Raw genomic sequence first — 57,671 nt, 5'->3', positions numbered from 1 at the left:
TAGAGGATAGGAGCCTTGGCTTCTATCCTTCTGGTTTCAAAATGGATAAATAATATGGTAAGACCGGATGCCAAAAAGTTATTGGCACAGGTACAGCAAGCCAAATGGAATCGAGAACAGGACATCTATCTGATTGAGCATAACCATTTGCCTTTAGCTGAACTGATGCAGCAACTTTGTTTCAATGAAGAAGAAATCATGGCACGCCGTAAGGTATTAGGCCTGACCACACGGTTAAAACAAATGCGAAAACTTTCCCATTAACTGACTTTAAAACATAACAATAGTGCCGTATTTGATGAGGAAGAGCCTGCATGAACCTCGGTTCAATATTACAAAGATTTGAAAATTCTCCGCTGGAGCTAGAAGAAAAAATTCCTAAGACCCTGATGGAACTGGTATCGATTTCCGATCAGATTCCTTATCCCGCTTCTGGAAACACCTTAAAACGCTGGCGGATGCTTAGTCAGGTTTCCGCAAGCAATCTGAGTCTGGGCAAACTGTTTGAATCACATCTGGATGCCTTGGCCATTTTGCATGAACTGAATATTCCGCTAGAGCAAAAAGGTCTATGGGCAGTCTGGGCGGCAGAAGGCGGGCCAAGCCCTTTAACATTAGACGCCGGAAAACTTACAGGAATAAAGCCTTGGTGTTCTGCCTCGGTCTGGGTGCAATATGGTCTGCTGACTTATCGTGATGAGCAGCAACGATCACAGTTGCTGATTCTTGATCTGCAACAAGCAGGTATTCAGCATCATACGGACATTTGGCAGGCGGTGGGCATGCAGCATACCTTGACTGCCCGACTTGAACTGAATCAGGTTAATGCTAAAAAAGTTGCAGCGCCGAATGCTTATCTGGATCGGGCGGGCTTCTGGCATGGCGCTGCCGGCGTGGCTGCCTGCTGGTACGGCGCAACCGTGCGTTTGGCTGAATATTTAAAACAGGCTGTCTTGTTAAAACCGCATGCCTATAAGGCCATGTATCTCGGCGAAATCAGTCGGAAGCTTTTAGCGACACAGGCTTTGTTTTATCAAGTCGCAGATTTAATTGATCAGCAGCCTAAATTTCCCCATCAATTACAGATTCAGGCCTTGCGTGCTCAGGTTGAAGCGACCGCTTTAAACGTGCTGACTCAGGTGGGTAAGGCCCTTGGCGCTGCACCGTATTGCGAGCAGCCACATTTTGCCCGACTTGCAGCCGATCTGCCGGTGTTTATTCGTCAGAGCCATGCCGCCTTTGATCTGGAACGGATTGGTGAATTGAGTGTGCAGGAGGAAGAGTTATGGACATTATAAGACACGAGATTGTCGAAGACCGTGTCATCCATGGCGAAGGTACACGGCTTGAAGAATGGCGCTCTTGCCAGATTTTGCAACAGATGCCGGAATTCGATATTCCCAGCATTATTCCATCAGATGCCCGAGTCTGCATTATTGCCCCGCATCCGGATGATGAAATTTTGGGTTGTGGCGGTCTGATTCAGCGTCTGGACACATTGGGATATCAGATTGTACTTTTTGCCGTTACCAATGGTACCGCCAGCCATCCAGACTCGATTTTGTATAACCCGGAAGAGTTGAACCAGATTCGTCCTGCTGAAACGCGAGCAGCTTTGGAAGAGTTAGCATTGAAGCAGAATATTCTGCGGATTGCGCTGGATATTCAGGATGGCCAGGTCGCAGAACAGCGAGAACTGCTGAAACAGCATTTGCAATCTTATTTGCAGCCCAATGATGTGCTCATTACCACCTTTGTGCATGATGGACATCCAGATCATGAAATTACAGGGCAGGTCACCCAACAGCTAGCAACCGAACGGCACTTATCCTGTATTCAGGTCCTGATTTGGGCCTGGCATTGGGCCACACCTGGAGATACCAGAATTCCCTGGACCATCGCTCATCAACTCAAATTGACTGATCGAGAATTGCACTATAAGTCTCGAGCTGCGCGGTGTTTTAAGAGTCAGATCGAGCTTGACCCTAGCATAGAACAGGCACCCATTCTGCCAGAGCAGGCATTACAGCGTATTTTACAACCCTGGGAGGTGTATCTGTATGAATAGTAAAGTAGCCTATGATCAGGAATATTTTGATGCCTTGTATGCGCTGAATCAGGGAGATCCCTGGCACTATGAACAACGCTGGTATGAACAGCGCAAACGGCAGATTTGTCTGGCGGTCTTGCCGCGTTTGCAGTTTGACTCCGCGATTGAAATTGGTTGTAGTAATGGCATCTTCAGTCAGGAACTGGCACAGCGAACAGCAACTTTAATGTGTCTGGATGCCAACGAAACTGCTATTCAATTGGCTCGGCAGCGTTTACATGCTTATCCGCATGTACAGGTACTACAGCGGATTGTGCCAGATCATTTGCCGCAACAGAAATTTCAGCTCATTGTGGTTAGTGAGATTCTATATTATTTAGATCCGGCCGCATTACAACAGGTGCTGGCATGGTTGCATACTGCACTCGAACCCGGTGGATGTATCTTGAGTTGTCATTGGCGCGCGCCGATTGCAGGATTTAGCTTAAATGGTGAAGAGGTACATCGACAATTAAAAGCCCAGTTAAAATATAAGCATAATCTCAGCGTACAGGATTCAGACTTTCTGGTCGATCTGTGGCTGAATTCTGCGCAATCTGTGGCAGAGCTGGAGGGCTTGAAATGAAGAAAATTGCGGTGGTGATTCCGGCCTGTAATGAAGAAGCCTATATTGAACGTTGCCTGAAAGCATTAAAATATGCACGACTTTACTTCTTTCAGCATGTGGGAAAATTAGCAGTTCTGCCCGAGATCAAGATTCTGGTGGTTTTAGACAGTTGCACCGATTCTACTGCAAGCAAAGTTCAGCAGTCGGGAATCCAGACGATCAGTTGTCATTTTAAAAATGTAGGAAAGGCACGTCATCTAGGCGTTCAGCACATGATCGAGCAGGGTTGTGACTGGATTTGTTGTACCGATGCCGATTCTTTTGTACAGCGTGACTGGTTTCAGGTCATGTTGCAGCACCAACCGGCGGATGTGATTTGTGGGGTGGTCGATCTGGATGAATGGGGGCATTTAAGCACATTAGCCCGTCAGACTTATCTGAGTCATTATCAGGACAAGATGGATCACCGTCATATTCATGGGGCAAATCTATGTTTTAAAGCCGCGTCTTATCTACAGGTAAACGGCTTTCAGCAACTGGACTGTCATGAAGATGTCGATTTCATCCATCGCCTAGAACATGTCGGGGCAAAGATTATCTGGTCGAATCAGCTCAGAGTGACCACCAGCAGTCGGCTTAGCTCAAAAATTGCAGCCGGTTTCGCACATTTTCTGCAAAATCTGGAGCTTAAAGAAGCCGCTGAAAAACCGATCAGCCTATGCAAATAAAATTACAAAATTATAAATTTTATACAATCAGCCACTTGTAAAAAATCTCGAAATTAGCGCCTAAAAGCTATTCCATTTAAAATTATTCTGTTTATAATTCACGCAAATTAAGCCCCGCCTACTTATACATTTCAGCTATAAGTCAGTGGGGTTTTTCTATGGATGATCGGTAATGGATGCCTGAGCCTTCTTTTTAGGTAATACAATGTTTAATCAAACTCTGCTTTCTCGAATTCAGTCTCCATCACCCCATCTATGGCAGAAAATAGCGACTGCATTGTGCTTCTTTAGCTTGGGTTTTAGTACCGCAGCTTGGGCACCTTTAATTCCCTATGCACAGCAGCGCCTGTTACTCAATCATGCAGACTTTGGTCTGTTATTACTCTGTGCCGGAATTGGATCCATGCTGACGATGCCACTGGCAGGCCGACTCGCCAATACATTAGGTTGCCGTGCGGTTCTAGCTGTGGTGTTAATAGCATTTTTGTTTATTTTGCCTGCTTTGGCGTATAGCCCGAATCATTTGATGATGGCGATCAGCCTGTTTTTCTTTGGGGCCAGTGCTGGTGCTTTGGGGGTGACAGTCAATATTCAGGCCGCACAGGTTGAGAAAAAACTTGCTAAAAGTTTAATGTCGGGTTTCCATGGCGTATGTAGCCTCGGTGGTCTGGCCGGTGTGCTGGGAATGACCACGTTAATGGGATTCGGTCTAGCGCCTTTAACTGGCGCAGTTATTGTCAGTGCGATTTTGCTATTGATTGCAATATTGGCTATTCCTTTTAGCTTGGGGATTGAGCCAAAAACAGTGCTAGAGGAAACCTCCTCATCAGAACAGTCAGCGACAAAAGCAGCACCCACCTGGGCGATTCTAGGCATCGGTTTGATCTGTTTTGTGGCGTTCCTGTCCGAAGGCGCAGCGATGGACTGGAGCGGGATTTATCTTGCCAACCAGTTCAATTTGCCAGCGGCTCAAACTGGTTTGGCTTATAGCTTCTTTGCGGCCTTGATGGTATTGGGCCGTTTCAGCGGACATCTCATTATTCAACAGTTTGGTGAAAAAAATACCATTCTACTGAGTGCAATTTTGGCTGCAACCGGTTTATTGACTGTGGTCTTTGCACCAGTCTGGCAAGTAGTGTTGCTGGGCTATGCCATTCTCGGTCTGGGCAGTGCTAATATTGTACCGTTAATGTTTTCACGTGCAGGCCGTCAAAAAACCTTGGCTTCACATGTGGCATTATCCTATGTATCGGTATTTGCATACACAGGTTCACTGATCGGACCGGCATTGGTCGGTTTCGGCAGTGAAATTATTGGCTTGAGTCTGGTGTTTAGTGTGATTGCGATAGGTCTATTCAGTATTGTGATCCTGAATCATCTGACTGCAGATCCAAAAGATGCACAAGCAGCCGAAGAGCTTATCTCTCCGCTACAAAATGAAACACCAGCATAATGCTGGTGTTTTTTTCAGGTGTGTATTTAAGCATGCACACTGAACTGGGTAGAAATTCCGCTAGCCACCGGACGATAGATTCGTACACTCTGTGATTTTTTCAAGTCAGTGATAAATTGATCTCGCCAGCGAATAATATCGAAGTTTTTCAAGCCTTGGCTTAAATAACGATAACGTTCTAAACGCTCCGATTTAGACATGCGCAGCGCTTTTTTCAAGGCTTTGGACATACTGTCATGCTCATAAGGATCGACCAGTAAGGCTTCTTTCATTTGTTCAGCAGCACCGGCATATTTAGACAGAATCAAAACACCCGGATCGAGTGGATTCTGCGCCGCAATATATTCTTTCGCCACCAGATTCATACCATCCCGGATCGAATTTACCCAGCAAATATCTGCCTTACGATACAGTTGCATTAAGGCTTCATGACCTAAGGTTTCATAACTGCAATCGAAAGGTTGCCAGTCTGCTGTGCCATGCTGGGTATTGAGTTCCTGCACGGCAGACTGGAATTGCTCATACAGGTTTTTATAGGTTTTGACATCCAGTCGGCATGGGCAGGCAATTTGCAGTTGCTGAAACTGATGTTTAAATTCGGGCTGATCTTCCAGCAAGCTTTGCAAGGATCCGATTTTCTCAAGCAAGCCCTTACTATAATCAATCCGATCGACCGAAATAATGCGTTTATAAGGACGGACTGTCTCGAGATCAAAAGGCAATTTGCTAAGCTGGCTATCAGCCGCCTGATTTTGCAGTTGAACTGGATGCACGCCAATTGGATAGCATTTCACATAAATCCGTCTTGACTGATAATTCAGGATTTCATCATGACGATGCTTGATTTTTAAGGTCTGTTCCAGAAACTGGATACAGTTTTTCTGATCGCGTGGGGTTTGAAATCCGAGTACATCGAAGTGAGCCAGATGATGCGCCAGATCCTGATAGGCTGGTAAAGTCTGCCAGAGTTTCAGTTCAGGAAAAGGAATATGCAGGAAGAAACCAATACGGTTACGCATACCCAGTTTTCGACAGTAATGCGCCACACTTAAAAAATGGTAATCATGAATCCAGATGATGTCATGGGGAGAGGCGACCTGTTTCAGATGCTTGGCAAAGCGTAAATTGACATCCTTATAGGTTTTGAAATCCTGCGGCTGATAATCCACAAGTTGATGCTGATCATGCATCAGCGGCCATAAGGCATTATTGGCAAAACCACAATAAAAACCCTGATATTGGGGCTCAGTCAAAGGACTCGTATGATATTCAACATTCTGATGTTTGAGGATTTGAAACTTCTGCTCTTTGCCATGATCGACTCTGGAACCATTCCAGCCGACCCAAATGCCGCCAATATCCTGCAAAGCATCCTGCAAAGCTACCGCTAATCCACCTGCCTGTGTATTGTCTGGGTTAGGTAGATTCACACGATTTGATAACACAATGAGTTTTGACATGTGATTTCTCCAATAATTGTTGTTGTTGTGCTTTAAATAATGCTAAAAGCTCCGTTAAAAAAGCTTGTACTTGTGTTACGTTTTCGAGCCGATGTTGTGCTACGGTGTTGCCCGTGCCGACTTTAATGGAGCAGCCTTTTAAGCTATTAATCACCTGAAAGCCAGCTTCATCGGTCAGGTCATCACCGATAAAAATAGGGTAATGATCACTTAAATGAGCTTGCTGGTGAATGTGTTGAATGGCTGAACCTTTGTTTGCACCTTTGGGTACCAGCTCAAATACAAACTTCCCGGCCTTCAGTTCAAATGCTTGAAAGTGGGTCAGACAATCCAATGCAAATGTATGCACCAGATCTTCTAAATGTGGATGTTCACGAAAATGCAGTGCGACCGAATAGTCTTTCTTTTCTATTCGAATCTGAGGAAGCTGAGCGCTATGTTCAGTAATATAATTTTTTAATAATTCAAATTGCTCAGAATTTAAATCAATTAAATGACTTAAATGCGATTGATAGTTTAATTCCAGACCATGTGAGCCGGCAATATTCCAGTCAAAGGGATAAATAAGTTTTTGAGCTTGTGCAATAGAACGTCCAGTGATTAATACCAACTCAATATATTGTTGTAGCTCTTTCAAGGTATTTAAGGTTTCATCTTTAATTATATTTTTTGTTGGATCAGGATGGAATTCAGAAATAGTTCCATCAATATCAAGAAATAAAATAAGTTTATGAGAATAAATAACTGGATTGAGTTGAGTTAAAATCACTTGAGCTAATAGAGGAGAAGGCACTATAAGTGAATCTTCTACATCTTGATCAGAGTGTTGAGCGGACATAAACTCTACCTAAGTATTTGAAATAAAATTAATTTAAAATCTAAAACTGCCTGATTAATTTTTAATCTAATAAATTTATAGCATATTTCATTTAACAGACTGGATTTAAGTGTAGAAAAGAAACATTTTTAACAAGTACAGTTACTTTGTAAAATTTGGAAATATTTTTAATGTAAAAGATATTATTCTTAATAAATTTTAAAGATAATGCTCTGACTGTTTTTTATTAATTGATTTTTATTTAGGATTATTTTTTATTTAAGCCATAATATTCAATGTGATTGCTTGAGTTGTTTGAAATTTTAATCGCTATAATTTGGTATTTTTTTTTAAAATTTGATATATTTTAAATGTAGATAATATAAGTTAATTTTATTTAAAATGAATTTTTTGGATGAAAATAATTAACCCTATTCTTGGAGTGAAAAAAATAGAAGACAAGCTGTTGAAATTATTATTTTTTAAATATATAAAAGGTCATGAAGATATGGGGGCTATTAGAATGTTACAGGATAATAATTTATTGCTCTATAATTTTCTTTAGATCGGATATAACAAATTAGACGATGTTTAAGGGTTTTTGAAATTAGTTTTACAGATTTAAATTTTTCTCATTATTAGATTTTTAATTTTATCATTTGGTATAAAAAGTCACTCATATAGACTGATATTTTTTAATTTACTGGTCATAAATAGCTAGAATATTCAAGTTTCAAAATCAAGAAGTTGAGCTTAGGTGAAGTTAAGCTAAAGAAAAAGGTGTGTAAGGAAAGAAGATCCTTTAAGTACTGGAACTTACATAAAAGGGGAAAAACGGGTGAAAATTATTTAGTCCAGGCCAAAAAATAGGTGGATTTTCAACTATAAAGTTATTTTTTGTACGAATCATATCCCGCTTAGACTGCTAAGGACTTCTCAGAAAAGAAGAGAAATGAATTTTAAGAAGGGAATAAAATAACGATAACTTACATTCAAAAGGAAGCTTAGTTGAGGGCCGTATCATATCAATTCAGCAGCTGGCACAGATACAACCCGTCTGTTCAAAATGGAGAAAGTGCTTAGAGCTCTCTCCACAGCTCATTTTCATCTTTTAAAGGAATTGTGAAGTTAAAGTCATCATCATTACTGACCAAAAGACTGGTGGGAGTCTGCATGACCACTTTCAAAACAGTGCCTGCCTCAAAAATAATCGGGGTGCAATTTTCCTTTTCTAAGGTCAATGGTTTAAGTAATTCAATTACCGAACTTTCCATAGTTTTATTCCAAAATAAGATTACTTTTCGAGAGTTAAATCATAGCATGATTTTTGAAAATTTAACTATTTCTGCGAAAAATGAGAACTGGGTCAATGATTTATTTACTTCAGTAGCAGCAAAACCTTTTATCTAAACATCTATAAAACCATTATTGAGTATTTGATTTTATTCTATTTATAGAACCTTAAGAAGCTATATTCGTTTGTAATAAAACAGATAGGCCGTACTGATGTACAGGATTTAAAAATACATAAGGCAAAAACTTGATGATTCATGTGCCTGATTGCCTCTGGAGCTTTAGATAGGCTGATCAAGAATAAAAAGACTCATTAAGAGAAAAATACGTTTTGAAAATCTATAAAAATAAATTTTATAAGGGACTATGCATCGCTATGTTATTTTTTAAACTAAATTGAAAATTAATGCTTTATAACAGTAAAAGTCTAAAATAAGAATAAACTAGGCGTCATTTGGATGACCCAAATATAGAAGGAGAACTCGGTCAGCATGTTCAAGTCATTTTTTCCGCAACCTGTCTGGTTTTTTAGCAGCCTGATTTTGTGGTTTATCCTTAATCTTGTGCTTTGGCATACTGGCGGATCAGGATGGGGAGTCTATTTGGGTTTCCCTGAAGGCTATTCTGAGGAAAGTCTCGCTATCGGTATCAGTCGTTTCTGGTCAGCCAAGTTTCTCTGGTTCTACCTTTGGTTTTTTCTTGCCACTGCCATATTTGCTCTCTTCTGGACGTGGAAAGCACAACATCCATGGCAGCGTTGGTCAGTCTGGGGCTCGGCTTTTATCCTGTTTAATATCTGGTTTGGAGTACAGGTCAATGTCGTTTTAAATGAATGGTATAGCCCGTTTTATGACCAGATCCAGAAAATGCTAGGCAGCGGTGGCGGAGATGTTTCACTTCTCTATCAAGAAGCTTTAACCTTTATCTATATCGCCATGATTTACGTCACTTTGGCCGTATTTAATATGTTTTTCGTCAGCCATTATGTGTTCCGCTGGCGTACCGCGATGAATAACTATTACACGGCACATTGGGAACAATTGCGTCATATTGAAGGCGCATCCCAGCGTATTCAGGAAGATACCATGCGCTTTGCCAAAACCACGGAACAGCTGAGTGTTTCCCTGATTGAAGCATTGATGTTATTGATGGCGTTTCTGCCTATCCTGTACCAGCTTTCAAGTCATGTAAAGGTTCTGCCAATTGTGGGAGAAATACCGCATGCTTTAATGTGGGCTTCTATTGGATGGGCCGTATTGGGTACCGTCATTTTGATGGTGGTCGGGATGAAACTGCCAGGACTGGAGTTTAATAACCAGAAAGTCGAGGCTGCTTACCGTAAAGAACTGGTGTACGGAGAGGATCATGCTGATCGGGCTCATCCGCTGACACTGCAAGAACTGTTTAGCCGGGTACGCTGGAATTATTTCCGTCTGTATTTTCACTATGCCTATTTCAACCTGGTCCGGATCTGGTACTTACAGTTAGACAATATCTATGGATTATTTATCCTGTTTCCGAGTATTGCAGCAGGAACGATCACCCTGGGTTTGATGATGCAAATCCTGAATGTATTTGGAAAAGTACGTGAGTCCTTCCAATATCTGATTTTATCGTGGCCGACCATTATTGAGCTGATGTCGATCTATAAACGTTTAAAAGCATTTGAATCCCATCTGGATTAATTTTTTCTAAGTTACCCATTAGATTGTAAAAGCCAAATGATTTTATCTTTGGCTTTTTATATCTAAATCGACGTTAATATCTAATCGAAAAGCTTGATCTGACCGTTGGTTAGATCAGATCAAATAGGAGCAAAATATCCCAATATAGGGGTATTCAGGTCTGGTTTTCCTGATTAGAATCTTAATGACCAGCGAAGATGGAGTTTAATTTCCAGCGGTTTAACGTATAAAAATAAGAAGTGTACGTTGAGGAAATTATTCTGATGCTGATCTTGTTCAGACAATGCTATAGAGGGTAAAAAGTAATTTTTTACACATGATAATAAAGATCTGTACCATTATCTTGAATAAGCTGCCGAAGAAAGATTGCTATCTTTCTTCGGCTTTTTATGTGGTGTTCTATTTATTTCTGATTCAATCCCGCTGTTATTTATCCTTTAACTACGCGCCAGAAGGATGCTTATCTCAATTTTTATAGGCTGAGGCTTGGCATAATGTATAGGGTTGTGAATGATGTGCCTCCTTTTTATCTTTTAAATTTGATACTTATCAACATCTTGTGTTTGTTGTTTGCTGCTATTTAGGCTATGTTATACGGGAATTTGGGGTTGAGATATTTGCTGTGAAGCTAAACGTAATAATTCTAATAATAGGGGCAATAGGCTTGGCGGGATGTAATAGCGTGAGTCGGCTGAAATCAGGGGTTTTACATCCTTTTGCCAGTCCGGAAGAGCTAATCGCCAAGCGGGCTTTGAATCAACGTGATGGCAGTGCAAAAGATTATATTTATCTTTGGGGGCAAGCACAGAAAAATAACAGCACTCAGGCCATGTATCCGCGTTCGATCCTGACGCAATATTGTCATGAACAAGGCGGTAAATTTTCCCTATTGTATAGAAGTAATTTTAATGCCGTGGCAGATCTTGCCCAACGCAAACGCCTGAGTACAAACCGAGGTGTGGTACAGGGAAGCGGCGCCTATCAGTGTCGTATGGATGGCCTGGCTGAAAGCTGGATCGTCTCGATCGAGCCGGTTTCTGAACGACAGGTCGATAAAACCAGCCAGAACCGTAGCGTTCGATTGCTGACCAAGTTGATGAGTGCGACTGAGGCAAGAAACTTTTACCTTGCTGCAAATAAGAACACTGTCGCTACCCAGAAAAAGACTGCTGCATCGATAAAAACGCCTGTAACGAAGAGCACGAATGAACTTAAAGAATCAGCGCGTAAAGAGCAGGAAAGGAAAGAATTAGAGAGAAAGGAATTAGAAAGAAAAGAGTTAGAGAAAAAACAGATCGCGACGAGGGTAGTCCCCGTGAGAGCTTCAGTGGTAGAAACACCCCAACAGCAGCAGATGAAGCTCTATGTGGCAGCACGCCGTGATATTAATAGTGGCAAGAACCTGAATAATGCCTGCAATAATGCGCAGCGTGCCTACAATTATGGCAAATTGCAGGGGACTGAGGGAACTCGGGTTTATACCGAATCTGGTATGCTGGTTGCTCGCTGTTTGAACGGGATTCCGGCCTATGCCAACCGTTTCCCGAATGCTAAAACTCAGGCCAAGCGTGTGCTACAGAATCTGTCTAATAACTATAATCATAGTGGGGCGAAGAATATGTTGAGACAGATCAAATAAGCACTGAATTAAACGCATTTAATCCAGAATCCGTATGATGATTTTGATTCACCAGAAGATGGGATAAAAAATCAGTTCAATCAGGTCGGATATAGAGGATGAGATCCGACTGCGTTTGCTGGGCAGGTCGCGCGATTCGAACATCCATCTTCGAAAAACAGGATGGATCAATAACAATACGGTCAAGCTAAAGAACACAACCAGTCTCCAAGGAAGGATGCTGTTGAAGGTGTTTGCAGTCATCATGATTATTTTTATTGTTTGAATTTGAATAATAACGCTAAGTTTACTCGATCAATATCACCATCTAATGAATAGCATGATGGGATGAAATTTTTCATCTGAATTAATTTTAAATCCAGTTCAGGTTTTACAGAGTTCTATCAGTATATTTCCTTTTTACATGATACAAAGAAACTATTTTCAGCGCCAAAATGCTGATGTCATATTAAAAGGAAGTGGTGATGAGTTTAAAAAATTCTTCTCGTATTCGTTTATTTTTTCTAGGTGCAACATTGTTGGGAGCAGCACAGGTTACGATGGCTGGCCCAACGGTCGATCAGCTGAGTGACTGTTTGATGAAGTCCACTACAGCCACTGATAAAACCACGGTCTTGCAATGGACATTTGTGGCATTGGGCAATCATCCCGATTTAAAGGCTTTTAGCAATGTAACCGCAACTCAAAAGGAAGTATTAGACAAGAATCTAGGGACGGTGTTGCAGCGCATTTTAGTGGAGCAATGTTCAGCACAGACCAAGGCGGTGATTCAAGCTGAAGGTTTACAGGCTGTGGGCGATAGTTTTCAGGCTTTGGGTAAAACCACAGGTGAGGAAATTTTAAAGAATCCTGAAATCAATAATCAGCTTAAAGGTGTGCTGCGTTATATCGATTTAAATCGTGTGGCACAGACTTTTTTGACACCAGATTTGCTGAATAAGTTGGGGTTGTAAGAGGGTAAGCTGGTTTTATTTGAAAATAGCGATAATGATTTTAATCAGCCAGTAAATAGGATAGAAAATAAATTCAAGCCCATCTGCTAAGCCCAAACCGCGCTGTTTTCTATATGGTACAGGCTGAGCTGCGGATAGTCGTTTACGCCATTTGATCATTATCAGTAAAATGATAATGACCAGAGCAAATAATCCGATGAGGGTTTGAATGATGGTAAGTAATAGTTCAGATGTCATTTTTGTTTTGCTTGGATATTTCTGATTTTATAGTATAAATAATAAAAATCTTGCTAGTAACCGCTTGCGCTGCATTTTAAAGTAGTGCTTTAAAACTTGCTCAGGAGAGGGAGTCTTTTAATAATCCTCTCCCTCTTGCGCGTTATAACGCTCATCCTTTAAAAAAGGAGAGGGAACTACGTGTATCAATTTGATTACGTGACAAAGTCCCCCTTTTCAAAGGGGGATTTAGGGGGATTAAATCAAATCAGGATAAAACTTTTCAAATTCTTTATTCACCGCTTTACCCCGTAATAAATAGCCTTTTGGCTGGATATAACTATAAATGTCCCGTGCAGACTGTTCATGCCAACCAATGTTAAATGCACAGAGTTTTGGGAAAAATTGTAGATGGCTATAGTTCAAATTGTTATGAATCCAATAAGCAAGTTGTTGCCAATTACTTTGGTCTTTTTCATACAATTCTAAGAATGATGGAATAACGATACACGCCGTCGCACCATAGCCTTTTACATCGGGATAGTCCCAAATATGACTGGCAAAGTTTTTCTCATTAGTTGCGCAGTTATGTCCTTTTTCATTGCCGAGTTGATTCACGCTTGGTGAGCGATAAGCTGAACGAATGGCAATACGTCCAAACTTTTGTTGTAGTGGCTCGAGCAGTTGTTGGCAGAGTTCTGTTCCTGTACGAATGGCGATGTCAGGATGATCTGGGAAGTTGGGTACACCGTACCAATTGGCGATTTCGCTATAAAGGAAATCACGCATGAAAAAGGATTTAGACAGCTGAATGCGTCCTAAGTCTTCGAGTTTGGCGATTGAGGTTACTTTTTTGATGGCCATAAAAATTACCCAACTCAAATAATATTATTTTGCTTAGCTCTAACTAAGTAATCGAGTTTTAAATTGCCTTCAGCAGATTTTAAAGTCCATTCTTTTGAAAATTTAAACTTGAGCATTGATCTTAATGTATTAGCAATAGTTAAAACAGGAAATGTAGTTGAAGCAATATCAATAATCCCAGTTTTTATCATTTCAGCTAATACACTTTCATTAAATTCTAAACTTACTGAATGATCGACTCGAGAGGTAAAGCGAAAACGTTCAGTGAGAGTTCTGTCTAAGTTATGAATTGCTACTTTTAGATCATAAAATTCTTTTTTCCTTCTTAAGTCTTTATCTTCGCTATTTAATATTTTTTCATATATCTCATCTAAAGAATTATGTAATGCTATCAATTCAGCATTTCTTTGTGTTTTGAAATCTAATAAATCGTGAATAGCTATATCTTTTCGCGGAACAGGTAATAATTTTCTTAGCTCAACTTTTAAAACATCTTTATTACTATATTGAATTGGATCATTGTCTTTGGAGTCGAGCATATTTACGAGAGTCCAATCATTTTCAGGATCTTGAAGTTTTATATTAGCCACATATGTATGAGATTTTTGAAGTATATTTGCCATTTCGCCTGAGTTAAATGGGGACTTAACAAGCTCTAAAATCCCTGCTTCAACATAATCCTGTTCGAAAGGAAGTCCTAATTTTATAGCTCGTTGTTCAGGTATCGCTATTTTGTCCCAATACAAAGAAAAGTATTGTAATTCTTGAGTGTTATATGACCTTTCAATAAAGACACTATTTTTTTCTACATCACATTTCATTAAGGCTGGAGGAATAATAATACCTCTTTGCATTATTTTAGTTCTCGAAAAAATTATTACCTTAATTATAAGTGATAAATAAAAAGAAAACCCGCTCTAAAGCGGGTTTTCTTTTAAAGAAAGATCAGATCAACCAATCAATTTCTTCATCAACTCATTCACTTGCGCAGGGTTGGCTTTACCCTTAGACGCTTTCATCACTTGACCAACCAGACCGTTGAAAGCTTTTTCTTTACCAGATTTGTACTCTTCAACCATCTTCTCGTTGGCGGCAAGCACTTCCTTAATAATTGCTTCAATCGCGCCTGTATCAGTTTCCTGTTTCAAGCCTTTTTCAGCAATAATCTCGTCCGCAGTTTTGCCTTCTTCCCACATAAAGCCGAACACTTGTTTCGCGATCTTACCGCTAATGGTGTTATCGACAATACGTGCGATCATGCCGCCCAGTTTCTCCGCAGAAACAGGAGAATCTTGAAGATCTAGGCCTGCTTTGTTGAGCGCCCCTGAGAATTCGCCCATCACCCAGTTTGCAGCAATCTTACCTTGTGCAGCGCCGCCAGCAGCTTTCACGACTTCTTCATAAAACTCTGACATTTCACGAGTAAGCGTTAGAACGTGAGCATCGTACTCAGTCACGCCAAAGTCCGCCACAAAACGCGCACGACGTGCCGCAGGCAGCTCAGGCATGGTGGCTTTGATTGCTTCGATTTGTTCATCCGCAATCACCACAGGCAACAAGTCAGGGTCAGGGAAGTAACGGTAATCGTTGGCTTCTTCTTTTGAACGCATTGAACGCGTTTCCATCTTCACAGGATCGAATAAACGCGTTTCCTGATCAATGGTGCCGTCCCATTCCAGAATTTCCATTTGACGTTCAATTTCAACATTGATCGCCTGTTCAATGAAACGGAATGAGTTGAGGTTTTTCAATTCGCAACGCGTACCGAAGGGTTGACCCGGACGACGTAAAGACACGTTACAGTCACAACGGAACGAACCTTCCGCCATGTTGCCGTCAGAAATGCCTAACCAGCGCACCAGCGTATGAATCGCTTTAATATAAGCAACCGCTTCTTCAACCGAACGCATATCTGGTTCAGAAACGATTTCAAGCAGTGGCGTACCGGCACGGTTCAAGTCGATACCGGACATGCCTTCAAACTGGTCATGAATCGATTTACCCGCATCTTCCTCAAGGTGCGCACGGGTTACGCCAATCCGTTTAACCGTGCCATCTTCAAGCTGGATGTCGATATGACCCAAGCCCACAATCGGATTGTCCATCTGGCTAATCTGGTAGCCTTTTGGCGAATCCGGGTAGAAATAGTTTTTACGCGCAAATACGGAGGCCTGATCAATATAGGCATCGATACCCAAACCAAAGCGAATCGCAAGATCCACCACTTCTTTATTCAATACCGGCAATACGCCCGGCATGGCCAAATCAACCAGGCTGGCTTGGGTGTTTGGATCATTACCGAAAACAGTCGATGAACCTGAGAAAATTTTGGTATTGGTGGCAAGCTGAGTGTGAATCTCGATACCAATAACGACTTCCCAACCCTCAATCAGGTTAGATTTTGGTTTAGCCGCTTTTGTAGAATTGTTTTGAGCTTGAGCCATTATGCATTCTCCTCAGCAATTGCCGCGCGTTGTGTATGCCAATCAGTTGCTTGCTGATACTGGTGTACCACAGACAATAATTGCGATTCTGACCAGTAATTCCCAATCAACTGTAAGCCAACTGGCAAGTTGTTCTGGTCAAAACCAACAGGCGCGTTAATCGCAGGAAGACCTGCCAGGTTCACTGCAAGTGTATAAATATCGCCCAGGTACATTTCAACCGGAGTCAAATCCGCACCAATTTTATAGGCAGTCGTTGGCGCAGATGGCGCAGCAATCACATCGACAGATTCAAAGGCTTTAAGGAAATCTTGCTGGATCAGGCGACGTACTTTTTGTGCTTTCACATAATATGCATCGTAGTAACCCGCGGATAACGCATATGTGCCAATCAGGATACGACGTTGCACTTCTGCACCAAAACCTTCTGAACGTGAACGTTTGTACAAGTCCATCAAGTCCACTGGATTTTCACAGCGGTAGCCATAACGCACACCGTCAAAGCGTTGTAAGTTAGAGGATGCTTCAGCAGGTGCGATCAGGTAGTAAGTCGGAACGTAGCTTTCGGTCATGTTGAGGTCGATCTCAACCAGCGTAGCGCCCAGGTCTTCTAACTTTTTCAATGATTCTTCGACACGTGCTTTAACATCTTCAGCTAGGCCGGCAACATTAAAGTACTGTTTTGGAATACCAATGCGTAAACCTTTGACGGATGTATCATTCAGGTTCGCCACATAGTTATCTACGGTTTGATTCATCGATGTTGAATCTTTGGCATCATGACCGGCCATCACGTTCATCAGGTAGGCACAGTCTTCCGCCGAGCGTGCCATCGGGCCGCCTTGGTCTAAAGATGATGCATAGGCAATCATACCGAAGCGCGACACACGGCCATAGGTCGGTTTAAGTCCTGTCAGGCCACAGAATGACGCAGGTTGACGAATAGAGCCACCGGTGTCAGTACCGGTAGCAAAGGGTGCCAGATCCGCTGCAACAGCTGCTGCTGAACCACCTGAAGAACCGCCAGGGACATGGTCTAAATTCCAAGGGTTAGCCGTTGCGCCGTAATATGAGTTTTCAGAGGTCGAACCCATGGCGAATTCGTCCATGTTCAATTTACCCAAAGTCACCAGGCCCGAAGCTTTGCCTTTCGCGACAACGGTGGCGTCATAAGGAGAGATAAAATTGTCCAGTATTTTAGAACCGGCAGTGGTTTTGATGCCTTGAGTACAGAAAATGTCTTTATGCGCGATTGGTACGCCTGTTAACACATTTGCACCACCTGCCTTACGCAGTGTGTCAGCCGCATCAGCTTCTGCCAATGCCAATTCAGGCGTAACGGTTACATATGATTTTACTTGAGCATCAATTTTTGCAATACGCTTTAAGTAATGTTCAGTCAATTCGCGAGATGAAAACTGGGCATTTGCCAGACCTTCACTGAGTTCACGAATGGATAAGCGATGTAAATCTGTCATGAGAAATAATTCTTTACGTTTAATTTAATAAAAAGAATGAACTGGGTAGTAATTACTCAATCACGCGCGGTACGAGGTATAGACCATCCTGAACAGCAGGTGCAACTGCTTGGTATTGCTCGCGATGATTGCTTTCTGAGACCACATCTTCACGTAGTGGCTGAGGATGGTCGAAAGGGCTCTTCAGCGGTTCAATTCCGTCGGTATTGATGCCTTTCAATGTGTCCATCATGCCTAAAATCTTATTTAAACTTTGAGCATATTCAGCAGATTGCGTATCATTGAGAGATAACCTTGCAAGGTGGGCAATGGCTGAAACTGTTTCTGCACTTAAATCTGCAGAATGCTGTGCATCCGATGTAGACATAATATTACCTAATCAGTATTAAAAAAATTCAAATTATCATGCGTTATGATAAGCGATTGACTTGTCCAAATCATCACATTTAGTTAAAGTTGCCACCTTGCGTCCATATAAAGTTTAATTGAGAACGTCCCCGTGATTCTAAAACGACTAATAGGCTTGTTTTCGCCAGATCTTGCCATTGATTTAGGTACTGCAAATACACTTATTTATGCGCCAGGACGAGGCATTATATTAAATGAACCCACGGTTGTAGCTATCCGTCATAGTGGTTCACATAAAATTGTTGCCGCTGTAGGTCTTGAAGCGAAACAAATGCTAGGTCGTACCCCAGCCAATATCTCAGCAATCCGCCCCATGAAAGATGGGGTGATTGCGGATTTTGAAGTCACTGAAACCATGCTGAATCAGTTCATTCGCAAAGTACATGAAAACCGTCTGTTTACTCCGGCACCGCGTGTGGTGGTGTGTGTACCATGTAAATCGACGCTGGTTGAACGTCGTGCTATTCGTGAAGCGGTATTTAATGCTGGTGCACGTGATGTCCGTTTAATCGAAGAACCGATGGCAGCGGCCATTGGTGCAGGTATGCCAGTTGAGCAGGCCTGTGGTTCAATGGTGGTCGATGTCGGTGGTGGTACCACTGAAATTGCGATCATTTCCCTGCAGGGTTGTGTCTATGCAGATTCTTTACGGATTGGCGGTGATGTCTTTGATGAGCAGATCATTAACTATGTGCGTAAGGCGCATGGCTGTGTGATTGGTGAAACCACGGCAGAAGTGATCAAAAAAGAAGTGGGCATGGCCTTGCCAGATGAAGGTGCTAAACCGCTTGAAATTGAAGTTCGTGGCCGTAATCTTGCAGAAGGTGTACCACGTGCGATTGTGGTTAACTCAGACGAAGTGACTCAAGCCATTTCAGATCCTTTGCAAAACATTGTGTCTGCGGTGAAATCAGCACTAGAACACACACCTCCTGAGCTTTCTTCGGATATTGCTGAACGCGGTATCGTGTTAACCGGTGGTGGTGCATTGCTGCGTAATCTAGACAAGCTGCTGGCCAAAGAAACCGGCCTGCCGGTTGTGGTGGCAGAAGATCCACTCTCATGTGTAACCCGTGGTGGTGGCAAGGTACTCGAATTTTTCGACAATCCAAATCATGACATGTTATTCGTAGGCTAAGAAAAGGATTCGGCGGGTGCAAGCACATCTGTTTTCTCGACAACCGCCATCTTTTCGCTCTTTTATCATTGCATTGGTAACATGCTTGGTGGTGCTTTTCTTTGATTGGCGCATGCCACATGTTGTACAACCTGCAAGGGATGTCCTGTACGCGGCCTATAATCCTATTTATGCTGTGGCCAGTTATCCGGTATTGTCGCGAGAGTGGTTGAATCAACAAACCAAGTCTGAAGTTCAGTTGCGTCGGGAAAATACCGCGATGCAGGCTGAGTTGTTGCAGGCGCAAGTTCGCTTACAAAAAATCTCTGAACTTTCTGCTGAAAATACCCGTTTGCGCGGTCTGCTCGATACACCACTGATCATTGACGGGCGTATTGAAATTGCGGAAGTGATTGGCACCGATGCCGATCCTTTAAGACATATCATTGTGATCAACCGGGGTTCAAATAACGAGCTGAAAGTCGGGCAAACGGTACTGGATGACAAGGGGATTATGGGACAGATTATTAATGTCTATCCGCATAGTAGCCGGGTCATGCTGTTGTCTGATAAAGAACATTCATTGTCAGTGCGTCTGGAACATACCGGAATGCGTGCCATTGTCTCGGGGACGGGTGATCTGGGACGTTTGAAAATGGAATATGTACCGACCAGTGCCAATATCAAGGTCGGGGAAAAAGTCTATAGTTCCGGCTTGGGCCAACATTTTCCGGCAGGTTATCTGGTGGGGCAGGTGTCCAAAGTACAACGACATAATTCAGGTGAATTTGCCCAGATTGATGTAACGCCAGCCGCGCAGCTGGCCGGTGGTCATCATGTGGTGGTGTTATTTTCCGATTCATTGGCGATGGAGCAACCGCATGTCAATCGCTAAGATGAAATCCAGAAAGCATCGTGATCCCTTATTTGCCATCGTCATTTCGGTGATCGTGGCTTCGATTTTGATGGTCTATCCACTTTCTTATACCCTCTCGGGCTGGCGTCCGCTGTTCATGCTGATGGTGATGCTATTCTGGGTGTTGTGTCAGCCGACCTGGTGTGGGATCTGGTTTGCCTTTGGTACCGGTATTTTTATTGATTTGCTGCTGGACGCACCTTTAGGTCTGAATGCCCTCAGCTTTATTATTATTGCCTTTTTAGCCCGATTCCTGACTCGTGAACGCCGTATCCTGACCTTTAATAATCTCTGGGTGATTACGGGGCTGGCAATTGTTGCGCATTTGCTGATGATCTTTTTTGCCCAGATTGTGGCAGGCGTGCAATTTTCTTTTGCCCGGCACTGGATTCCAATGCTGACCAGTATTCTGGTTTGGCCTGTCCTCTATTATATGTTGAAAAAATGGCGCATATAATTCTCGCTTCCAGCTCACCTCGGCGTTGTGAGTTATTACAGCAGCTCGGACTGAGCTTTGATATCTACAGTCCGGATATCGATGAATCTGTGCGTGAAGGTGAATCCGTCGCGGCTTATGTTGAACGTCTGGCACGAGCCAAGGCTGATGCAGTGGCCGAGCGTTATCCAGATGCAATCATCATTGCTGCGGATACCAGTCTGGGGGTCGATAGTGAGATTTTGGGTAAACCAGAATCCAAGCAACATGCCATTGAAATGTGGACAAAAATCTCCGGTCGGTGGCATGATGTCTATAGCGGTGTCTGTGTTCGTACAAAAGATGAAAAATACAGTATAGTGGTACGTACGCAGGTCGAATTTCAAATCCTGAGTGCCGCAGACATGGAAAGTTACTGGGCCACAGGTGAGCCGCTGGGGAAAGCCGGGGCTTATGCGATTCAAGGAATTGCAGCACGTTATATTCCAAAAATACAAGGCAGCTATTCCAATGTGGTCGGCTTGCCGCTCTATGAAACCGTACAGTTATTACAGACAGTTAAGGCACTAAATTAACTGCTGATAAAAAGAATTTTTATAATGTTTTGAGTGTAATTATGTCTGACGAGTTATTGATTAACGTCACGCCGATGGAATGTCGGGTCGCGTTGATTGAAAACGGCACGGTCAATGAACTGTTTGTCGAGCGTACAGCCAAGCGTGGCTTGGTCGGTAATGTCTATAAAGGCAAAGTGGTACGGGTCTTGCCGGGTATGCAGGCTGCGTTTGTGGATATTGGTCTGTCCAGAACGGCATTTTTGCATATCAATGATATGGTCTGGCCGCGCCAGCAGCCCACCCCAAATGTCTTTGAACTGCTTCAGCCCGGTCAAATCCTCACGGTTCAGGTGATGAAAGATATGCTGGGCACCAAAGGTGCTCGTCTTTCCACGGATCTGTCTATTCCTTCGCGTTATCTGGTGCTGATGCCTTATGGCAATCATATTGGGGTGTCGCAGCGAATTGAATCTGAGGAAGAGCGCAATCGTTTACGTTCGATTATTGAGCGGATTCAGGCCGAGCATAAGCTGCCAGGCTCAGTGATTGTACGTACCGCTGCTGAAGGTATTGAAGAAGCAGCCATTGCCCAAGATATGGCTTATCTGGCCAAGCTTTGGGAATATATCCAGCGTAAGCAGAAGATTATTGCAGTTCCCTCCCTGATTTTTGAAGAATTGCCTTTACCACAACGGATCATTCGTGATCTGGCCAATGAAGAAACTGCAAAAATCTACGTCGATTCACGTGAAATTCACGCCAAGCTGCAAGAGTTTGTCGAAGAATTTGTGCCGAATATGCGAGACCGCTTACTGCACTACCCGGGCGAGCGTCCAATTTTTGACTTATATAATGTTGAAGAAGATCTGCAAAAGGCGTTGCAAACTCGTGTCGCATTGAAATCGGGCGGTTATCTGATGATTGATCAGACCGAAGCCATGGCCACCATTGACGTCAATACCGGTTCTTATGTTGGTGGTCGCTCACTGGAAGACACTGTTTTTAAAACCAATATGGAAGCGACTCAGGTCATTGCACGTCAGTTGCGTCTGCGTAATCTGGGTGGAATTATCATCATTGATTTCATTGATATGCAGGAAGCGCAGCATCGTGAAGAAGTGATGAAACAGTTTGAGCGCATGTTGGAACGTGACCATGCTAAAACCAAGATTACTCAGGTATCTGAACTGGGTCTGGTGGAAATGACCCGGAAACGCACCCGTGAGTCACTGGAACATTTACTCTGTGAATCCTGTCCGACTTGTCAGGGACGTGGTTATGTCAAAACAGCCGAGTCAGTATGTTACGAAATATTCAGAGAAATTCTGCGTTATGCACGTGCTTATGAGTCGCAGAGTGGCTTTACTGTTGTCGCGCATCCCGCTGTAATTGATCGTTTACTAACAGTAGAGGCCCCAGCAGTCGCTGATCTAGAGCATTTCATTAATCGCGTGATTAAGTTCCAAGTAGAAAATCTGTATACGCAAGAGCAATACGATATCATTCTCAGCTGAAATTGTAACAGAATATCGTTAAACACTTGTTACATCTGAAATTTTACATTGGTGCTGTTATTTACAATACTAGATGCATGAATTAGCCAAAGCCGTTTCTCCCAGTTTCAGGCTTAGCAAAAGGAGTGTGTTATGAATATGAGTAAAGCAGTAATTAATAAAGGCCTAAAACACGTATTAGAACCAAAGACTGTACATGCAGGATATATTGTTGATGAGCGCGGTAATGAAGTCCAGATTACCGCCAGCATGATTCGCAATGCCTGCCATCAATTATTACAACAGTGTCGTACGATCAAAAGCTGATGCTACCGATACAGAATCTTGTGCAGATTGAAATAAATTCTAGGCAATCAAAAATGGATGCATCATCCCAAAAATATAAAATAAATTTAAAACGATGTTAAAAAATAAAACCAAGGGGCTCTATGAGCCCCTTAATTATGTGCGCTAGGACTGGCAAAAATGATCAACACTTTTTTCAGTTTATATATTCTATTTATTGATCTGCGGCTAGCTCACCGCCTGTAACTTTGGGACAGGTTCACCATCTACAATTCGTTCAAAACGCTGGATTTCTTCTTCAAGATGCGTCAGCAGATTCTGCATTTTCGGCAGGGCATTACGGCATGCGGTTAAGCCGACTTCCAGTTTGTCCAGATAGCTGGTCATGGTAATGTTTAAAGCCTGCCCATCTAGTACAATTGAGGCTGGATAAAGCGCTTCGAGACGTGCACCATTCCAATATAGCGGTTCCTGAGGGCCGGGTACATTGGAAATAATCACATTAAATGCCTGGCGCGTCGGCATTAAACCCGATGCAATGTTCAGACCGGCTGCACCATAGACAAAGGCACTATAATTTAAAATCTGATTGGCATTCATGCGTTTAAAACGTTCCTTGGCACTCAGTACACTGCCACGTACAATTTTGAGACGTTCCAGAGGATCTTCTTTATGGGTGCCCAGATTGGCCAGAATCATGGTAATGCGATTGGAAACATCCGAATCATCACTTCGAACCGAGGCCGGAACCATAGCAATTAATGGTTTTTTCGGTAAAGCGTTTTGTGATAGTAAATATTCACGTAGTGCACCTGAACAGATGGCCAGTACCATGTCATTAATCGTGACGCCCAATGCTTTAGAAATATGCCGTAAACGTGAAAATTCAAAGGATTGTGCCGCAAAACGACGCGAAGCACTGACACGTTGGTTCAGAATACAACTTGGTGCCTGAAAACTGGACACATAATCCGGATTGCGCCCCATATCCTTCATGACGGTCTGAGACAGCTCATAAGCGACGCGTGGTGCGCATTCTAGTTGGCCTTTAATGGTTTGCAGGACATTTTTAAAAGCATTGACTTTAGGTGCTTTAAGGCGTTTGGCGCGTGGCCCTTCCACACACCAAGGCGGTACAATACTCTTGGCATTCGGATCATGCGACAGCGATTTTTCGACCAGACGCATGCCGGCGATTCCGTCCACCATCGCATGATGGATCTTGAAATACATGGCAAAACGATTACCTTCAATCCCTTCAATAATATGACAGGTCCATAAAGGCTTGGCACGATCAATCAGCGCACTATGTTCTTGTGAAATATAAGTGAGCAATTCACGGATACGACCCGGTTTCGGCAGGGCAATATGACGAAAATGGTGATCTAAATCAAATTCTTGGTCTTCATCCCAAAACAGGCCGTTTAAATAATTATTAAAAGGTGGAATCGGCGATGATTTGGAGTTTTGAATATCAGTGACGAGATCCTGAATAAAGGAAGCTGGTGCATTTTCGGGAATTTGGAATAAAAATAGCCCACCTACATGCATAGGCTGCTGCCGTTTCTCTAAAGTTAAGAAAATAAAATCAATTGGATGTAATGGACGCATAGCGTAGATTGCCTCACTGCACTTTCTTCAGCTGCTCTGATCCGAACAACCTTGTTAGAATTATTAATATTGACATTACAAAGTATAGCGATTTTGCCACGGAAAGGTACTGATTTTTCTGTAGATGATTGGTTTATGAAAAAACCACCGACGAGTCGATGGTTATGCTAGATCATTTTTGCAAGTTGCCGGCATGCAGACCACATTCTTTATGCGTGGCTTCTTCCCACCACCAGCGGCCTTCACGTTCATGCTGATTCGGCAGGACAGGGCGGGTACAGGGTTCACAGCCGATTGAAACAAAACCTTTTTCATGCAGCGCATTATAAGGCACTTCCATCATGCGGATATAACTCCAGACATCTGCACTGGACCAGTTGGCCAGAGGATTGTATTTGATCAGCTGCTTACCCGGACCGGAAAAACCTGGATCTGCCTGAACCACAGGAATTTCATTGCGTGTACCCGGACTTTGGTCTTTGCGCTGACCAGTAATCCAGCCATCCAGCGTCGCCAGTTTTTTACGTAGCGGTTGAACCTTGCGTATACCGCAACATTCCTGATGGCCATCTTCAAAGAAACTGAATAAACCTTTGGTGGTCACTAAATTTTGTACTGCATCCGTTTCAGGGAAGCAGATTTCAATCTCGATGTTGTAATGCTTACGTACCCGTTCAATAAACTGATACGTCTCTGCATGTAGACGGCCAGTATCCAGACTGAATACCCGGAACGGTTTACCGAGATGCGATGCCATATCAATCAATACAATATCTTCAGCACCAGAAAATGAAATCGCAATTTCACCTTGCTGGCTCAGTGCAAGTGCCAAAATTTCATTGGGCGATTTATCTGCATATTCAGATGCAAGTGCATCAATACGATCAATAGTAGGAATGATGGTCATGAGAATCCTGGCGATATAGGCTTGGAAAGGACATGGCCTATATTAATTAATTTCACCTCTATTTTAATAGAATTGATTTAATTGACTTATCACTAAAAAATAAATACTTATGAAAAAAATAGATTTAAAAAAGTACAGTACAAAATCTGTTGCTTCAGCTATGATAGTGCAAAATTTTTTCAATACAACTTAGAGGGAATGTTCATGGAAGTCGTATGTCTAGATTTAGAAGGCGTGTTGGTTCCAGAAATCTGGATTAACTTTGCCAAAAAAACCGGTATTAAAGAGCTTGAAGCGACGACTCGTGACATTCCTGACTATGATGTACTGATGACCCAACGTCTGAATATTTTAAAACAGCACGGTTTGGGCTTGAACGATATTCAGGAAGTGATTGCAGAAATGGGGCCTTTCCCAGGAGCAAAAGAATTTGTAAAATGGGTCAGTACGCATTTTCAATTGATTATTCTTTCAGATACTTTCTATGAATTTGCACATCCACTCATGAAGCAACTGGATTGGCCGACTATTTTTTGCCATAAATTAGAAACGGATGAAGCAGGCATGATCTCTGCTTATAAATTGCGTCAGCCAGATCAAAAACGTCAAGCAGTGAAAGCGTTACATGGTTTGAACTTCCGTGTCATTGCAGCAGGGGATTCTTATAACGATACAACCATGCTGGGCGAAGCAGATGCTGGTTTCCTGTTTGATGCACCTGAAAATGTCATTGCGGAATTTCCGCAATTCCCGCCAATTCGTGGCTATGAAGCATTAAAAGAAGCGATTCGTAATGCTTCAGTGCGTGACATTCCGGCTTAATCTTTTAAGTACATTGGAATAAAAGAAAGGGCGCTTATAGCGCCCTTTCTTTATGAGATCGATTTATTAGAAGCGATAACCGATTTTCATGCCATAACCGAGTGCATAATTATCTTCAAAATCACCCACGATATCTGTACCACGTTTTGCTTTAGCATCACCTAGCCAGAAGTATTTAACACCGGCTTGAATAAAATAGTTTTCAGCAGGGCTGTATTGACCACCTAAGCCCACGCTCCAGTAACCTTCAGTTGGACCAAGAGTCGTGACAGGATTACCTGCACCAGAATCGTATCCGACAGCTGCTGTACCTGACCATTTATTATTAAATTTATGACCTAGACCCACAGTTGCTGAATATTGATCATCAGAATAGTCAATTAAGTTTTGATTAATTATAGGATGCGACAGTAATTGTGGGCTAACTGCGAAATTATCCCAATGCACCCAACGTAAGTTGGCGAATGCTAAAGTATTTTGTGCAATACCTGTTTGAAGATCAATATTTACTGATTGTGGAGTTATTGCTTCAACATCACTATTGATATTTCTGAGATCAACAGTTACCGGGAGTAAGGTACCTGCTGGAGCATATAATGTTGAAGTTTCTTTACTTTTAGCATCATGTTTAATTTCGGAGCGATATGTAACAGAAGCTTTTAAAGCAATTTCAGGAATTTGATAAGCAAAACCTGCCAGCCAACCCCAAGCTTCTTCCTGTTCAATTTTAATGTTATACCCACTTAATGCTTTATAAGCTGCACCACGTAATGAAATATCGGCTTCAACAGTTTGCCATACTGGACCTGCATAAAAATTCCAGTTTTCTGTAGGTTGATAGCCAATTAATGCAGTTAAATTATGAGTATCTACTTCAACTGAAGTACCTTCTACTCCATCACCAAATGAACCTGCAATTGAAGAATACTTTGCATCTGCGCCAAAAGGTTGATCATAAATTAAACCAAGTGAAATTTTATCAGTCGCTTGTACTTTAATTGCTGCAGAAGGGAAATAATAGTCTTCACCCATATCACTGATTTTCTCGCCCTCTAAACTAGTGACTGTAGAAGAACCTTTTACCGTTGGATCTAAGACAGAAATACCTGCTTCTGCATAATTCCCCGGTTGTAAAAAGGCAGAAATAGACTGACCAGAACGATCTAGGCCTGCTGCCTGAACAGCAGAAAGAGGTAAAGTGCTAAGTAAAATAGCTAAATAAACTTTATTAAGCTTCATGGTACGTTCCCTGATGCCATCTGTAACAAAAATGTGCTGGAAAAGTAACATAAATTTAAAAAGAGTAAATGCTCAGCTTTGCCGAAGAAATGAACTAAAGCGGTTAAGGAAAGGGGTTGCTTAGAGTATTTATACTATATTTTTTAATTTAAGTTTATGAAAAATATGAAATTTAAATTGTTTAAAATAGTGCAAAAGAACTAAAAAATTATTAATTTTAATTGATGGTAAAATAATCGAATAATATGCAAGTGTATAAAAATAGAATGAGACAATAAAAAACCACCCGAAGGTGGTTTTTTATTTTAGGAGAACTTAGAAGCGGTAACCCATTTTTAAGCCATAACCTAAAGCGTGGTTATCTTCAAAGTTACCTACATTTGGATTAGCAACTGTTAAAGCTTGAGCATCACCTAGCCAGAAGTACTTCACACCGCCAGCAATAAAGTAGTTAGGCGCTGGGCTAAATTGTAAACCAAGGCCTACATTCCAGTAACCTTCTGTTGGGCCAAGTGTAGTTACAGGATTACCAGCACCTGAGTCCCAACCTACAGAAACATTACCTGCCCATTTATCGTTAAATTTACGACCTACGCCTACAGTAGCTGACCATTGCTCTTCATTATATTCAACAAGATTTCCACCTTCCAAGGCAGATTGACCCGGTAAGGTAGATAATGCATCTAACACTTGACCAAATTCATTTGGTCTAATAGCAAAACCTTTCCAATCTACCCAACGAACATTCGCAAATGCCACAGTGTCTGCCATGATGCCAGTTTGGAAATCAAGATTTACAGATTGAGGCGTGGTTACAGATGTTTTGCCTGGTGTAAATTCACTGATAGCATCACGAGCTTGTCCTGCTATACCCGCTGCCATTTGCTCTCTAGTTGGTGATGGAACTGTCGCTGGAATTTGAGCCAATGCGCCTTGATAAGTTAAGCCGAAAACTGCATTTCTAGTTGCATTAAAAGGATCAGCACCAGCTAGTGTTTCTCTAGTTGCCAATTCATGCTCAATATCTGAACGATAAGTTAAAGATGCTTTTAAGGCAATTTCAGGGATTTGAAAAGCGAGGCCTGCTAACCAACCTGTAGCACCATCTTTTTTCATATCTGCGTCATACGCAAGTGTTGTACCTAAAGCATTATAGGCTGTACCACGTAGTGTTACTTTTCCTTTCGCTGTTTGATAAACAGGGCCAGCATAGATGTTCCAGTTTTCCGTTGGTTGAAAACCAAAAATGGCAGTTAAGTTTTCAGTTGTTACTTCTGCTGCTGTACCTTCTCCGCCAAATGAAAATGCGCTACCAACAGAATTTGGTGCTGAATATTCTGCTTCAGCCCCAAATGGTTGGTCATAAAGAAGACCAAAAGAAAAATTATCAGTAACTTGGAACTTTAAAGCTGCTGATGGGAAGTAGTAGTCGCTTGCCATATCACCGGTTGGTTGGCCCCCTAAAGCAGTTGAACTAGTACCAGATACCGAAGGGTCTAATACAGAAATGCCTGCCTCAAAGTAATTACCTGGTTGTAAAAACGCTGCGATAGATTGTCCCGAACGATCCATAGCTGCAGCAAATGCGCCTGTCATTGGTAACGTTGCTAAAATCATTGCAGTAGTTAATGTTTTTAATTTCATTTACGTCTTTCCTTGAGGTACAAATTTATATCTAGCGTTGTTGTTTGCACTTATTTGATTTTTTGGAGATAACGGTTAATAAACCGTAATCATTTGTTACTCCATGTGCCAAAAATACCACAATTAAAATAAGAGTAAATGCTCTAGAAAAAACTAATTAGTCTAAAAAAGCACCAAAATAGAGTTTTTACACCAAAAAATAGCCTCATTTTGAAATAAGTATTTGAAAGTAAAAGAAATAAAATAATGAAGAAAAAATGACTTTTTGTATAAAAAATATTCTAAAAATATGAAGATTAACGCTAATTTTTTGAAGTATAGATCACATTTTGAAAGGATGGTGCGCCCTGCGGGACTCGAACCCACGCCGGTCACTTAGGAGGCAACTGCTCTATCCAGTTAAGCTAAGGGCGCAAAGAACGGTTAATGTACTGCAAAATAAAGCAAAAAAAAAGTTATTGCTGGAGCAATAACTTTTTCAAATCTCATTTAAATAACGTGATTAGCTATTTTTCGGTTTAAGCAACTTAAACAGGCCTAACATGATCACAATCCAGACAGGAATCATATAGACCGATTCCTGGAATCCTTGTGTCCACATAATGTAAAGAATAGTTGCAATAAAGCCCAGTACCAAGATGTTGCTTGCAGGTGACCACAGCGCAGGGAACGATGTTTTCTGTCCGAGCTTTTTCATACTCTGAATAAATTTCAGATGGGTCAGCGTAATCATGGCCCAGTTCAATACCAATGCACCGACTACGATGTAAATCAGATGACTTAAGGCATCTTCAGGCACGAAGTAGTTGAGTAGTACACAACCGAAAATCAGCGCGGCAGAGAACAATACAGCAGGAATTGGCGTACCTTGCTTATTCACTTTCATGAAGACTTTCGGGGCATTTCCTTGCTGTGCTAAACCATACAGCATCCGGCTATTGGCATACATACCGCTGTTATAAACTGACAGTGCTGCTGTCAGAATAATAAAGTTCAGTAAGTGTGCAGCCCAGCCAATACCCAATTGACTGAAAATCATCACAAACGGACTTTTATCCAGGCCACCCAGTTCCAGCTGATTCCAAGGCACCAGCGACAACAGAATCGTTAATGCACCGACATAGAAAATCAGAATACGGAAAACCACCTGATTAATCGCTTTCGGAATGGTTTTCTCTGGATTTTCAGCTTCTGCTGCTGCCATACCAATCAGTTCGATACCACCAAAGGCAAACATCAGGAAGGCCAGCATGAAGAATAAACCTTCAAAGCCATTCGGGAAGAAGCCACCTGCAGTCCATAAGTTGCTAAACGATGCAGCTGATGATGCATCTGCAGTCAGGATCAGGTACAAGCCAAAGACAATCATGGAAACGACCGCAGTCACTTTAATGATTGAAAGCCAAAATTCTGATTCACCGTAGAATTTCACATTGCCGAGGTTGACCAGGGTAATCACGATAAAGAAAAACAGTACCGATGCCCAAGCTGGAATAAAAGGCCACCAATAGTTAATATATTTCGCAACGGCAGTAAGTTCGGTCATGGCCACCAGGATATATAAAATCCAGTAGTTCCAGCCCGCAAGGAAACCGGGGAACTTGCCCCAGTATTTATAAGCAAAATGGCTGAATGAACCTGCGACAGGTTCATGAACAATCATCTCACCCAATTGACGCATGATTAAAAATGCAATCAAGCCACCAATGGCATAGCCCAAAATAATAGAAGGACCCGCAGATTGGATCACCTGTGCGGAACCTAAGAATAAGCCTGTGCCAATTGCACCGCCCATGGCGATCAACTGAATATGACGGTTCTTTAAGCCACGCTGAAGTTGTGAAGACTCGTTATTCAAAGTGTTCAGCCCGACAATGGAAAAAATAAGTATAAAGATTGTAATGGAACAAAGTTCAGAAACCTAGTGCAAGACTTTGAATGAAATATTATTATCAGATTTATAATAAAAAATTATAAAAATAAATTAAATAAAAGATAACTGAATCAATATATTAATTTTATTGACATTGTAACTGATGAGTTTCCTGTTTTTTTGCTCTGATACGAATGCTGATTTTTTATACTTAGGTCGGAGCACTGAACTTCCTTGGCTTTAAAGCGATTATACTCTTCTCATAAGTATTCCATAACTTTTACCAAAACAAAGACAAGCCAAAGGATGAAACAATTCATGAGTTTTGCAGCCCAAATCAAGATTCCTGCAACCTATATGCGTGGAGGCACCAGTAAAGGCGTTTTTTTTAAGCTGGATGATTTGCCCGCAGAAGCACAACAGGCCGGCCGGATTCGTGATCAGCTTCTGCTGCGCGTGATTGGTAGCCCAGATCCTTATGCTAAACAGATCGATGGTATGGGCGGCGCCAGTTCCAGTACCAGCAAGACCGTGATTCTGTCAAAAAGCCAGCAGGCCGATCATGATGTAGATTATTTATTTGGTCAGGTGTCAATTGACCGTCCTTTTGTGGACTGGAGTGGTAATTGCGGTAATCTCACCGCAGCAGTGGGAGCTTTTGCCATTTCTAATGCTCTGATTGATAGATCACGTATTCCGGAAAATGGGCTGTGTACAGTCCGCATCTGGCAGGCCAATATTCAAAAAACCATTATTGCGCATGTACCAATGCGAAATGGTCAAGTTCAGGAGTTGGGCGATTTTGAACTGGATGGCGTGACTTTTCCGGCAGCCGAAGTACAGATCGAGTTTTTAGATCCTGCCGATGATGATGGCGAAGGCGGTTCGATGTTTCCGACAGGCAATCTGGTCGATACGCTGGAAGTTCCCAATATTGGCAGTTTTGAAGTCACCATGATTAATGCCGGCATTCCCACCGTGTTCTTGAATGCGGGAGATTTGGGGTATAACGGCACCGAGCTTCAGGATCATATGAATAATGATGCGGCAGCGCTGGCAAAGTTTGAAACCATTCGTGCTTATGCTGCGAAGCAGATGGGATTGATTCAGGATATTAGCGAAGCAGCTAACCGTCAGCACACCCCAAAAATCGCTTTTGTAGCGCCATCCAAAACTTATACCTCATCAAGTGGCAAGGTTATTGCCGAAGCAGATGCCGATATTCTGGTTCGCGCCTTGTCTATGGGGAAACTGCATCATGCCATGATGGGCACAGCTGCGGTGGCCATTGGTACGGCGGCAGCCATTCCGGGGACTCTGGTGAATCGGGTGGCAGGCGGTGTAGAGTGTGAAGCCGTGCGTTTTGGCCATCCTTCGGGGACTTTAAGAGTCGGTGCACAAGCAAGCCAGGAAAATGGAGAGTGGAAAGTGAAGAAAGCCATCATGAGTCGCAGTGCACGTGTGTTGATGGAAGGTTGGGTACGCGTTCCTGAAGATGTTTTGCTCTAGTTTGATTTGCCGACCCATTATTTAGCCTGAGAAAATTACTGTTGTGACCATTACTGGCCAAAATTTTGACTCAGCTATCGTTGGCATGGTAGGAAGTAATAAAAGCTATCAGAGAATACGTTTAAATATCTAAACTTGTTTATATTTAGAGGTAGATATTGTCCAGCCTCATCTTTCCTTTAAAAGTTTAAATGGATTTGTGCAGGTGAAATCCTACTTTGGAAAGACCCAAGGTAGGCAAAGGTCTCTTATTGCCCATACACAACGTCCTGTGGTGATGGGCAATGTGTGGCATCTCTGCCACAGGCACTTGATAAATCCAAGCACTTCAACTCTGGGACAGTAGCGCTGTCGCGGCAGTGGTTTTTTAGTGGAGGAACATATTTTGATATCTATTGCTGCTTTAAATCAATCCACAGATAAAGCTGAAAATTCAAGGCGATTGTAGGTACAATAGTGCTTATCAGGACAAGTGGCTCAAACTTGTTATTTTCATCCTTCCGGACTATGTATTCGAGGCAAATGTGTCATCTATTACTGACGTATCAATCCATGCATTGACTCAAGCACAACATCGTATTCAACAAGATTTACTGACAGCCCTAGATGCCTTTGCCATTCCTGAACCTTTAAAGTCGGCGGTGCATCATGCCGTGATGCTGGGAGGGAAGCGTGTTCGTCCAGCATTATGCTATGCCACAGCAGCACTAAAACCGAATCAGAATACCGCGGCGGTACGCCGTGCGGCGGTTGCGATTGAATTTATCCATTGTTATTCACTGGCACATGATGATCTGCCGTGTATGGACAATGATTTGCTGCGCCGTGGTCAGCCGACCTGTCATGTGGCTTATGGTGAAGATACCGCGCTTTTGGCAGGTGATATTCTACAGTCGATGGCCTTTGAAATTTTAGGCAGTCGTCTGTTTGATCAAGGTCCTGCGGTAGATGCTTCGATTGTGCTAAAACAAATGCAGATTCTGGCCACAGCCTCTTCGAAAATGGTCAATGGTCAGGTGTTGGATTTGCAGTCCGAAGGCAAAAAAATTGATCAGGACGTATTAGAAACCATTCATCGTAATAAAACCGGTGCCTTGATGAGTGCTGCGATCATGATGGCGGCGGTCACAATCTTTGAAGGTACAGATCTGGCGATTCCAAAGCTGCGTGAGTTTGGACAGGCGATTGGTCTGGCCTTCCAGGTGCAGGACGATATTCTGGATATTATTTCTGATACCGAAGTGTTGGGTAAAACAGCTGGCAAGGATGAGCAGGTAGAAAAATCGACATATCCTGCCTTGATGGGGCTGGAACAGGCCAAAGCCTATGCACAGCAATTGCATGATCAGGCCTTAGCCGCACTTGCTCATTTTGATGATCAGGCGGCAGAGCTGATCTCTATCACCCAGTTTTTACTTCAGCGTAAAAATTAAAATGCTTGAATCTGTTCATTGTTTTTATTTTGAGTGATTGTTCAGGTATTAAAAAAGCGGACTTTAAAGTCCGCTTTTTTTGATCGTTAATTTTATTTGGTTTCGTTATACAGACGTTCAGCCTGTTCAAAACGATCGGTAATTTCAGCCGTAGGTACTTTACCCATCAAGCTCACTACAATGATGGCAATGAATGAGCAGATAAAGCCCGGGATAATTTCATAGACACCTGTTGCTGCGAACAGGTTTTTCCATAAAATCACCATCACTGCACCCATAATCATACCTGCCAAGGCACCATTCAAAGTCATGCGTTTCCAGAACAGGGACAGAATGATCAGCGGGCCAAATGCAGCACCAAAACCGGCCCAGGCATAAGCGACCAGACCCAGCACTTTCGATTCAGGATTACCCGCCATCCAGATTGCCAGCAGGGCAATCAGCAGCACCATAAAACGGCCAACCCAAACCAGTTCTTTTTGAGATGCATTTTTGCGCAGGAAGGATTTATAAAAATCCTCTGTCAGCGTACTTGAGCAGACTAGAAGCTGACAGCTTAAAGTACTCATTACCGCAGCCAAAATCGCAGCCAGGACAATACCGGCAATCCATGGGTTGAACAGAATTTTGGTCAATTCCATAAATACAGTTTCAGGATTGGCATTCACCATACTGGCCAGTTCCGGATGTTGCTGGAAATAAGCAATACCAAAGAAACCGGCAGCCACGGCACCAGCTAAGCACAGGATCATCCAGGTCATACCAATACGGCGTGCATTTGGAATTGACTTGACTGAATCTGCCGCCATAAAGCGCACCAGAATATGTGGCTGACCAAAATAACCCAAGCCCCATGCCAGTAGCGACAGGATAGCCACCGTACTTAAGTCACCGACCAGATTCATGGCCTGTGGACGTGCCGTTTCAAGCGCCAGAGTGACCTGAGACATATCAGAGAAGGTCAATAGGGTCACAATTGGCGTGAGCAACAGCGCAAAGATCATCAGGCCGGCCTGAATGGTATCGGTCCAGCTAACTGCCAGAAAACCGCCAATAAATACATAACTGATGGTGGCAATGGCACTGATCCAGAGCGCCGTCGTGTAGGACATTTCAAACATGCTTTCGAACAGGCGCGCACCTGCTACCATGCCTGAGGCACAGTAAATCGCAAAGAAAATCAGAATCACAAAAGCCGATACAATACGTAAAATTTTCTTCTGGTCGTTAAAACGATTGGAAAAATAATCTGGAAGGGTCAGGGCATTGTGCTGAACTTCCGTATGTACCCGTAAACGGCCAGCCACCAGCAACCAGTTTAACCAGGCACCAATAATCAGGCCAATGGCAATCCACATTTCCGACAAACCAGAAAGATAAATTGCACCGGGCAGGCCCATCAGCAGCCAGCCACTCATATCGGAAGCTCCAGCGGAAAGTGCAGTAACAAAACTACCTAAACGACGGCCCCCTAAAATGTAATCGGAAAAGTTTGTGGTCGCACGATAAGCCATCAGGCCGATCACCACCATGGCGACAATATAAAAAAGAAAGGTAATTAACGTTGGATTTAGGGAGCTCATACGGTATCCATTTTCGAGTTGGACAGTAATCGAATAAGGACTTATGTTGATGATAAATGCTGTGGCGAAACACAGATCTGGCATCAAAGCCCAAAGGATTTCAAAAAATAACGCGAAATTTAAGCATAAATTCCAAATCTTTGCTGAGATTTTCGTGTTTAAACGAAAAATAGGCAGCGAATACGCTGCCTATGGATTTGAAAATGAAAATTTTTACTGAGGCGGACGACCCATCACGCCTCGAATCGTGTTCAGCACGTCTGCAGGCAAGACCACCGTTTTGGCATTCGGTGATTTGGCCATATCTTGCATGGCCTTGATATATTGCTCACCGAGTAAATAGGCAACCGGAATCTCATTACTACCAATTGCCGAAGTCACCATATCAATCGCACGTTGTGAAGATTCAGCCAGAACCACCTGTGCTTCTGCATCACGGCGCGATGCTTCCAGACGACCATCCGCTTCCAGAATGGTAGCCTGTTTTTCACCATCAGCTTTGGTCACGGTCGCACGACGTTGACGTTCAGCAGCGGCCTGTTCTTCCATCGCGGTTTGCATGGTGACTGACGGTTTAATGTCCTGAATTTCAACTGTTTTCAGGGTAATACCCCAGTCCGAGATATCATCGGAAATACTGGATTTTAAACGTGCTTTAATATGATCACGTGATGATAGTGCATCATCCAGATCCATTTCACCGACAATCGAACGTAATGAGGTTTGTACCAGGTTTTGAATTGCCCAAGAATAGTTTTCAATGCCGTAGACCGCTTTTTCAGGTGTGGTCAGGTTGATATAGGCCACCGCATTCATGAGTAACACGGCATTATCGCGGGTAATCACTTCCTGTGAAGGAATATCCAGCACAATATCTTTGGTGGTGACTTTATAAGCCACTTCATCAATATACGGAATGACAAAATTCAGACCCGGATTCAGCGTCGTATGGTATTTGCCCAAGCGTTGTGCGATCCATTTATAACCTTGCGGGACAATACGTACCCCTTTAAAAATCGTAATCGCCACAAAGGCCAAAAATGCGATAACAATTATAGTTCCACCAGACATATCTTATTCACCTTTTTCATTTTGATAATGTGTGCTGTGGGGTTGAACCACCAGATCATTCCCCAGAATATCCACGACGCGAACACGGTCACCGACCTGAACCTGATCCAGAGTACGACATTCCCATTCATCTGAGCCTAAAACCGGCATCGGGAAACGTACTCTGATTTGTTCATTTTCCAGATTGGTTTGAATGACCATACCAATCTGGCCAATCGTCGCTTCACGAGACAGACCAGCTTTGGTTTTATCAATCGAAAGTGGCTTGATAAATTTAAACCATGCCAGCGTACAGAGGATGGATAGAGCAATCCAGGTCAGGATCTGGGTGGTCAGTCCCATCATCGGGAACATCCAGTATAAAATGCCCACTAAAATGGCGCCGATACCAAACCACAGGGCAGCAAAAGCGGGTAGAAGCAATTCCGAAAGAATCAGCAAAACGCCTAATACAAACCAGTGCCAGGGTTCAATAACAAATTCCATATCGTGACCTATATCGCTAAGTGTTTAATTAATCATCATTATGTGATTAAGCCCAATGTAACAGATGCCGGTTCAGATGAATATAAAAAATTCGTACCTTAGAATTTCGCAGCACGTGGTGCTTTAAATGCAGCAGGGGACTGTTTGAAATCAGTAATCATTTTCTGGATGGCCCGGATTTTTAACTGTGCTGCTTTTTCACCCTCCAGAATGGTTTGATTGCTGGCCTTTAAATCCAGGGTGCCAATATGGCCAACTTTAGGCTGGATTACCACATTGGCCTGACTGAGTTCTTCATGAATACTTTGCTGTCCCATAATATTCAGGGTTTGATCCAGCACACCCCACATATTCAGGGCTTTACTAGCATCCGGACGAGCAGAAATATCGACAGCAATGACCAGATCGGCACCCATATCCTTGGCAGTTTTGACTGGAATCGGGCTGACCAGTCCACCATCGACATATTTCAGACCGCCAATGGTGGCCGGGACAAATACATTGGGAATACTGCAAGAGGCGCGCACCGCCTGTCCGGCATTGCCTTTAATAAAGTCTGCCTTGCGTCCCGTATCCAGGCGGGTCGCCACCGCAGCAAACCGTATCGGGAACTGCTCAATCGGTTTATTCGCCACATTTTTGTTGACGAAATCCTGTAACTTTTGTCCGGCAATAATCCCTTGCCGATTCAAGGTTAAATCACGGATGTCCGATTCCTTAAAATTCAAGGCAATTTGCTGCAACTGATACGGTGATTTGCCGCTGGCATATAGACTGCCGACAAAACTGCCGGCACTTGTGCCTGTGACAATTTTCGGTTTAATGCCGTGTGACTCCAGTACCTTAATCACGCCAATATGGGCGAAGCCTTTCGCACCGCCGCCGCCAAGTGCAATTGCAATCACGGGTTCGCGGGCCTGAAGTGGTGTAGGAGTCGGTGTGGTTTTACTGGCTTTATCACATGCAGCCAGACTGAGGCCAAGACAGCCAATCAGAGCATAAGACACTAATTTCATTGTAGGAAATGATCACTAAATCATCAAAATATAGGCTATCAGAGCAAAAAAACAGGATTTTGCCTAGTCTTTTTTCAACAGCTTTTGTAAAGGCCTGGCAATCCAGTCTGGATTTTTTGCCGAAATCTTGCCTTGATAATGTGCATAAATCTGCACCAGATCATGTTCATAATCGCCCGTCGGCTGATAGACACCCAGAATATGAATGGTTTTAATATCATAATCAAAAGCCAGCATGACAATAGGCAGGCCGGCTTGATCGGCAATATGATAAAAACCACTGCGGATTTTTTCTGGCGCTTTACGTGAACCTTCGGGTGCCATGCCGACCCAAATCTGGGGTTTTCGCTTGATGATTTCCACGATCTGCTGGGTATGACCTTGTGGACTATCCCGAACCACCGGAATCACCCCAATCCATTCAAGTAAGGGCTTTAATGGGGTATGGAACAGGCTGTTTTTACCAAAAATAGTGACCTTTAACCCGATAGCTAAGAGTGCAATAAAACCATACCAGGCATCAATATTGGACGTATGTGGAGAAATAATCGCAACGGCTTTTGGTAAATTGGGAAACTCACCTTCAAGCTGCCAGCCCTGCACTAAAAAGATCCGTTTAAAAAAATAACGGCTGAGTCGATTGCCTCGACTGGGCACCAAGGGAGGTAATTCTGGAAAGTGCTTTTTGGTCATGCTTAAATTCTCTTCCTGACACATATTTTTCTTTATTTTTAATGATATTAGGCTTTTACTTTGGTTTTTTCATTGGCAAAATGTCCAGCTTGTTGAATGATTTCTGCTTCTTTTGCCTATTAAGGACCCAGCATGCCGAATATGCGGAATACTTACATTGTGTTGTTTTCCCTGTATTGGGCGCAAGGATTGCCAGTCGGATTTATGACCCATGCTTTGCCGGTGATCTTACGGGCAGAAGGAGTGTCGCTGGCACAGATCGGTAGTTTTGGCCTGCTCATGCTGCCTTGGTCAATCAAGGTGTTTTGGGCGCCATTGGTCGATCGTTATGGCTCTAAAGCTACAGGGCATTATCGAAGCTGGATTATTCCGCTGCAATTGCTCTCGGTGGCAGTGCTGATCGCCTTGTCCTTTTTGCCCATTCAGGCTTTAGATCAGCCGGTTTATCTATTGGCCTTTTTTATTGCGTTATTATTTATGAATGGGGTGGGGGCGACACAGGATATTGCCACCGACGCACTGGCAGTCAATATTCTGAAAAATGAACAGCAGCACTGGGGCAATACTTTTCAGGTGATTGGATCACGTTTGGGTTTCATTGTCGGTGGTGGTGCGATTTTACTGTTTTTAGATCTGTTGCAGTGGCAAAGCACTTTTTTGCTTTTGGCTGCACTGGTTTTTATAAACACACTGCCTGTTTTAAAATTTAAAGAGCCACAGCATCGCTCGATCGCATCTGAGCAAATTACCGCTTCCAGTAAAATAAAAATCAAAGCCTATTTTCAGTATTTTTATACACATCCAGGCTTGCGTTGCTGGCTGCTGGTCTTGCTGACATTTAAAGTTGCAGATGGGCTGTCTGGCCCTTTGCTGAAGCCTTTAATGGTCGATCTCGGTCTGAGTTTCAGCCAGATCGGCGTATATGTGACCATGCTGGGTGCAGGTGCCGCCTTGATCGGGGCCGGTTTGGCAGGTTATTGCCTGAAGTTTTTTTCGCGTCGCTCTTGTTTGATGTCTTTTTCGATTCTCAAAATACTGAGCTTAATGGCCTATGCCTGGCTGGCAGCACAATATGAAGCCCAGCTTAAAGTCGAAAACTGGCTGATTTATACTATTAATGCAGCAGAAGATCTGGTTTCAGCCATGTTGTTGGTGGTGATGCTGACGCTCATTATGCAATACAGCCGTAAGCACCTGGCCGGGACTGATTTTACTTTTCAAGTCTCAATTATGGCGACGATCAGTGGTGGACTTTATAGCCTCAGTGGAATTTTAGGAGATAGATTGGGCTATCAAACCTATTTAAATTGTATCCTAATCATTGCCTTTTTCTGCCTGATGCCAATATTCCGATGGATGAAAGCTGAGGAAAAAGTGTAAAATTTCTAAATAATCAATCGTTTGGTTAAATATTAGCCTAAAGTACTAAAAGGAATATATAAATATAATTTTAATAATTTTGTAATATAAGCACCGTGTGTATGATTTGTTACAAAATAAATTAAAGGATTCTTTTTGATGAAAACTAAGTTAGCAACAGCAATCGCATTCAGCCTTTTGGCGGGGACTACTTTTGCAGCACCAACCTTCTATGGTGAGATTGATGCGACAGTAGATTACTTACCTGAAGATAATGCGTCACCTGCGTCTGATCGGGATGTTGTCGAACTGAACAGCAACAACTCATTTATTGGTCTTAAAGGCGATGAAAAACTAACTGACCGTTTAAGTGCACTGTATCAAGCTGAATTTACCTTCTATGTAGATAATGGTGGTAGTACTGATACCTTTGTACCGCGTAATCTTTTAGTTGGTCTAAAAGATGAAAAATTAGGTACAGTAAAGCTGGGTAAAATTGATACGCCAGTAAAACAGCTTTCTTCAGTAGTTGATACTTTCAATAACTATGTAGCCAATAAAGCAGATGTTGCAGGTATTTTTACTGGCGAAAACCGTATTGATAATGTTGTAGTCTATGAAGCGCCTGCCTTTGCAGTCGGTGAAGGTAAACTAAAAGCAACTGCACTATTAGCAACAGGTGAAGCTGGTGGCATTAGCTCTTCTAAAGGTGGTGCTAAAGTTGCAGGTCGTGGTTTAGGTGATGCATGGTCAGCATCTGTAGTGTATGACAGTAAACCTGTTGTTTTAGGTATTGGTTACGATAAAGCAATTCCATCGAACTTCGCAGGTCGTGGCTTTGTAAATGCTTCTGCTCCAGAAGTTACAGGAGGAGCGGCAGGCAGTGCATTTGCAGCAGCAAATACAATTCGTGCAATCGGCCGTATCAACCTCGATAATAGTTTAGCACTTAAAGCACTTTATCAAACTTCCGAAGTTGAAGCCGTTGCAGGTAATGACGCTGCTGCAGCATTGATTGATGATCAACACGCTTGGTTAATTGGTGCGGAATACAACCTTCCAAATGCAAAAGCTTGGACAGTAAAAGGTCAATATAGTCAAAGTACCACTGAATTCACTACTGCTAAAGCAGATTTTGAAGCTCAACAAATTCTTGTTGGTGCAGACTATGCTTTCTCTAAACAAGTCAAAGCATATGGTTATGCTGGTTATCTAACGCTTGAACAAGGTTCATTAGAGACTAAACAGCCTGTACTTGGCACAGGTCTAGAATACAAGTTCTAATTTTATAACAAGCTAAAAGCGGTGCTTCGGCATCGCTTTTTTTATGCTTAAAACAACAAAACTTAGCAATTTTATGTCTGATCTAATAAGTTTCGGGCTGTTACCATGAATGAAAGTTTCAGCATTTCGTTTTGAAAATTATGCCTATTCAAGCTGTATTATTTGACCTCGACAATACCTTGACCCATCGTGATCTAACGGCCCAAGCTTATAGCTGCTATCTGGCAGAATATTATGCGTCTGCATTTGCACAGGTCGAACCAGAAAAAATTATCGAGATTGTAAGACGCATCGATAATGGCGGTTATCCTAAAAAGGAATTGCTAACGCATGGCAGCATCGGGGCTTCGGCAGCTTATGCATTATTACAGGAGCTATCCTGGTTAAATCCACCCAGCATAGATGAGCTGGCACAGTTCTGGTTTAGCCAGTTTGGTCGCTGCGCTGTAGAAATGCCGGATGTCAAGCAGGTGCTAGAGCAATTAAAATCTCAAGGCTATCAATTGGCAATTGTTTCGAATGGTGGACATGACACCCGTTTAAATACCATTCGAGGTTTAGGCATTGCCGATTATTTCGAGGAAATCATCAGTTCGGGTTTAGTGGGTTTTAACAAACCACAGCCAGAAATTTTCCAGATTACTGCACAACGTTTAGGCGTCTTGCCTGAACATTGTTTATATATTGGCGATCATCCAATCAATGATATACAAGGGGCAAAAAATGCCGGAATGCATGCCTTGTGGATGCAGGGCTTTCATCCTGATGCCGAAGAAATCCAATATAAAATCCAGCAGCTACCTGAAATTTTCACGCATTTACAACGGCTGAATCAGCTTTAATTCAAGTGATGCGTAAACAATTAATCGCTTCAGCCCACTGTGCTGATTTGCAGCGAGGACATTGTTGTGCAGCTGTGGAGAGGTTTTGAACCTGACCGCAATAAATACAGGCATATAAACGGTCTGCTTTCACCTGCTCCACGATCGAACAGGTTTTAGGAAATAGTGGCAGCCCAGGCTGAACCTCATCCGATTTGAAAAACAGGATACTGAACTTACCGTCTGTTTCCAGTAAACCGGTACGCACCTGACCCAGATGTTCTACGCCTTGCTGGCGCATTTCGGCAAAGAATTCATCATGTGACATTTTGCCTTTTTTAATTTCCTCAATGACCAGCAGGCCATCTTCCACAATATAAATCGGTTTGCCTTCCAGTAGGTCTTCAAACCATTGGTATTTCATCATCAGCCAAGTGGTCAGGCGATACATCAGGATAATCACCGACATTACCAGAACTGCCTGAATCAGGGGAATATCTTCGGTAAACATCGGGTCACCGGCAATTGAGCCCAGGGCGAGAATGATCGCGACTTCAAAGATGGAAAGCTGTCGTACACCACGTTTTCCGGTCAGCCGTAAAAACAGGATAATCATGATATACATGACTATACAACGTAGCAAAATCTCTGATGCAAAGCTCCAAGTCGTATCATGAATAAAGATCGAGACCCAATCCATTAAGCTGTTCCTATATAACGCGTTGAGCTGAGTCTAGCAATGTGGCAGGTTTATTTACTGCTGTGTTTATGTAAGCTTTTGAATATAAAATATATTATTGAAAAATAGAGCGAATTTATAATCAGATTTATTTATGAAGTAGCTAGAAGTTTCATGTAAATATTGCATAAATATTCATCACTTTAATTGTGATTCAGCTCACACTTTATTCCAAGTTGGTTTAGGACACTAAAATGATTATCTTATTGAAATTTAAATAATAATTTATAAATACTCTATCTTTTCATAGGCTTAAGTGTTTGGAAATTTGTAAGTAATTCACCAAAATTAAGTAAAAATCTGTAGTTTGTGCTCTGAAAAATGAGGCAGTCATAAGCCTAAAAATTTGTTTTCTAAATGAAAAATTATTGATTACGGTTCTAAGAGGGAAAATTATTGTGAAAAAAATATTCACATTTTTAACAGTGTTTGGTTTGAGTACGGCAGGCTATGCAGATGCCAATTGGGGCTATATGCAGCCTGAACAATGGTCGAATTTAAGCCAGAAATATACTGCCTGTGATGGTGCGAATCAGTCGCCAATTAATATTGAGCGGACGGTAAAAGCACAATTGGAACCGCTGAAATTTAGTTATAACACCATGATTCACGCCATTGAAAATAAAGGTCATACCATTCAGGTGGACTTTGCCGAAGGTGGTGTGCTGGAGCTGGATGGGGAGCGTTTTGAGCTGAAACAGTTCCATTTGCATAGTCCGAGTGAGAACCTGATTCAAGGTAAAAGTTATCCTTTAGAGATTCATTTTGTCCATGCCAATGCTGATGGTGAGCTGGCAGTGGTTGGCATGATGTTTGAGCAGGGGCAGGACAGCCAGATGCTAAAACAGATGTGGAAACGTTTGCCGAAAAAGCAGGGTGAAAAAGTCGTGTTAAAGACACCACAGCCTGTCAATCAGTTGCTGCCTAAAAATCTGGATTATTATCGCTTTAGTGGCTCACTGACCACCCCACCTTGTTCAGAGGGTGTGCGCTGGCTCATTTTAAAAGAGATCCAACAGGCTTCAGCCAAACAGATTGGTGAATTTTCCAAATTAATGGGGCATCCGAATAACCGTCCGGTACAGCCATTAAATGGTCGTGTCATTGTGGAATAATCATTTTGTTTGCACCACTCACCTACACATTGATGGCCTGAAAAGGCAATTTAAGGTTGTAGGTGATGGCTCTTTTCAATCTGTTTAATTAACTGATGGCTCGCATCATGAATATACTGGCTATGTTGGGTCAGTAAAGCTTGATGCTTGAGCTGTTTCTGGTTTTTAGGCTGTAATAAATGTTGTTGCAGAATTTCCTCGGAATGAAACAGTTCAAATGCCAATTGATTCAGGTTTGGGTCATAAATTTGACTATGTACAAATATATGCAGTTCTTTAGAAAAGACCGGAATCAATTCCAGATATTCGGTTTCTAGCGTATGTAAGATATTTTGAGTACTTTGCTGATGTAACTGCATTTGTTTAATGAAGTCAGCACTATAACGGCGAATACGATAAAGTGTCGGCAGCATCGTGACAAAGAATTTTTGTTTTTGCATGTCTTGTAAGGCATTATCACGATTTTGTGCCAAATGATTTAAATATAGGGGCACACTAATGGCGACAAAAATTGCAAACACAGATCCTAGCGCTTGTACCCATGCAGCGAGTTCCTGATTAAAGATTAAATCTGCCTGAGTTGCCATCTGAATCTCCTTTCAGCACAGTCACAAATTAAGTTATTGTTATATTGTTTGATATTAAACAAAATTTATTTGCATAAGGTGTATATTTGTGTCGATAACTGGCATACACCTGTCTCATAAAACCGTTAAACTTAATAATCTGTCCTGCTTATTTTGAATATCATGTCTTTCAATTTAAAAACCATGATTCAGCCATTCACAGCGCTTTCGACACAGCAGAAAAAGCTGGATCGCCTGATTGATAAAATTGAACAGCAGAAGCTTGAGCTGGCACAGTGGCAGCAGGCTGAAGAAGAGATTCGACAATATACACAGCAAAATTTCATACCGGTCTATCATGAATTGCATGGTGTTTTGTTTGAGCAGCTTGAACAATTGTGGCAGCATCTGCATGAGGCAGAATTTTCCAAGGCCGAGATCGTCGTACTGGATGAAAAAATTCAATCCCTGGCGGCTTACTTAAAAGATTCACAGGCAATGTCGGTGCAGGAAGCGCATAAGGTCAATGAAATTGATAGTTACTATCAGCAGCTCAATGAACATGTCCAACACAGAAAAAATCAGAAAAAGACCAATGCATCAGAAGGGTTTTCCGAAGATCAAAATGGTATAGATCAGGCCGACACAGATGTATTTGAAGAATGGGATAGTGAACATTTTCAACACGTACGTGAGCAAGCCAGATTAAAACGCCAGCAGGAAAAACAAGCGCAGGCTGCAATGCTGGCAGAGCAGTCATTGAAAACCGTGTATTTAAAAATTGCGGCGGCCATTCACCCTGACCGTGAAGTGAATGATGTCAAAAAAATCAAGAAAACTGAATTATTGCAACGTGCCAATGAGGCTTATGCAGAGCAGGACCTGTTTACGTTACTGAGAATGGAACTGCAGATTGAACAAGATCAGGATGTTTCAAAAAAAGGTTTAAGTGCGGAGCAACTCAAGTTTTATCAACTGGCTTTGGAGGCACAGAGCCAGAAATTACAAGAGCAGATTGATGCCTTGATCAATCGATTGGTCTGGTCATCGAAAACCAGAATTGCAGTAAAAAAGGCGAAAGGGAAAGTTCAAATTGCTGACCTGTATAAGCAGATTGATGAAGATACTGCCACTATAAAACAGCAGATTAAAGTGGAAAAAGAACGGTTGAAATATATCAAGAAGGTGAGTGGCTTGGAGATGTTTTTAAGGCATGGGATGCTTTAAGGTTTTTCTCCCTCTCCCTTTGGGCGAGGGTTATGCTGATTGTATAAGCTTTAATTGTTCAATTTCATCCAATGCATTCTTCCATTTAGAATCCTTCTCTAAATAGCCACGAAGAATGGCTGAAAATGCATAATGAGATTTAAGGCGATGTTTAATATCATCTGCCTTTTTAATTTTCTCTTCATCTTGCCAGTTATCAAGTTCTTTAAAAAATTCTCGTCTCAAATTTAGGAAATCGTTATGAGCTTCTATAATTTTCTCTCTTAAATCCTCTTTACTTACTTCTTGAATACCACTATTTGCATTATTGAAGCATCTAGTTATTAATTCTTTGGAAGTTTCTGCCTTAGAGTAATATAAATTATCATTGGGACAAGCATTAACTACCTCAATGTCTTCATCAGGCATTCTGTAATAGACTTTGATCCATTCTTCAACTAAATGAGCTTGATTACAACAATCTAGCATATCGTCGTAATATTTATTTTTAATAGAATTACAACGTGAACAAGCGTAATAGAGGTTGTTCCAATCAAGCTTGAGAGTTTCATCCTCTAAATGTGGAACAAAGTGCTCGACATTCAAGTTTGGGAAATGCTTTTGTTCACAGATATAACATTTTCCGTGAAAGTCCTTTTTCAACAGCCTAACAACTATAGGGTCTTTATAGTCCTTAGTAGTCCAATCAGTAGGGCGTGCAGATTTAATTACTTTAAACATCTAAACCCTCCAACTGATTATGATCCGCAAGTAAATTGATAGCTTGTAAATAAAGGTTTTTCACTTTCTTATCTAATTGACCATTTTTATCAAGTGAAATTAAATCTTTAATATTTGATCTTATAGAATCATAATTAATAGGATTTTCATCTAAAAGTTTTTTAAGAGTTTCAACAGACTTTTTTATTTCAAAACTCATAGGATTTACGTGAAATAAGCCTTTAATCACAGATTCATAAGAATATCGACTCAAATCTTCTTCAAAGAATTCACCGCTTGAAATATCATAAACTACTGTATCGTTATTAGTTGATGTAATAACAAATGGTGAATGTGTACTAACAATAAATTGGACTCTTGGAAAAGCCTTAATTAGGAAAGGTAAAACTTTCTTTTGCAAAGAGATATGAAGATGGACATCTATTTCATCAATAATGACTATTCCTAATAAATCTTCTGGATCTATTTGCATGATTTTTGTTCTTAATAAAAGGCTTGAATAGATTTTAAAAATTGATTGTAAGCCTGAGGAAAGGCTATCAAGCCTATAAGTTTTTTCACCAGAAAATATTAGAATTTTATTTTGTATCTTATCAAATGAAATTTTAGTTTCCTCTTCTTCAAATATGTATTTTAAATCATTTTCTATCTTGCTTAACCAATTGTTTTTGATCTCTATATATTCAAAATCCTCATCAATAATATTTTCTTTTATTGGTAAATTTGACTTAAATTGGTCGGTTAAGTATTTCTCAAATAAATTATCAAAGTTAGTATAAATTGAAATGTTTGAAAGATTTTCTTGAGAGTCGGTATTTGTTGTTCTCTTTGCATTAAAAAAATTAACTACAAAATTAGGAGATTTATGCTGTTTATTAAAATCAATATTTAATTTTAAAGAAATTGTTGAGTTAATAAATTTAGATATTTTTCTATTTAAATCCTTTAAATAAAAATTTAACTGATTTTTATTTTCATAGTAGTATTTTTTCTTATAAGAGCTTTTAATCTCAGGCTTTGGATCAAACTCTGTATAAATATCAGTAACTTGACTAGAGAGAAAGCTTTTGTAGTTTTCTAGGAAAATATTATGTTTGTTATTTATAGATTGTAGCAAGCTTTTTAACTCAATAGAAAATTCGATATCGCTAGTTGAATTAATATTGTTTTTTAATTTTTCTAATTCGACTTTATCTAAATCTAATATATATATAAAATTTTTATAGATATTTTCTAACTCTTTAAGGATATTGTTTCTTTTAATTCTAATTTCTTTATCTAAGTAGTCACTATCTTTTACAAGTTTCTGTATCTCACTGTAAATATTATCTAATACATATGTTTTTCCAGATCCATTATTTCCAATAATAATAAGATTACGGTCTGTTAAAGATATTATTGTGTCTTTGATGGTAATAGATTGAATCGGTTTCATAACTATAAAGGGCTGAATAATCAGCCCTTTATACATAAATTAGATCAAACTAACAACACATTACAGCGCTGCAATTTGCTCCATATTCGCTTTAATCTTCGCTAACTGGTCAGAAAACTCAGCAAGTTTTACCTTCTCGCCTTCAACCACAGCAGCAGGTGCTTTCGCGACAAAACCTTCATTACCAAGTTTAGTGGCAATTTGGTCATGCTGTTTTTGAACCTTGTCTAAGTCTTTTTGTAGACGACCCAATTCCGCTTTAGGATCAATCAAGCCCTTCATTGGAACGAATACAGACACATGACCTACAACACTTGATGAAGACAATGGTGGTTGTTCAGCCTCGCTAAGGAACGTAATGCTTTCAACTTTCGCCAATGCTTTAAACAACGGTTCAATACGTGCGATCTGTGCTTTTTCAGCATCAGTGGTGTTTTGAAGCAGAACAGGCAACAAACGCGAATTACCTAGACCCATTTCACCACGGATGTTACGTACCGCACCAATCAAACCTTGCAGCCATTGCATATCTGCTTCAGCTTGTTCGTTGATTTTCGCTTCATCTGCAACAGGGTACTGAGCCAACATGATTGTTTCGCCAGAAATGTTCAGTTTCGGCGCAAGCGTTTGCCAAATTTCTTCTGTCAAGTAAGGCATCAACGGATGTGCCAAACGTAAAGACGCTTCCATCACAGCAAGAAGAACACGGCGGATTTCAGCTTTACGTTCTACCGAGATATTTTCATCATTCAGAACAGGCTTAGTCAGCTCGACATACCAGTCACAGTATTCATTCCAAATGAACTCGTAAATCGCTTGTGCAGCCAAGTCTAAACGATACGTTGCAAATGCTGTTTGCACTGCTTGTTCTGCTTTTTGTAAACGGCTTACGATCCACTGTTCAGGCAATTCCCAAAGGTCTTGACGAACGTCTTGACCAATCACTTGCTCTTCGCAGTTCATCATCACGAAACGAGTAGCGTTCCAGATTTTGTTGGCAAAGTTACGGTAACCTTCAACACGCTTCATGTCGAACTTAATGTCACGACCCGTGTTTGCAAGCGCACAGAAAGTAAAACGAACCGCATCTGTACCGTAAGATTGAATACCTTCAGGGAATTCTTTACGCGTTGATTTTTCAATCTTTGCTGCCTGTTTCGGGTTCATCAAACCAGTGGTACGTTTTTGTACTAAAGTTTCAAGATCAACACCGTCAATCAAATCTAATGGGTCAAGCACGTTCCCCTTAGATTTAGACATTTTCTGACCTTCGCCATCACGTACCAAACCGTGTACATACACAGTTTTAAACGGTACTTGTGGTGTGCCATCTTCATTCTTCATGAAGTGCATGGTCATCATGATCATGCGGGCAACCCAAAAGAAGATGATGTCAAAACCAGTCACAAGTACATCAGTCGGGTGGAAAGTATTTAAGAAATAGTTTTCTTTATCTTTGGCTTCATCGCCAGTCCAACCTAAAGTTGAGAACGTCCAAAGACCCGATGAGAACCATGTATCGAGTACGTCTTCGTCTTGGTCTAATTGAACATCGGCAGGGATATTGTTTTTCGCACGAACTTCAGCTTCGTCACGACCTACATAAACATTACCATCTACATCGTACCAAGCAGGAATGCGGTGACCCCACCACAATTGACGCGAGATACACCAGTCTTGGATGTTGTTCATCCAGGCCATGTACATGTTGCTGTATTGCTCAGGTACAAATTTAATCTCGCCATCTTTCACCGCTTTAATTGCAGGCTCAGCAAGCGGTGCAATTTTCACATACCATTGATCCGTCAGTAACGGCTCAACGATGACCCCTGAACGGTCACCGCGAGGTGGTTTAAGCGTATACGGTTGGATTTGCTCTAACCAGCCTTCAGCTTCAGCTTGTTCAACTAATTTTTTACGTGCTTCAAAACGATCTAAGCCCACATATTCCGCAGGTGCAGGGATGGTTTTAGAAATTTGCTCGCCCGCTTTCGCGATGTATTCAAACTCAGCCAACACTTCAGCATTTTTGTTGAAGATGTTGATGATTGGCAATTCGCAGCGTTTACCCACTTCATAGTCATTGAAATCATGCGCAGGGGTGATTTTTACACAGCCTGTACCAAATTCTTTGTCAACATATTCATCTTTAACAATTGCCACGCTACGACCGGTAATCGGCAGGATGATGTTTTTGCCGACAAGATGCGCATAACGCTCATCATCCAGGGCAACTGCAATGGCAGTATCACCGAGCAGGGTTTCAGGACGGGTGGTTGCGACCACGATATAATCTTTGCCATCGTGCGTGCGCAATGATTTATCTTCAAAGAAATATTTCAGATGCCACAATGAACCTGCTTCTTCTTTATCAGACTCAACTTCTAAGTCAGAAAGCGCCGTTTGTAATTTTGGATCCCAGTTAACAAGGCGTTTACCACGGTAGATCAAACCTTGTTCATGCAGTTTTACAAATACCTCTTTGACCGCATTGGATAGACCATCATCCATAGTGAAGCGTTCACGTGACCAGTCTACAGAAGAACCCAAACGACGGATTTGACGGGTAATATTACCGCCAGACTGTTCTTTCCATTCCCAGACTTTTTCGATGAACTTTTCACGGCCCAAGTCATGACGGCTAATGCCTTCTGCACCAAGCTGACGTTCTACCACCATTTGGGTGGCAATACCGGCGTGGTCAGTACCCGGTTGCCAAAGCGTATTTTTACCTAACATACGGTTATAACGGGTCAATGCATCCATGATGGCATTGTTAAAACCATGACCCATGTGCAAGTTACCAGTGACGTTTGGCGGCGGAATCATGATACAGAATGATTCGCCTTTTTCAGAGGGCTTGAAGTAGCCGCGCTCTTCCCAAGTTTGGTACCATTTTTTCTCGATCTCGGTCGGATCGTAGGTTGTCGCGATATTTTGCGCTGAATCAGTCATAGTCTAAACAGATCAAAAGTAGATGAAAAATTGGATCTATTGTAGCAAAAAAAATAGTGGATGCGGCAGCTTAACCAAATGCAAACTTTAGACAATTGGCATGCAGAGCAACTCGTCGTATGATGCAAAGATAAAAAACGCGACTCATCGCAGAAGATTAAAAAGGATAACAAGATGAGCTATAGCATTTCCCTGAAGATCCAGCCTGAAACCCATCAGCGCTTTATCGACCTTCATTCTAGATTAAATGCCGGTGATCCAGACAGTCTGGCTAAACCGCTCGGTGAAAATCTGGCCGATATGGCCTGTGAAATTATTGACCAGATTTTTGGTCAGATGGTGCAGATCGCGAAATCTCCCGACAGTGAATCTGAAAAAGTGATTCAGCACATTATTGAGACGACACGTAAATATATGCCTTGGTCGGTTTCCTTATTTGGCAATGAACGGCTCATGCCCATGGTGAATTATCTGCATCGCATGACCTATACGCATGACGGCGATGTTTTTGTGCGTTATCCGGTGGAAAAGATGCTGGTGATGGAGTTACTGGGTTGTGTGGATCAGATGAAAACCGGCAATCATCAATATGTCTCGCCGGCACTCAAAGCCTTTACCCAGGTCGTTGATCAGGGCGTGACCTGTCTGATCCGTGAACCGAAAAACCTGTTGAAGTTTAATGTTGTGGTCGATAAAACCTTAAATGGGGTGATTCACCTAACCACCCAGCTCGGCTATAAACGTTTTGACAAGCTCGGTAGCATCTATGATGCTGATACGATGCGTTATTATTTCGAGCATTTACTGGCATTTCTGGAAGATGAAAGGCCGCACCATATTTATTAAAACAAAGGAAACAGGATTTCATGGCGAAAGTTGAAAGTTTAAATGGAAAAGTGGTCTGGATTACTGGCGCATCTTCAGGGATTGGCAAGGCGATTGCACAGCAATGTGCCGCACAGGGAGCGCAGGTGGTATTGACTGCGCGCCGTCATGAAGAACTGGAAAATGTGCGCCAAAGCCTGATCAATCCGGATCAGCATATTTCCATCACGGCTGATATCACCGATGAAAGTCAGGTTCGCCATGCCTATGAGCAGGTTGTGCAACAAAAAGGCCGGATTGACTGGCTGATCAATAATGCCGGACTCAGTCAGCGTGCCCTGATTGCAGAAACCACCATGCAGACTGAACGCGCCATTATGGAAGTCGATTATTTCTCGCAGGTATTTTTGACCAAAACCGTACTGCCAAATTTTCTGGCACAAAAAACCGGCCGTATCGTGTTTATTTCCAGTGTTGCAGGTTTGCTCGGTACACAATATCGCGCGTCTTATTCCGCAGCCAAAGCAGCAATTCATATGTGGGCCAACAGCCTGCGTGCTGAAGTGGCAGATCAGGGGATTGGCGTATCGGTGATTTTCCCCGGTTTTGTTAAAACCAATGTGTCCATGAACGCTTTAAATGGTCAAGGGAAGCCGCAAGGGCATGCAGATGAAGCGATTGAAAATGGTCTGTCCGCAGAAGATTTTGCCCGTCAAACTGTACAAGCTTTGCAGAGCGGCGAAGAATATATCGTGATTGGCGGCAAGAAAGAAAAACTCGGGGTATTGGTGTCGCGTATTTCGCCAAAAGTCCTGTACAAGATGATTCGCAAAACCAAAGTGAAATAAATCATCCAGACTCAATAAAAAGGGCAGTATTGCCCTTTTTTGATCGCTCTGAAAAAGAAAATTAGAACAAACCTACAATTTAATTTCTGGAGGAGCTGACGCAAAGCGTGCACAACCCATCACACAGATATGCAGAAAATTACCTTTTCACTCTGGTACTTAAGTCAAAAACCGCTATGTTAATTAAAAATAATAGTGAATTGGAAGACGCTCATTCGATGAAAACACCAGTGCCAGACTATCTCAAGCATGTTTTAAGCTCCTGCCAAGACAATGATAAAGGGGCCTTGGCCGACTATATTCCTGAGCTGGCAGCAGTCGATCCAGAGAAGTTTGCTTTGGCACTCTCCACCGTAGATGGCACGATCTATTCCACCGGTGATGACGAGGTTGAGTTCACCATGCAGTCCATGTCCAAGCCTTTTGCCTATGCCTTGGCCTTGCAGAAAGTTGGCCTGACCAAGGTCATGGAAAAAGTGGGCGTGGAACCTTCGGGCGAGGCCTTTAACCAGATTTCACTGGAGAAAGACACCAATATTCCGAAAAATCCGATGATCAATTCAGGTGCCATTACTGCCCATTCCCTGATTCCCTATAAACGCACAGTATCCCGGGCGGAACAGTTGCGCCGTTTTTTAAGCGGTTTGGCTGGACGTGAACTGAGTTTTGATACCGATGTATATACCTCTGAACTGAAAACAGCGTTTCGTAACAGATCCTTGGGTTATATGCTGCGTACAGTAGGAGTATTGGAAGAAGATCCAGAAGCGATTGTCAATGGTTATATCAAGCAATGTTCAATCAAGGTGACGGTCAAAGACCTGGCGATGATTGCCGGGGTACTCGCCAACGGTGGGATTCAGCCGCAGACCGGTAAAAAATTATTGGATCGCTCTGTGGTGCGGCAAGTCCTGAGCGTGATGCTCACTTGCGGGATGTATGATGCTGCCGGTGACTGGCTGACCACGGTGGGCATTCCGGCAAAAAGTGGGGTCGCAGGCGGCATTATTGGCGTATTGCCTGGACAGGTGGGCATCGCCGTATTTTCTCCACGAATTGATGAACATGGGCATAGCGCGCGTGGGGTCGATATCTTTGAACGTATATCCCGGGAAATGGGGCTACATTTAATGGAAGGGACGCCGTCGGCACAAACCATTTTACAAAACCGTTATCTCACTGGAAAACGCGATCATGTGGTGGTGTATGAACTGCGTGGCGTATTGCAGTTTACTGAATCGGAAATGCTGCTGCGTATTTTGGAAGATGAACCGGAAGGCAAAAAACGAATTGTGCTGGATCTGACCAATTTGACCCTAATTCATAATGTCGGCGCACGCATGTTATTTGAAGGCGTGGCGCGTTTGAAAAAGGATGGTCATCCTGTTGTGGTGGTTGACTCGGAAGGAATTTTGAGTGAAGCACAGATGAAGGGTAATAAAAGGGTCGTGGTCAAAGAAAACCTGAACAAGTATCTAGAAAAATTTCAATAGACGTTCTTTCTGCTGTCTTGCTTGAGCACCGGCTGTATCCCGGAAATAAAAAAAGCCCCGATGATTCGAGGCTTTTTTAATAAATGATTTATTTAATATGTGCTGCAATGTCGCTAAAGATCACACCTAAACCATGTGCACCGGCATCCGGATAGCCTAAGCTACGGTCACCGACCGTACCGGCACGGCCCATACGTGCCACAATCTCTTGAGTCGATTCTGCACCTTTTACCGCAGCCGCTGCACCCAAGACAAAGTTTTCTTTAAAAGTCTTGCCGGTATTGGCAGACCATGAATCTGCACATGGTACTAGGGCATCAATCAGGGTTTTATCCCCCACCACGGCACCACGACCAAATGAACGCTCACCGATCACTTGAATGCCTTTGACTGCCGCCTGCAACATTTTAGCAAAGTCAGCGACAGTTAAACTGGTTTTATCTTGAATGGCCTTACTCGCGGCACGGAAGGCTGAACCCCAGATTGGACCTGATGCACCGCCACAGTGTTCCATAATGATCATTGAGCAGTTCAGCATGAATTCATCCATATGCTGCGCTTGAATCAGACTTTGCCATTCACGTTTCAGCTGTTTAAAGCCTTTGGCCACGCTCATGCCAAAGTCACCATCGCCGGCATGGGCATCTAGCTCGCAGAAAGGCACTTCATTTTTAATAATGCAAGCCGCCATGACATCGACGACATAACGCATATTCTCAATCGTGAATTGCTCATTGCTGATTATTGCATGTTCAGGTTGGGTTTCAACTTCGGTATTGGCGCTGCGTTCAGCTGATGCATCTTTTGCTGCAAATTCAAAAGGTAGTGCAGGTGAACCATCCATTTTAAATGCAGGGGTAGTGGCTTCTGCATCTAAATAGGTTTTCAGTTCAGCATCCAGCGCAAGTAAAGATACTGATGCACCGTTCATGTCGATACTGGTCATGTAGTTACCGACAAAAGTACGATAAATTTTGATGCCTTTACGTGCCAAATGTTCGCAAACATCGTTGTTAAAGACATACAGCTCCTGCATTGGCGTTGAACCAAAACCATTGACCAATACCGCTACTTCAGTCAGGTCAGGACGGTCAAGAAACAGGTCATCAACAATACGTTGTGCCAGTTCTTTTGATGGCAATATTTTTTCACGACGAATCCCCGGTTCACCGTGGATGCCCACGCCGTATTCCATTTCATCATCGGCAAGAGTAAAGGTTGGTGTGCCTTTGGCAGGAACGGTACATGAGCTATAAGCGAAACCCAAGCTAATGACATTGTCTGCAGCTTTTTGTGCAATGGCTTTGACTTCAGGAAGTTCTAAGCCTTTTGATGCTGCAGCACCGGCAATTTTATGTACCAATACTGTACCGGCAACACCACGACGACCGACAGTATATAAGCTGTCTTTGACTGCAATGTCATCTGCTACTTTGACGTAATCCACGTTAATGCCGTCATCTGTTGCAAGCGCTGCACCATTCTGGAAATTCATCATATCGCCAGAATAGTTTTTAATGATCATCAGCACGCCTTTGTCTGTTGCAACATGCTGCAATGCTTTGTAGACCTGAATTTGTGAAGGTGATGCAAATACGTCACCACAAACGGCTGCGTCTAACATACCTGCGCCGACAAAGCCTGCATGTGCCGGCTCGTGACCGCTGCCGCCACCACTGATCAGTGCGACATTATTATGTTTTGCTTTTCTTGAAATGATTTTGTGTGACTCGGTAAATGCGAGTTCTGGATGAGCGAGGACAAAGCCTTTGCACATTTCGACAACCAGGTTTTCAGGGTTGTTGATGAGTTTTTTCATTGGAACACCAAGAGTGATTGATTTGGGAGATAAATTTATTGCTCTATTATTATAGAAAGTAATGATTTTTGCAGAGTTAAAAATGTAAAAGCAGGTGGTTTTGGGTTGAGAGGTTAGAAAAGGGGCACATATTTGATAAATTAAATTCCTCCCAACCTCCCTTTAAAAAAGGAAGGAGCTGTCACGTAATTTATTTGTTTACGTGAAGTCCCCCTCTTTGGAAAAGAGGGGGTTGGGGAGATTCAAAAAAAGAGAATAAAAATGAAACCCTATAATAAAAACTTAAAACAAGTCTCTCGTGATTTACGTAATAACATGACTGAGGCTGAAAAGCTGCTCTGGTCAAAACTCCGTGGCAAACAAATTTTAGGTTTGCAGTTTTATCGGCAAAAACCAATTATGAATTACATCGTGGACTTTTATTGTCCTGCTGCCAATTTGGTCATTGAATGTGATGGTAGTCAACACTTTACGGAAGATGGGTTAGAAACAGATCGCATTCGAGATGAAGCTCTGGCTCAACTTGGATTGAAAGTGTTGAGATTTGATAATGGGCAGGTGATGGGGCGGATTGATGATGTGGTGGAAACGATTTATCAGTGTTGTCTGAAAGAGCTTTCATAAAAATCTCCCTAGATCCCTCTTTGGAAAAGAGGGACTTCGCGCGAATTTGATTGCGGTTGTGGATTTGGCTAGTTCCTCCCTTTTTAAATGGGAAGCTAGGAGGGGGGCTTTATGCAGAATGATAGTTCACAAGTGGGTTTAACTGAATGAGTGAATTTTTCATATTGAAATTCAAGTAACTTATTGTGTAACGTATTTGAAAAATTCTCCAAGTTATAAATATTATCTATATGACCGTGATCTAAACTAGCTTGCAGTGAGTTTCTGAGTAAGCAATTTATAGCTTCGATGAAGGTATTTAAGTAATTTGGAGTAAGATTAATGTCATAGAGAAATAGTTTAATTTTTAATTGCTTCACAGCATCTTCATTGCCTTGAATATAGTAGATTAATGTAGAAGGATTAAAATCATCATCTAATTCAATTAGTTTAGATCCAAACCAAATTTCATCGCCAATATCAGAATATTTAACTTGGAGTTCGTAGCCACTTAGGAACCTTTCTGCTTGATATACACTCCAGCCCAGATCTAAAGGTGTATTAGATAGTTTACTTCTTTTAGATTTCCTATGCTTTACGAGCGAAAAAGAATCGATTAGTTGTTGATAGTTTTCTATCTTATGAATCTTAATATGATGAAACCACTCATCAATCAAATCTTTTTGAGTTCGAAAGTTAATAATGACTAAAAATTTTGTAAGGGTGATAAGTTTTTTATCTTTGATATGAAATTGAAGTCGTACAAAAATTTCTTCATATTTTATATATAGCAGAAAAAACCATAGAAATGGTAGATAGAGTATTGTCAAAATAATTGGTACGAAGAAATCTTGTAATGCTTGATAATTGATAAATGTTGAGGGGGCTTTAAAAGTTTGAAGAATGAAATGGATAAAGAATATGAGAAATAGGACTTACGCACTATTATTTATAGATTCTCTGTGGTAGCAGATGATTTTTATCGAGAATAAAGTCATCAATGAAGTTTTTGATAACTGGTCTAAATAATTTCTTCTGCCAACGATATACATTTT

53 protein-coding genes, 1 tRNA gene and 1 pseudogene are annotated in these 57,671 nt (G+C 42.0%); 28 read left to right on the top strand and 27 right to left on the bottom strand.

The annotated features are described in order from the left end of the window. Positions 1 to 54: 54 nt before the first annotated feature. The 6 genes from FTU90_RS03145 (at position 55) to FTU90_RS03120 (ending at position 4,838) form a co-directional block, all read left to right on the top strand. Positions 55 to 264 (top strand): hypothetical protein, encoded by a 210-nt coding sequence (locus tag FTU90_RS03145; RefSeq protein ID WP_005096139.1) that lies wholly within the window; start codon positions 55 to 57, stop codon positions 262 to 264. Between the two features lie 50 nt (positions 265 to 314). Next, the gene (locus FTU90_RS03140) at positions 315 to 1,298 is read left to right on the top strand and encodes an acyl-CoA dehydrogenase (RefSeq protein WP_100328867.1); all 984 of its coding nucleotides are present in this window, start codon (positions 315 to 317) and stop codon (positions 1,296 to 1,298) included. Then, positions 1,286 to 2,068, top strand: coding sequence for a PIG-L deacetylase family protein (locus FTU90_RS03135; protein ID WP_005172141.1), 783 nt, complete (start codon positions 1,286 to 1,288; stop codon positions 2,066 to 2,068). The genes FTU90_RS03140 and FTU90_RS03135 overlap by 13 nt, the downstream gene beginning before the upstream one ends. Beyond that, the gene (locus tag FTU90_RS03130; RefSeq protein WP_100328866.1) at positions 2,061 to 2,675 is read left to right on the top strand and encodes a class I SAM-dependent methyltransferase; all 615 of its coding nucleotides are present in this window, start codon (positions 2,061 to 2,063) and stop codon (positions 2,673 to 2,675) included. The genes FTU90_RS03135 and FTU90_RS03130 overlap by 8 nt, the downstream gene beginning before the upstream one ends. Continuing rightward, positions 2,672 to 3,385 carry a glycosyltransferase family 2 protein gene (locus FTU90_RS03125; protein ID WP_159138446.1) on the top strand — a complete coding sequence of 238 codons (714 nt, stop codon included), beginning with the start codon at positions 2,672 to 2,674 and terminating at the stop codon, positions 3,383 to 3,385. Before FTU90_RS03130 ends, FTU90_RS03125 begins: the two co-directional genes overlap by 4 nt. Before the next feature lie 205 nt (positions 3,386 to 3,590). Beyond that, on the top strand, positions 3,591 to 4,838 hold the full coding sequence (locus FTU90_RS03120) for an MFS transporter (RefSeq protein ID WP_159138445.1): 1,248 nt from the start codon (positions 3,591 to 3,593) through the stop codon (positions 4,836 to 4,838). A gap of 26 nt (positions 4,839 to 4,864) precedes the next feature. Here FTU90_RS03120 and FTU90_RS03115 read toward each other — a convergent pair whose 3' ends face one another. Both FTU90_RS03115 and otsB read right to left on the bottom strand, forming a co-directional pair. Continuing rightward, on the bottom strand, positions 4,865 to 6,298 hold the full coding sequence (locus FTU90_RS03115; RefSeq protein ID WP_005096146.1) for a trehalose-6-phosphate synthase: 1,434 nt from the start codon (positions 6,296 to 6,298) through the stop codon (positions 4,865 to 4,867). Then, complete coding sequence (gene otsB, locus FTU90_RS03110; RefSeq protein ID WP_100534448.1) at positions 6,255 to 7,136, bottom strand: trehalose-phosphatase; 882 nt, start codon at positions 7,134 to 7,136, stop codon at positions 6,255 to 6,257. The genes FTU90_RS03115 and otsB overlap by 44 nt, the downstream gene beginning before the upstream one ends. Positions 7,137 to 8,288: 1,152 nt before the next feature. On the opposite strand from otsB, the gene FTU90_RS03105 reads away from it, so the two are divergent. The 4 genes from FTU90_RS03105 (at position 8,289) to FTU90_RS03090 (ending at position 12,685) form a co-directional block, all read left to right on the top strand. Next, positions 8,289 to 8,525 (top strand): hypothetical protein, encoded by a 237-nt coding sequence (locus FTU90_RS03105; RefSeq protein ID WP_171294222.1) that lies wholly within the window; start codon positions 8,289 to 8,291, stop codon positions 8,523 to 8,525. Between the two features lie 374 nt (positions 8,526 to 8,899). Then, complete coding sequence (sbmA, locus tag FTU90_RS03100; protein WP_005096155.1) at positions 8,900 to 10,093, top strand: peptide antibiotic transporter SbmA; 1,194 nt, start codon at positions 8,900 to 8,902, stop codon at positions 10,091 to 10,093. A 682-nt stretch (positions 10,094 to 10,775) separates the two neighbouring features. Continuing rightward, positions 10,776 to 11,732 (top strand): hypothetical protein, encoded by a 957-nt coding sequence (locus FTU90_RS03095; protein WP_005172121.1) that lies wholly within the window; start codon positions 10,776 to 10,778, stop codon positions 11,730 to 11,732. A 464-nt stretch (positions 11,733 to 12,196) separates the two neighbouring features. Then, entirely contained in the window at positions 12,197 to 12,685 is a 489-nt protein-coding gene (locus tag FTU90_RS03090; protein WP_159138444.1) for a hypothetical protein, read from the top strand. Between the two features lie 15 nt (positions 12,686 to 12,700). Here the strand turns inward: FTU90_RS03090 and FTU90_RS03085 are convergent, their stop codons facing one another. From FTU90_RS03085 to gatC, 6 genes are all read right to left on the bottom strand, one after another. Next, a complete protein-coding gene (locus tag FTU90_RS03085) occupies positions 12,701 to 12,922 on the bottom strand; it encodes a hypothetical protein (RefSeq protein ID WP_159138443.1) in 222 nt (73 codons plus the stop codon). Between the two features lie 237 nt (positions 12,923 to 13,159). Then, positions 13,160 to 13,765 (bottom strand): hypothetical protein, encoded by a 606-nt coding sequence (locus FTU90_RS03080; RefSeq protein ID WP_100357577.1) that lies wholly within the window; start codon positions 13,763 to 13,765, stop codon positions 13,160 to 13,162. Between the two features lie 14 nt (positions 13,766 to 13,779). Continuing rightward, positions 13,780 to 14,619, bottom strand: coding sequence for a DUF6236 family protein (locus FTU90_RS03075; RefSeq protein ID WP_100357576.1), 840 nt, complete (start codon positions 14,617 to 14,619; stop codon positions 13,780 to 13,782). A gap of 96 nt (positions 14,620 to 14,715) precedes the next feature. Next, positions 14,716 to 16,209 (bottom strand): Asp-tRNA(Asn)/Glu-tRNA(Gln) amidotransferase subunit GatB, encoded by a 1,494-nt coding sequence (gene gatB / locus FTU90_RS03070; protein WP_159138442.1) that lies wholly within the window; start codon positions 16,207 to 16,209, stop codon positions 14,716 to 14,718. Further along, positions 16,209 to 17,687 carry an Asp-tRNA(Asn)/Glu-tRNA(Gln) amidotransferase subunit GatA gene (gene gatA, locus FTU90_RS03065; protein ID WP_159138441.1) on the bottom strand — a complete coding sequence of 493 codons (1,479 nt, stop codon included), beginning with the start codon at positions 17,685 to 17,687 and terminating at the stop codon, positions 16,209 to 16,211. Before gatA ends, gatB begins: the two co-directional genes overlap by 1 nt. Before the next feature lie 52 nt (positions 17,688 to 17,739). Beyond that, positions 17,740 to 18,054 carry an Asp-tRNA(Asn)/Glu-tRNA(Gln) amidotransferase subunit GatC gene (gene gatC, locus FTU90_RS03060; protein WP_005096170.1) on the bottom strand — a complete coding sequence of 105 codons (315 nt, stop codon included), beginning with the start codon at positions 18,052 to 18,054 and terminating at the stop codon, positions 17,740 to 17,742. 132 nt (positions 18,055 to 18,186) lie between these two features. Between gatC and FTU90_RS03055 the strand changes: the two genes are divergently transcribed. The 6 genes from FTU90_RS03055 to FTU90_RS03030 all read left to right on the top strand — a co-directional run bounded on the left by FTU90_RS03055 (position 18,187) and on the right by FTU90_RS03030 (position 22,941). After that, positions 18,187 to 19,233: a rod shape-determining protein gene (locus FTU90_RS03055; protein WP_004279360.1), complete on the top strand. Its 1,047-nt coding sequence runs from the start codon at positions 18,187 to 18,189 to the stop codon at positions 19,231 to 19,233. A 16-nt stretch (positions 19,234 to 19,249) separates the two neighbouring features. Continuing rightward, positions 19,250 to 20,107, top strand: a complete 858-nt coding sequence (gene mreC / locus FTU90_RS03050; protein ID WP_005096172.1) for a rod shape-determining protein MreC — start codon at positions 19,250 to 19,252, stop codon at positions 20,105 to 20,107. Beyond that, positions 20,094 to 20,585 (top strand): rod shape-determining protein MreD, encoded by a 492-nt coding sequence (mreD, locus tag FTU90_RS03045; protein ID WP_005096176.1) that lies wholly within the window; start codon positions 20,094 to 20,096, stop codon positions 20,583 to 20,585. The genes mreC and mreD overlap by 14 nt, the downstream gene beginning before the upstream one ends. Then, the gene (locus tag FTU90_RS03040) at positions 20,573 to 21,139 is read left to right on the top strand and encodes a Maf-like protein (RefSeq protein WP_005096178.1); all 567 of its coding nucleotides are present in this window, start codon (positions 20,573 to 20,575) and stop codon (positions 21,137 to 21,139) included. The genes mreD and FTU90_RS03040 overlap by 13 nt, the downstream gene beginning before the upstream one ends. 41 nt (positions 21,140 to 21,180) lie before the next feature. Beyond that, a complete protein-coding gene (gene rng, locus FTU90_RS03035; RefSeq protein ID WP_005096179.1) occupies positions 21,181 to 22,635 on the top strand; it encodes a ribonuclease G in 1,455 nt (484 codons plus the stop codon). A gap of 132 nt (positions 22,636 to 22,767) precedes the next feature. After that, a complete protein-coding gene (locus tag FTU90_RS03030) occupies positions 22,768 to 22,941 on the top strand; it encodes a PA1571 family protein (protein WP_005096185.1) in 174 nt (57 codons plus the stop codon). Between the two features lie 207 nt (positions 22,942 to 23,148). Here the strand turns inward: FTU90_RS03030 and FTU90_RS03025 are convergent, their stop codons facing one another. Together FTU90_RS03025 and FTU90_RS03020 are read right to left on the bottom strand one after the other, a co-directional pair. Further along, positions 23,149 to 24,531: a wax ester/triacylglycerol synthase family O-acyltransferase gene (locus tag FTU90_RS03025; RefSeq protein ID WP_005096186.1), complete on the bottom strand. Its 1,383-nt coding sequence runs from the start codon at positions 24,529 to 24,531 to the stop codon at positions 23,149 to 23,151. 172 nt (positions 24,532 to 24,703) lie between these two features. Beyond that, on the bottom strand, positions 24,704 to 25,438 hold the full coding sequence (locus FTU90_RS03020; protein ID WP_159138440.1) for a phosphoadenylyl-sulfate reductase: 735 nt from the start codon (positions 25,436 to 25,438) through the stop codon (positions 24,704 to 24,706). Between the two features lie 204 nt (positions 25,439 to 25,642). Here FTU90_RS03020 and thrH point away from each other — a divergent pair, with 204 nt between their 5' ends. Then, positions 25,643 to 26,260 carry a bifunctional phosphoserine phosphatase/homoserine phosphotransferase ThrH gene (gene thrH, locus FTU90_RS03015; protein ID WP_159138439.1) on the top strand — a complete coding sequence of 206 codons (618 nt, stop codon included), beginning with the start codon at positions 25,643 to 25,645 and terminating at the stop codon, positions 26,258 to 26,260. A gap of 66 nt (positions 26,261 to 26,326) precedes the next feature. Here thrH and FTU90_RS03010 read toward each other — a convergent pair whose 3' ends face one another. From FTU90_RS03010 to FTU90_RS02995, 4 genes are all read right to left on the bottom strand, one after another. Continuing rightward, positions 26,327 to 27,499, bottom strand: a complete 1,173-nt coding sequence (locus FTU90_RS03010; protein ID WP_159138438.1) for an outer membrane protein transport protein — start codon at positions 27,497 to 27,499, stop codon at positions 26,327 to 26,329. 315 nt (positions 27,500 to 27,814) lie between these two features. After that, the gene (locus FTU90_RS03005; protein WP_159138437.1) at positions 27,815 to 29,143 is read right to left on the bottom strand and encodes an OmpP1/FadL family transporter; all 1,329 of its coding nucleotides are present in this window, start codon (positions 29,141 to 29,143) and stop codon (positions 27,815 to 27,817) included. 338 nt (positions 29,144 to 29,481) lie between these two features. After that, positions 29,482 to 29,557 (bottom strand) — tRNA-Arg (locus FTU90_RS03000). 88 nt (positions 29,558 to 29,645) lie between these two features. Further along, the gene (locus FTU90_RS02995; protein WP_159138436.1) at positions 29,646 to 31,001 is read right to left on the bottom strand and encodes an amino acid permease; all 1,356 of its coding nucleotides are present in this window, start codon (positions 30,999 to 31,001) and stop codon (positions 29,646 to 29,648) included. 333 nt (positions 31,002 to 31,334) lie between these two features. On the opposite strand from FTU90_RS02995, the gene prpF reads away from it, so the two are divergent. Both prpF and FTU90_RS02985 read left to right on the top strand, forming a co-directional pair. Next, positions 31,335 to 32,525 carry a 2-methylaconitate cis-trans isomerase PrpF gene (gene prpF / locus FTU90_RS02990; protein WP_159138435.1) on the top strand — a complete coding sequence of 397 codons (1,191 nt, stop codon included), beginning with the start codon at positions 31,335 to 31,337 and terminating at the stop codon, positions 32,523 to 32,525. 524 nt (positions 32,526 to 33,049) lie between these two features. Next, positions 33,050 to 33,958, top strand: coding sequence for a polyprenyl synthetase family protein (locus FTU90_RS02985; protein WP_005096193.1), 909 nt, complete (start codon positions 33,050 to 33,052; stop codon positions 33,956 to 33,958). A 92-nt stretch (positions 33,959 to 34,050) separates the two neighbouring features. Here FTU90_RS02985 and putP read toward each other — a convergent pair whose 3' ends face one another. From putP to FTU90_RS02960, 5 genes are all read right to left on the bottom strand, one after another. After that, entirely contained in the window at positions 34,051 to 35,541 is a 1,491-nt protein-coding gene (gene putP, locus FTU90_RS02980; protein WP_159138434.1) for a sodium/proline symporter PutP, read from the bottom strand. A 213-nt stretch (positions 35,542 to 35,754) separates the two neighbouring features. After that, positions 35,755 to 36,612 (bottom strand): SPFH domain-containing protein, encoded by an 858-nt coding sequence (locus FTU90_RS02975; RefSeq protein ID WP_180071929.1) that lies wholly within the window; start codon positions 36,610 to 36,612, stop codon positions 35,755 to 35,757. 3 nt (positions 36,613 to 36,615) lie between these two features. Then, on the bottom strand, positions 36,616 to 37,098 hold the full coding sequence (locus FTU90_RS02970; RefSeq protein ID WP_005096200.1) for an NfeD family protein: 483 nt from the start codon (positions 37,096 to 37,098) through the stop codon (positions 36,616 to 36,618). Positions 37,099 to 37,196: 98 nt separating this feature from the next. Further along, on the bottom strand, positions 37,197 to 38,114 hold the full coding sequence (locus FTU90_RS02965; RefSeq protein ID WP_005096202.1) for a patatin-like phospholipase family protein: 918 nt from the start codon (positions 38,112 to 38,114) through the stop codon (positions 37,197 to 37,199). A gap of 63 nt (positions 38,115 to 38,177) precedes the next feature. After that, positions 38,178 to 38,807 (bottom strand): 1-acyl-sn-glycerol-3-phosphate acyltransferase, encoded by a 630-nt coding sequence (locus FTU90_RS02960; RefSeq protein WP_180071928.1) that lies wholly within the window; start codon positions 38,805 to 38,807, stop codon positions 38,178 to 38,180. A 132-nt stretch (positions 38,808 to 38,939) separates the two neighbouring features. Here FTU90_RS02960 and FTU90_RS02955 point away from each other — a divergent pair, with 132 nt between their 5' ends. From FTU90_RS02955 to FTU90_RS02945, 3 genes are all read left to right on the top strand, one after another. After that, a complete protein-coding gene (locus tag FTU90_RS02955) occupies positions 38,940 to 40,187 on the top strand; it encodes an MFS transporter (RefSeq protein ID WP_171509120.1) in 1,248 nt (415 codons plus the stop codon). A 138-nt stretch (positions 40,188 to 40,325) separates the two neighbouring features. Beyond that, the gene (locus tag FTU90_RS02950; protein ID WP_159138432.1) at positions 40,326 to 41,450 is read left to right on the top strand and encodes a porin; all 1,125 of its coding nucleotides are present in this window, start codon (positions 40,326 to 40,328) and stop codon (positions 41,448 to 41,450) included. A gap of 140 nt (positions 41,451 to 41,590) precedes the next feature. Beyond that, complete coding sequence (locus FTU90_RS02945) at positions 41,591 to 42,292, top strand: HAD family hydrolase (protein WP_159138475.1); 702 nt, start codon at positions 41,591 to 41,593, stop codon at positions 42,290 to 42,292. A 1-nt stretch (position 42,293) separates the two neighbouring features. Here the strand turns inward: FTU90_RS02945 and FTU90_RS02940 are convergent, their stop codons facing one another. Continuing rightward, positions 42,294 to 42,971 (bottom strand): DUF421 domain-containing protein, encoded by a 678-nt coding sequence (locus FTU90_RS02940; protein ID WP_159138431.1) that lies wholly within the window; start codon positions 42,969 to 42,971, stop codon positions 42,294 to 42,296. Between the two features lie 437 nt (positions 42,972 to 43,408). Here FTU90_RS02940 and FTU90_RS02935 point away from each other — a divergent pair, with 437 nt between their 5' ends. Beyond that, positions 43,409 to 44,125 (top strand): carbonic anhydrase family protein, encoded by a 717-nt coding sequence (locus FTU90_RS02935; protein WP_159138430.1) that lies wholly within the window; start codon positions 43,409 to 43,411, stop codon positions 44,123 to 44,125. A 50-nt stretch (positions 44,126 to 44,175) separates the two neighbouring features. On the opposite strand, the gene FTU90_RS02930 is transcribed toward FTU90_RS02935, so the two are convergent. Beyond that, complete coding sequence (locus FTU90_RS02930) at positions 44,176 to 44,712, bottom strand: hypothetical protein (protein WP_005172068.1); 537 nt, start codon at positions 44,710 to 44,712, stop codon at positions 44,176 to 44,178. 162 nt (positions 44,713 to 44,874) lie between these two features. Between FTU90_RS02930 and FTU90_RS02925 the strand changes: the two genes are divergently transcribed. Further along, a complete protein-coding gene (locus tag FTU90_RS02925) occupies positions 44,875 to 45,918 on the top strand; it encodes a molecular chaperone DnaJ (RefSeq protein ID WP_159138429.1) in 1,044 nt (347 codons plus the stop codon). A 30-nt stretch (positions 45,919 to 45,948) separates the two neighbouring features. Here the strand turns inward: FTU90_RS02925 and FTU90_RS02920 are convergent, their stop codons facing one another. The 3 genes from FTU90_RS02920 to FTU90_RS02910 are packed head-to-tail and all read right to left on the bottom strand — an operon-like array spanning position 45,949 to position 51,028. Further along, positions 45,949 to 46,638 (bottom strand): HNH endonuclease, encoded by a 690-nt coding sequence (locus FTU90_RS02920; protein ID WP_159138428.1) that lies wholly within the window; start codon positions 46,636 to 46,638, stop codon positions 45,949 to 45,951. Further along, positions 46,631 to 48,109, bottom strand: coding sequence for an AAA family ATPase (locus FTU90_RS02915; protein WP_180071927.1), 1,479 nt, complete (start codon positions 48,107 to 48,109; stop codon positions 46,631 to 46,633). The genes FTU90_RS02920 and FTU90_RS02915 overlap by 8 nt, the downstream gene beginning before the upstream one ends. A 24-nt stretch (positions 48,110 to 48,133) precedes the next feature. After that, a complete protein-coding gene (locus tag FTU90_RS02910; protein ID WP_159138426.1) occupies positions 48,134 to 51,028 on the bottom strand; it encodes a valine--tRNA ligase in 2,895 nt (964 codons plus the stop codon). Positions 51,029 to 51,202: 174 nt separating this feature from the next. On the opposite strand from FTU90_RS02910, the gene FTU90_RS02905 reads away from it, so the two are divergent. The 3 genes from FTU90_RS02905 to FTU90_RS02895 all read left to right on the top strand — a co-directional run bounded on the left by FTU90_RS02905 (position 51,203) and on the right by FTU90_RS02895 (position 54,194). Further along, the gene (locus FTU90_RS02905) at positions 51,203 to 51,874 is read left to right on the top strand and encodes a hypothetical protein (RefSeq protein ID WP_005172058.1); all 672 of its coding nucleotides are present in this window, start codon (positions 51,203 to 51,205) and stop codon (positions 51,872 to 51,874) included. Positions 51,875 to 51,894: 20 nt separating this feature from the next. Continuing rightward, on the top strand, positions 51,895 to 52,701 hold the full coding sequence (locus tag FTU90_RS02900) for an SDR family oxidoreductase (RefSeq protein ID WP_159138425.1): 807 nt from the start codon (positions 51,895 to 51,897) through the stop codon (positions 52,699 to 52,701). A gap of 218 nt (positions 52,702 to 52,919) precedes the next feature. Then, positions 52,920 to 54,194, top strand: a complete 1,275-nt coding sequence (locus FTU90_RS02895; protein WP_034608631.1) for a glutaminase — start codon at positions 52,920 to 52,922, stop codon at positions 54,192 to 54,194. An 88-nt stretch (positions 54,195 to 54,282) separates the two neighbouring features. Here FTU90_RS02895 and dhaK read toward each other — a convergent pair whose 3' ends face one another. Beyond that, positions 54,283 to 56,013, bottom strand: coding sequence for a dihydroxyacetone kinase subunit DhaK (dhaK, locus tag FTU90_RS02890; protein ID WP_180071926.1), 1,731 nt, complete (start codon positions 56,011 to 56,013; stop codon positions 54,283 to 54,285). A gap of 261 nt (positions 56,014 to 56,274) precedes the next feature. On the opposite strand from dhaK, the gene FTU90_RS02885 reads away from it, so the two are divergent. Then, a complete protein-coding gene (locus FTU90_RS02885; protein ID WP_180071925.1) occupies positions 56,275 to 56,637 on the top strand; it encodes an endonuclease domain-containing protein in 363 nt (120 codons plus the stop codon). A gap of 95 nt (positions 56,638 to 56,732) precedes the next feature. Here the strand turns inward: FTU90_RS02885 and FTU90_RS02880 are convergent, their stop codons facing one another. Further along, a complete protein-coding gene (locus FTU90_RS02880; RefSeq protein WP_180071924.1) occupies positions 56,733 to 57,446 on the bottom strand; it encodes a hypothetical protein in 714 nt (237 codons plus the stop codon). A 115-nt stretch (positions 57,447 to 57,561) separates the two neighbouring features. Further along, positions 57,562 to 57,671: pseudogene (locus FTU90_RS02875) on the bottom strand (IS701 family transposase); the annotation flags it as partial.

It is taken from the genome of Acinetobacter sp. YH12200 (assembly GCF_013418175.1).
Taxonomy (GTDB): Bacteria; Pseudomonadota; Gammaproteobacteria; order Pseudomonadales; family Moraxellaceae; genus Acinetobacter; species Acinetobacter pseudolwoffii.
Note: the sequence above shows the minus strand (reverse complement) of the source record. Positions and strands in the feature narration are given on the sequence as shown.

Excerpts from the sequence above, each read along its gene's own strand:
- FTU90_RS03120 (WP_159138445.1), top strand. The coding sequence starts at position 3,591 with ATGTTTAATCAAACTCTGCTTTCTCGAATTCAGTCTCCATCACCCCAT.
- FTU90_RS03115 (WP_005096146.1), bottom strand. The coding sequence starts at position 6,298 with ATGTCAAAACTCATTGTGTTATCAAATCGTGTGAATCTACCTAACCCA.
- FTU90_RS03025 (WP_005096186.1), bottom strand. The coding sequence starts at position 24,531 with ATGCGTCCATTACATCCAATTGATTTTATTTTCTTAACTTTAGAGAAA.
- FTU90_RS03140 (WP_100328867.1), top strand. The coding sequence starts at position 315 with ATGAACCTCGGTTCAATATTACAAAGATTTGAAAATTCTCCGCTGGAG.
- FTU90_RS02885 (WP_180071925.1), top strand. The coding sequence starts at position 56,275 with ATGAAACCCTATAATAAAAACTTAAAACAAGTCTCTCGTGATTTACGT.
- FTU90_RS02920 (WP_159138428.1), bottom strand. The coding sequence starts at position 46,638 with ATGTTTAAAGTAATTAAATCTGCACGCCCTACTGATTGGACTACTAAG.
- rng (WP_005096179.1), top strand. The coding sequence starts at position 21,181 with ATGTCTGACGAGTTATTGATTAACGTCACGCCGATGGAATGTCGGGTC.
- FTU90_RS02970 (WP_005096200.1), bottom strand. The coding sequence starts at position 37,098 with ATGGAATTTGTTATTGAACCCTGGCACTGGTTTGTATTAGGCGTTTTG.
- FTU90_RS03105 (WP_171294222.1), top strand. The coding sequence starts at position 8,289 with ATGACCACTTTCAAAACAGTGCCTGCCTCAAAAATAATCGGGGTGCAA.
- FTU90_RS02975 (WP_180071929.1), bottom strand. The coding sequence starts at position 36,612 with ATGTCTGGTGGAACTATAATTGTTATCGCATTTTTGGCCTTTGTGGCG.
- FTU90_RS02945 (WP_159138475.1), top strand. The coding sequence starts at position 41,591 with ATGCCTATTCAAGCTGTATTATTTGACCTCGACAATACCTTGACCCAT.
- FTU90_RS02900 (WP_159138425.1), top strand. The coding sequence starts at position 51,895 with ATGGCGAAAGTTGAAAGTTTAAATGGAAAAGTGGTCTGGATTACTGGC.
- gatA (WP_159138441.1), bottom strand. The coding sequence starts at position 17,687 with ATGACAGATTTACATCGCTTATCCATTCGTGAACTCAGTGAAGGTCTG.
- FTU90_RS02955 (WP_171509120.1), top strand. The coding sequence starts at position 38,940 with ATGCCGAATATGCGGAATACTTACATTGTGTTGTTTTCCCTGTATTGG.
- prpF (WP_159138435.1), top strand. The coding sequence starts at position 31,335 with ATGAGTTTTGCAGCCCAAATCAAGATTCCTGCAACCTATATGCGTGGA.
- FTU90_RS02960 (WP_180071928.1), bottom strand. The coding sequence starts at position 38,807 with ATGACCAAAAAGCACTTTCCAGAATTACCTCCCTTGGTGCCCAGTCGA.
- FTU90_RS02895 (WP_034608631.1), top strand. The coding sequence starts at position 52,920 with ATGAAAACACCAGTGCCAGACTATCTCAAGCATGTTTTAAGCTCCTGC.
- FTU90_RS02915 (WP_180071927.1), bottom strand. The coding sequence starts at position 48,109 with ATGTATAAAGGGCTGATTATTCAGCCCTTTATAGTTATGAAACCGATT.
- gatB (WP_159138442.1), bottom strand. The coding sequence starts at position 16,209 with ATGGCTCAAGCTCAAAACAATTCTACAAAAGCGGCTAAACCAAAATCT.
- FTU90_RS03135 (WP_005172141.1), top strand. The coding sequence starts at position 1,286 with ATGGACATTATAAGACACGAGATTGTCGAAGACCGTGTCATCCATGGC.
- FTU90_RS03010 (WP_159138438.1), bottom strand. The coding sequence starts at position 27,499 with ATGAAGCTTAATAAAGTTTATTTAGCTATTTTACTTAGCACTTTACCT.
- FTU90_RS03040 (WP_005096178.1), top strand. The coding sequence starts at position 20,573 with ATGGCGCATATAATTCTCGCTTCCAGCTCACCTCGGCGTTGTGAGTTA.
- dhaK (WP_180071926.1), bottom strand. The coding sequence starts at position 56,013 with ATGAAAAAACTCATCAACAACCCTGAAAACCTGGTTGTCGAAATGTGC.
- FTU90_RS03090 (WP_159138444.1), top strand. The coding sequence starts at position 12,197 with ATGAGTTTAAAAAATTCTTCTCGTATTCGTTTATTTTTTCTAGGTGCA.
- FTU90_RS03145 (WP_005096139.1), top strand. The coding sequence starts at position 55 with ATGGTAAGACCGGATGCCAAAAAGTTATTGGCACAGGTACAGCAAGCC.
- mreD (WP_005096176.1), top strand. The coding sequence starts at position 20,094 with ATGTCAATCGCTAAGATGAAATCCAGAAAGCATCGTGATCCCTTATTT.
- FTU90_RS03080 (WP_100357577.1), bottom strand. The coding sequence starts at position 13,765 with ATGGCCATCAAAAAAGTAACCTCAATCGCCAAACTCGAAGACTTAGGA.
- FTU90_RS03030 (WP_005096185.1), top strand. The coding sequence starts at position 22,768 with ATGAATATGAGTAAAGCAGTAATTAATAAAGGCCTAAAACACGTATTA.
- FTU90_RS02965 (WP_005096202.1), bottom strand. The coding sequence starts at position 38,114 with ATGAAATTAGTGTCTTATGCTCTGATTGGCTGTCTTGGCCTCAGTCTG.
- FTU90_RS02910 (WP_159138426.1), bottom strand. The coding sequence starts at position 51,028 with ATGACTGATTCAGCGCAAAATATCGCGACAACCTACGATCCGACCGAG.
- FTU90_RS03005 (WP_159138437.1), bottom strand. The coding sequence starts at position 29,143 with ATGAAATTAAAAACATTAACTACTGCAATGATTTTAGCAACGTTACCA.
- FTU90_RS02950 (WP_159138432.1), top strand. The coding sequence starts at position 40,326 with ATGAAAACTAAGTTAGCAACAGCAATCGCATTCAGCCTTTTGGCGGGG.
- gatC (WP_005096170.1), bottom strand. The coding sequence starts at position 18,054 with ATGTCTACATCGGATGCACAGCATTCTGCAGATTTAAGTGCAGAAACA.
- sbmA (WP_005096155.1), top strand. The coding sequence starts at position 8,900 with ATGTTCAAGTCATTTTTTCCGCAACCTGTCTGGTTTTTTAGCAGCCTG.
- FTU90_RS02925 (WP_159138429.1), top strand. The coding sequence starts at position 44,875 with ATGTCTTTCAATTTAAAAACCATGATTCAGCCATTCACAGCGCTTTCG.
- FTU90_RS02940 (WP_159138431.1), bottom strand. The coding sequence starts at position 42,971 with ATGGATTGGGTCTCGATCTTTATTCATGATACGACTTGGAGCTTTGCA.
- FTU90_RS03075 (WP_100357576.1), bottom strand. The coding sequence starts at position 14,619 with ATGCAAAGAGGTATTATTATTCCTCCAGCCTTAATGAAATGTGATGTA.
- FTU90_RS03130 (WP_100328866.1), top strand. The coding sequence starts at position 2,061 with ATGAATAGTAAAGTAGCCTATGATCAGGAATATTTTGATGCCTTGTAT.
- FTU90_RS03020 (WP_159138440.1), bottom strand. The coding sequence starts at position 25,438 with ATGACCATCATTCCTACTATTGATCGTATTGATGCACTTGCATCTGAA.
- FTU90_RS02905 (WP_005172058.1), top strand. The coding sequence starts at position 51,203 with ATGAGCTATAGCATTTCCCTGAAGATCCAGCCTGAAACCCATCAGCGC.
- FTU90_RS02930 (WP_005172068.1), bottom strand. The coding sequence starts at position 44,712 with ATGGCAACTCAGGCAGATTTAATCTTTAATCAGGAACTCGCTGCATGG.
- FTU90_RS03085 (WP_159138443.1), bottom strand. The coding sequence starts at position 12,922 with ATGACATCTGAACTATTACTTACCATCATTCAAACCCTCATCGGATTA.
- otsB (WP_100534448.1), bottom strand. The coding sequence starts at position 7,136 with ATGTCCGCTCAACACTCTGATCAAGATGTAGAAGATTCACTTATAGTG.
- FTU90_RS03125 (WP_159138446.1), top strand. The coding sequence starts at position 2,672 with ATGAAGAAAATTGCGGTGGTGATTCCGGCCTGTAATGAAGAAGCCTAT.
- thrH (WP_159138439.1), top strand. The coding sequence starts at position 25,643 with ATGGAAGTCGTATGTCTAGATTTAGAAGGCGTGTTGGTTCCAGAAATC.
- putP (WP_159138434.1), bottom strand. The coding sequence starts at position 35,541 with ATGAGCTCCCTAAATCCAACGTTAATTACCTTTCTTTTTTATATTGTC.